This window comes from Ferrovibrio sp. (assembly GCF_964218355.1).
In the GTDB taxonomy this organism is placed as follows: Bacteria; Pseudomonadota; Alphaproteobacteria; order Ferrovibrionales; family Ferrovibrionaceae; genus Ferrovibrio.
Map to the genome: position 1 here is coordinate 1 of NZ_CAXPMC010000008.1, position 56,856 is coordinate 56,856.

Consider the following 56,856-nt stretch of genomic DNA (forward strand, 5'->3'; position numbering starts at 1 on the left):
GACAGGATCGCCATGTCGACGGCGGGGCCGACCGATCCTGTCGTCGAAAGTGGTGCGTAGACCGTCCAGCCGGTGCCCGCGCCCATGCCGGTGCCGCCCGAAACGAAGGTCGATCCGAGAAGCAGCAGGAAGGCCGGGACGAGCAGCCAGAAGCTGATATTGTTCATGCGCGGGAACGCCATGTCCGGCGCGCCGATCATGATCGGCACCATCCAGTTGGCAAAGCCGCCGATCAGCGCCGGCATAACCATGAAAAAGATCATGATCAGCGCATGTGCCGTGGTGAAGGCGTTGTACATGGACTTGCCGCCATCGAGCGCGGCGTCGCCCTCCAGGCCGTAGACCATGGAGGCCAGGCCGTGGAATATCTGGATGCCCGGCTCCTGCAACTCCATGCGCATGACGACGGAGAGCGCGCCACCGATGATGCCCGCCACGATCGCGAAGATCAGGTAGAGCGTGCCGATGTCCTTGTGGTTGGTCGAATAGACCCACCGGCGCCAGCCGGTCGGCAGGTGATGATCGTCGTGATGGTCGTGGGCCGCGTGGGCGTGAGCCTGGGACATGGCGCTCCCCTGTTCCTTAATCTGATGTGTTACTGGGCCGCGCGCGCGTCGGCGAGACGCGGCGAGGCGCCGTCGACGGCGGCGAATTTCTTCTTCGCATCCTCGACCCACTTGTCGAAGTCGGCCTGCGAGACGACCTTCACCTCGATCGGCATGTAGCCGTGGTAGGTGCCGCAGATTTCCGAGCACTGGCCGTAATAGGTGCCCTCGCGCTCGGCGCGGAACCAGGTCTCGTTCAGCCGGCCGGGCACGGCATCCTTCTTCACCGCGAAGGCCGGCATCGCCCAGGCATGGATGACATCGGCGGCCGTCACCAGCACACGGACATTCTTGTTCACCGGGACGACCACGGCATTGTCGGTCGCCAGCAGGCGCGGCTGGCCGGCCTTGAGGTCGGCTTCCTGCACGATGGTGGCATCGAAGGTGAAGTTGCCGTTATCGGGATATTCGTAGGTCCAGTACCACTGCTTGCCGATCGCCTTGATGGTCAGGTCGGCCTTTTCGGCCTTGTCGGCGAAATACAGCAGCTTGAAGGACGGCACAGCGATCACGATCAGGATCAGGATCGGCACCACCGTCCACACCACCTCGACGAGGGTGTTGTGCGAGGTCTTCGACGGGACCGGGTTGGCGGAGGCGCGGAAACGCACCATCACGTAGACCAGCAGCGCCAGCACGAACAGCGAGATCAGCGTGATGATCCAGAGCAGCAGGTTATGGAAATTGTGGACTTCGTCCGCCACCGGGCTGACCGAGGGCTGCAGTCCCAGATGCCATGGTGCCGGCTGGCCGGCCGGCTGGGCGAGGGCCGGAGCGGCCAGGATCAGAAGACCGGCAAAAGCCAGACCTGCCGCCATGCTGTGGGCGCCATGCGCGGCAGCCCGGAGCGCCGACCGGCCGGCGCCCGAAAACCAGTTCCACCCCATTGCTTTAAACCCTCTACTGATGATCCGGGACTGAGTCTCACTGTTTGAGCGCTGGAAGATACACCGAGGCATGCGGTCCGCACAGTCTGCCACCGTTCTGCGACGATTTGTCGCGATGCGCGGGAAAGCGCTGGGGATTGATCTTACTCATTGATTTGGCACGCCCTTGCGCCGGCGGCACGGCCCTCCTAATCTGCCGGTTCCAGGGGAATTGCGGATGCTCGATCCATTTCAGAGGAAACTGACCCAGGACGTCCTCGACTGGCTGGATCGTCCCGCCTTTACGGTTGAGTATTGCGACGACAATACCTACCGTTACGTGTTCTGCAACGCGGCCTATGCCGCCCTGACCGAACAGAGCCGGGACAACCTTTTCGGCCAGAGCTATGCACTCGGCTTCGCCCTCGGCGAGGCCGACAAGCTGCTCGGCCTGCTGGATACCGCCCGCACCGAGAATTCCCGCCAGGTCAGCAACACCCTGATCCGCTGGGCCAATGGCTGGCTCTGCCAGGGCCTGACCGTCGCCCCGCTGCGCGGCAGCGGCAGCGGCCCGGCCGGCTTCGTCGTGATCGCCGAGGCCAGCACCCCGGAACGGGTCCACCAGGTCGCCCTGCAGGTGGCGGAATACAAGCTGCGCGACTTCACGGAACTGGCCTCGGACTGGTTCTGGGAAACCGATTCCGAGCACCGCTTTTCCTGGATATCCGATACCTCGGCGCCCAATACCAGCGCGATGCGCGCCCGCTGCATCGGGCTGACCCGCTGGGATATCGCCATGCCGAGCGACAACGAGACGGACATCCTGTTCTGGCAGGAACACCGCCGCCAGCTCGACAACCACGAGCCGTTCCGCGGCTTCCGCTACTGCTCGCTGGTCAACGGCGAGGAGATGTGGCTGGAGATCAACGGCAAGCCGGTCTTCGATTCCGAATCCCGCTTCATGGGCTATCGCGGCTCCGGGCGCGACATCACCGAGCAGTACCGCCAGCAGCGGCGCATCGAGGCCGCGCTGCGCCAGGCCGAGGAGGCGAGCCGGGCCAAGAGCCAGTTCCTCGCCAACATGAGCCACGAGCTGCGCACGCCGCTGAATGCCATCATCGGCTTCTCGGAAATCATCCGCGACCAGATGTTCGGCCCGGTCGGCGTGCCGCGCTATGTCGACTATGCCCGCGACATCAACGCGTCGGGCACGCATCTGCTGGCGCTGATCGGCGACATCCTCGACATGTCCCGCATCGAGGCGGGCTATTATGCGCTCGACGAGAAGGCCATCGACCTGTCGGCCATCATCAACTCCGCCCTGACCATGGTCCGCCCCCAGGCCGAACGGGCCGGGGTTCAGCTGCGCAACCTGTCGCCGGACACCCTGCCCCGCCTGCGCGCCGACGAGCGCGTGGTCAAGCAGGTGCTGATCAACCTGCTGGGCAATGCGGTAAAGTTCACCCCGAATGGTGGTGCGATCGACGTGATTTTCCAGCAGATGCTGGATGGCAGCCCGGCCCTGACCGTGATCGACACAGGCATCGGCATCCAGCCGGACCGGCTGGAACATATCTTCGAGCCATTCCAGCTCGCCAAGGCCGAAGTGGCCCGCCAGCATGGCGGTACCGGCCTTGGCCTGTCGATCAGCAAGCGGCTGATGGAGCTGCATGGGGGGTCGCTCACCCTCAGCAGCACGGTGGGCAGCGGCACCCAGGCGCAGATCACCTTCCCGCACTGGCGCCTGCTGGCCGATACCGAGGAAGACTGGACCCCCCCGCCGCCGGCCGAACCGCCGCCGCCGCAGAAGCAGCCCACCCTGCCGGCCACGCCGGTGCTGTCCAGCCGCAACGGCGAGCAGACCGGCTCTGCCGCCGAGGCCCTGCGCGGACTGATCGACACCATGGGCGAAGGCGTCATCGCCATCAATGCCGAGGGCATCATCAACAGCGTCAGCCCGGCCTGCGCCGCCATCTTCGGCTACGGCGCCGCCGAGCTGATCGGGCAGAATATCAAGATCCTGATGCCGGAACCGTTCCGCTCCGGCCATGACAGCTATATCCGCAATTACATCGGCACCCGGCGCGCGAAAATCCTCGGCCTCGGCCGCGACACGCTCGGCCGCAAGAAAAACGGCGAGATATTCCCCATTCACATCAGCGTCGGGGAATTCGGCAGCGGCGCCGAAACAGGCTTCACCGCCATCATCCGCGATATTTCGGACCGCCGCGATGTCGAGCTGCGCGCCGAATTCGCCAGCCGCAACGATCCCCTGACCGGCATCCTCAACCGGTCGAGCTTCATTGCCGAGACCGAGCGCATGCTGGGTGCCCAGCATCGCCTGGATGGTGGCCTGTGGGTCCTGTTCAATCTCGACATGGATGCCTTCCGCGACATCAACGAGGGTTTCGGCTACCATATCGGCGACACCATCCTGCGCGCCGTGGCGGCCCGCCTGGCGGAAATCCTGCCACGCGAAGCCCTGGTCGGACGCATCGCCGCCGACCAGTTCTCGGCGCTGGCCGCCGTCAACGACCTCAACAATGCCCTGAATCTGGCGCAGACCCTGCATGCGCACCTGACCCGCCCGATCACCACCGACGGCCGCGTCATCCCGCTGAAGGTCAGCATGGGCGCCGCCATCATCGACGATCCCGGCGAGAAGATCAGCGATGCGCTGGCCAAGGCCGAGCTGGCGATGAAGCTGGTGCATGGTGCCGGCGGCGATTCCACGCGCTTCTACAGCCCGGAAATGACCCGTGCGGCGGAACGCCGCCTGCGGCTGACCATGAATCTCGATGCCGCCATCGAGAACGGGGAATTCCATCTGGTCTATCAGCCGGTGGTCGAAACCGCGACCGGGGCGATCTGCGCCATGGAAGCGCTGCTGCGCTGGCGCCACCCGGAACTCGGCGCCATCTCGCCGGCCGAATTCATCCCGATCGCCGAGGAAACCGGCACCATCATCGCCATCACCCGCTGGGTCTTCGCCCAGGTGGCGGACCAGCTGCGGACCTGGCGCCGGGAAGGCGTCGAGCCGCGCCGGGTCTTCGTCAACGTTTCCGGCCAGCAGTTCATCCGCGACGACCTGCCGGGCTATTTCCGCACCATGGCGGAAACCGAGGCCGACCTGATCCATTTCATCGGTATCGAGATCACCGAGCAGGCCGCCATCCAGAACATGGAAGCCACGGTGCAGGCGATCCGGGACCTTGCGGAGATCGGCGTCGACGCCGCGCTGGACGATTTCGGCACCGGCTATTCCTCGCTCAGCTACATCCAGCGGCTGCCGATCCGCAAGATCAAGCTGGACCGGGCCTTCATTGCCGACCTGCCCGGCAACGAGCGCGATATCGCCCTGGTCCGCGCCATGGTCGGTATGGCCAAGGGTCTCGACCTGCCGGTGGTCGCCGAGGGCGTCGAAACCACGGCGCAGCGGGATTTCCTGCGCGGGGTGGGCTGCAGCGAACTGCAGGGCTACCTGATCAGCAAGCCGATCCCGCCGGACGAGATGGCCGAGATGCTGCGCCAGAGCGAGCGCCGCCGCCGCTGAACCACCGGCTGCACAGACATGGGAATAATATCTGTTTTCTTCTTCGGAATGTTCCTATAATATTCTCGCTGTCGCCGCATGGCATCCCGCCATCCGGCCGGACAAAAAAAGCGCCGACGAAGGACGGTCAGGTCAGAATGCATCCTGTAATTCCAGAGGGTTATGGCGGAAGCGCGCCGTTTGGCCAGGCGGAAACCAGGCCCACCCTGGCGCCGCTTGGCGCCCGCCGGGATGCAATTGGCATGGAATCGGCGCGAATTGGCATTCCATTGGCGCGAATTGGCCGGAATGGGCTGCAATTGGCTTGCAACAGATGGCCATGGCGGCGGTGGCGAGAGCGTCCGGGCGGCGGCAATCCGCAGGCCGGACGCCACCGGTACGGACATGCCGCAGGATGTTGCCGTGCCGGTGCTGTATTTTCCGGGCCGGCAGCGCCATATACCCTGACCAGACCGTATATCTTGACCATAACGGCGCCCGTCCGGCTGCCGCGGAACCGCGGCGGCAGCGTCGAAGCCCGGATGCGTCGAAGCCAGATGAGGATGCGATGACCAGTGTTTCCGCCGCGCAGGATCTGTTTTTCGTCCGGGCCGGCCTCGACCGGGCCCGGCTCGACCGGCTGGTCGGCGATGCCCTGCACGGGGCCGACGACGGCGAACTGTTCCTCGAATACAGCCAGTCGGAAAGCTTTGCCTTCGACGACGGCCGGCTGAAATCCGCCAGCTTCGATACCAGCCAGGGCTTCGGGCTGCGCGCGGTCTCGGGCGAGCAGACCGGCTACGCCCATGCCTCCGACCTCAGCGAAGACGCAATCCGCCGCGCCGCCACCACGGTCCGGGCGGTCCGCGCCGGCCATGGCGGCAGCATGAGCGCAGCGCCCGCGCCGACCAACCGGCATCTCTACGGCGACGACAATCCGCTGAACGAGATTCCCTTCGAGCAGAAGGTCAGCCTGCTGCAGCAGATCGACGCCTATGCCCGGGCGAAGGACAGCCGGGTGCGCCAGGTTTCGGCCTCGCTGGCCGGCTCGTGGCAGGCGGTGACCATCCTGCGGGCCGACGGCACGCTGGTGGAGGATATCCGTCCGCTGGTGCGCCTCAATGTCTCGGTGGTGGCCGCCCAGGGCGACCGCATGGAAAGCGGTAACCGCGGCGCCGGCGGCCGGGTCGGCTATGCCCGCTTCTTCGACCCCGCCCACTGGCAGGCCGAGGTCGACGACGCCCTGCGGCAGGCGCTGGTGAATCTCGAATCCGTGCCGGCGCCGGCCGGCGAGATGCCGGTCGTGCTGGGGCCCGGCTGGCCGGGCATCCTGCTGCACGAGGCGATCGGCCATGGCCTGGAAGGCGATTTCAACCGCAAGAAAACCTCGGTCTTCTCGGGCCTGCTGGGCCAGCAGGTGGCCGCGCCCGGCGTCACCATCGTCGACGACGGCACCATCGACAGCCGCCGGGGATCGCTGACCGTGGATGACGAAGGCACGCCCACCGAGCGCACGGTGCTGATCGAGGACGGCATCCTGAAAGGCTTCATGCAGGACCGCATGAATGCCCGCCTGATGGGGATGCAGCCGACCGGCAACGGCCGTCGCGAATCCTTCGCGCATAACCCGATGCCGCGCATGACCAACACCTACATGCTGGCCGGCAACCGCGATCCGGGCGAAATCCTCGCCGGTGTGAAGAAAGGCATCTATGCCGTCAATTTCGGCGGCGGCCAGGTCGACATCACCTCGGGCAAGTTCGTGTTCTCCTGCACCGAGGCCTATATGGTCGAAAACGGCAGGATCGGCGCGCCGATCAAGGGGGCCACCCTGATCGGCGCCGGCGCCGAGGTGCTGAAACGGGTGGGCGCGGTCGGCAACGACCTGCAGCTCGATACCGGCATCGGCACCTGCGGCAAGTCGGGCCAGGGCGTGCCGGTCGGCGTCGGCCAGCCGACCCTGCTGATCGACGGATTGACAGTGGGCGGCACCGCCAAAGCGGCTTAAGATACAGTCACAGCGACGACGAGGAGGGCCCCATGGCCGTCACCGCCAACAAGATTGCCAAGCACGACCCGGTTACCAAGCACGATCCGGTCTGGTCGGCGATCCGCGAGGAGGCCGTCAGGGTCGCCGCGGATGAGCCGCTGCTCGGCAGCCTCGCCCATTCGGCCATCCTGCACCATGAACGGCTGGAGGATGCGCTCAGCTACATCCTGGCGCAGAAGCTGGGCAACGATGCCCTGCCGGCGCTCGGCCTGCGCGAGGTGATGGAAGAAGCCTTCGACGCCGATCCGGATATCGGCAACGCGGTCCGCGCCGACCTGGTGGCGGTGAACGAGCGCGACCCTGCCTGCCGGGGCTTCCTCAAGCCGCTGCTGTTCTTCAAGGGCTTCCAGTCGATCCAGTCCCATCGCGTCGCCCACTGGCTGTGGCAGCAGCAGCGCGAAACCATGGCCTTCCTGCTGCAGAGCCGCACATCGGAGATCTTCGGTGTCGATATCCATCCGGCCACCCGCTTCGGCCGCGGCATCATGATCGACCACGGCACCGGCGTGGTGATCGGCGAGACCGCCGTGATCGAGGACAATGTCTCGCTGCTGCAGAATGTCACGCTGGGCGGCACCGGCAAGGAGACCGGCGACCGGCATCCGAAGATTCGCCGCGGCGTGCTGATCGGCGCCGGCGCCAACATCCTCGGCAATATCGAGATCGGCGAAGGCGCCAAGATCGGCGCCGGCAGCGTGGTGCTGATCCCCGTGCCGCCGCATTGCACCGCCGCCGGCGTGCCGGCCAAGCTGCTGGGCGATTGCGGCTGCGAACAGCCGGCGCGCGAGATGGATCATGCGCTGCCCGATACGGCGGATGACGCGCAGGACTGACGCGCTCTTCCTTGCCGGCCTGCTCCTCGCTGCGGGACCCGCGGCGGCGCAGTCGCTGTCGGGGGCGCGGGAATGGCTGCCGCCCGGCAGCCTGTCGCTGGATGCCCTCAGCCTGCGCCCGCGCGAACAGCAGTCAGGCGGCGACCGCCACAGCTTCTATGCCGAATACGGGCGGCTGGCCTTCCGCTCGCCGCTGGTGCTGGGCGGCACCGCCCGCAAGGCCGGCCTGTCCTGCCAGGCCTGCCATGCCAACGGTTTCGCGACCGTCGACTTCTTCATTCCCGGCCTGTCCGATGCCCATGGCCGCATCGATGTCAGCCATGCCTTCTGGAATGCCCGCGCGGACGACCATCGCGACAATCCGCTCGAAATCCCGAGCCTGCGCGGGGTGAAGGACCGGGACCGGCTCGGCCATGACCGCCGCATGGCGTCGCTGCGGGAATTCACCCGGCGGGTGATCGTCACCGAATTCGCCGGCGCCGAGCCGGAGCCGCTGCTGCTGGATGCGCTGGTGGCCTACCAGGAGACCCTTGGCCCGGCCGATGCCGTCGACACGCCGGTCACGCTGGCCGGCGACCTGGCTGATATCCTGCGCCATCTGGAAACGCTCGCCCTGCCGCTGGCGGAAGAGGAAGCCGCCCTCGCCGAGCAGGTCGCCACCATGCTCCGCAGCCAGCTCGGCTTCATTCACGAGCGGCTTCAGGGCGAGGCCCTCGCACCGGCGCGTGGCATCGTCGAGGCTTGGTCGCGGCACCTCGGGGATATTGCCCGCCTGGCCGCGGAGGGCGACTGGCCGCAGGCCCGCACCGCGCTGGCCGCCCTGAAACAGGAGGTGGCCGGCCCGCCGCCGGCCCTGGCCGGGGCCGGCCCGGCCTCGCTGTACAATCCCGTCCGCCTGAAGGCCTGGCTGGCCGGCGCTCAGTAGGCCAGTTCGGTAAAGGCCGGATCGACCGACCGGTTCCAGTGACCGTGATACAGCTTCAGCAGGGCCTCGGCCGGGGTCTCGCCAGTCTCGGCGATGCGCACCAGCGGCTCGAGGAAATGCGTTTCGTCCTCGCCCGCCGGCGACAGGCGGTGGCGCGCCGCCAGCCCCGCCTGCGCGATCTTCAGCATCTCGGTCGCATAATGCCGCAGCGGCCGTCCGCGCAGGGGCGTGTGCAGACCGTATTTCGGCACATCGTTGCGCAGCATCATCCGTTCTTCCGCCGTCCAGTCGCCGCACAGATCCCAGGCCGCCTGCAGCGCCGCCTTGTCATACAGCAGGCCCACCCACAGCGCCGGCAGGGCGCAGAGCCGCGACCATGGCCCGCCATCGGCGCCACGCATCTCCAGGTAACGCTTCAGCCGCACCTCGGGGAACAAGGTGGTGATGTGGTCGGCCCAGTCGCGCAGGGTCGGCGCCGCACCGGGCAGGGCCGGCAGGCGGCCGGCCATGAAGTCGCGGAAGCTCTGGCCCGAGGCATCGATATACTTGCCGTCTCGGTAGACGAAATACATCGGCACATCGAGGGCATGGTCGACATAGCGCTCGAAGCCCATGCCATCCTCGAACACGAAACCCAGCATGCCGGTGCGGTCGGGGTCGGTATCCGTCCAGATATGGCTGCGGTAGCTGAGGAAACCGTTCGGCCGGCCTTCGGTGAAGGGGGAACTGGCGAACAGAGCCGTGGCCAGCGGCTGCAGCGCCAGCCCGACCCGGAATTTCATCACCATGTCGGCTTCATCGGCGAAATCGAGATTCACCTGCACGGTGCTGGTGCGGAACATCATGTCGAGGCCGAGATTGCCCTTCTTGGGCATGTAGGCGCTCATGATCCCGTAGCGGCCCTTGGGCATCACCGGGGTATCGGCGCGGGTCCATTTCGGCTGGAACCCCATCCCCATCATGGCGACGCCGATCTCGCCGCCGATCTCGCGCACCTGCTTCAGATGCGTATTCACCTCGATGCAGGTCTGGTGGATCGTCTCCAGCGGGGCGCCCGACAGCTCGAACTGCCCGCCGGGTTCCAGCGTGATCGACTGGTTGTCCTGGGTCAGGGCGATGACGTTGTTGCCCTCCGAGACCGGCGACCAGCCGAAACGCTGCAGCTCGATCAGCAGCCGCTTGATGCCGGCCTCGCCGTCATAGGGCAGCGGGCGGAAATCCGTCGTGCTGTAGGCAAACTTCTCGTGCTCGGTCCCGATCCGCCATTCGGATTCCGGCTTGCCGCCCTGGGCCAGATACTCGACGAGCTGCGCCTTGGACGTGATCGGCGTCTCTGGCGCCTGGGCGGGTCCGGACATGGTGACCTCGAATGATTATCGTTATCGGTGCTGGGTAGCGGGCGACTGCCGCAAGGCAGTGCCCGGCATATGGGGCAGGGCGTTCCCGTTGTCCAGTATCCCGGTACCGCAGACCGATGACAACGCCATGAATGCCTATTTCTGCCGCACGGCCTGCAGAATCGCGAGCGCAGCCAGGGCTGCCGTTTCGGCCCGCAGGATGGCCGGGCCGAGACTGACCGGCACCGCCTGCGGCAGCCGGCCGATCTGCTCCATTTCCTCCGGCGCAAACCCGCCTTCGGGTCCGGTCAGGATCGCCACCGGCGCCGTGTCTGCCACCTGCCCGGCCGCCACCAGCAGCGCGGGCGCGGCTTCGCGCTCGCGGCAGAAGAACAGCTGTCGCTCCGGCGGCCACTCCGCCAGAAGTTTCTCCAGAGAAACGGCCGGAGCGATCTCCGGCAGGTCGAGCCGCTCGCATTGCTCGGCCGCCTCGCGGGCATGGGCGGCGAGCCGGTCCGTATTCACCCTGCCGACCTGGGTGCGCCGGGTGATGACAGGGACAAGCCTGCCTGCCCCCAGTTCCGTTGCCTTCTCCACGATCAACTCGATCCGGCCCTGCCGGATCGGCGCGAAGCACAGCCAGATATCCGCCGCCGGCCGGAACGGCCGCAGCTGCGCCTCGACCCGCAGGCTGCAGGTCTTCTTGTCGACCCGATCGATCCGGGCGCGATACTCGCCGTCGCGGCCGTTGAACAGCGCCACGGCCTCTCCGGGGCCCAGCCGCAGCACATGGCGCAGGTAATGCACCTGGTCGGCCGGCAGCAGCACGGCCTGGTCCGGCGCCAGATCGGCAGTCACATGAAGGCGGGCTTTGACAGGAGCGGTCATCGGCCTTGTCGGCTGCGGAGAGAGGGACTACACGAGCGTTATGGCAAAGCCCGACCCCGAAGTCACCCCGCCCGGCCATGAACCGGGACCGGCCCCGGCCGATGCCCTGCCGGACCACTGGGTCGCCCGCTGGCTGCCGCCCGCCTGGCAGCCCTATGCACGGCTGTCGCGGCTGGACCGGCCGATCGGCACCTGGCTGCTGCTGCTGCCGGGCTGGTGGGCCATCGCGCTGACGCGACCACCCGGCACACCGCTGGATTACTGGCTGATCCTGCTGTTCGGCATCGGTGCCGTGGTGATGCGGGGCGCCGGCTGCACCTTCAACGACATCGCCGACCGCGATTTCGACGGCCGGGTAGCCCGCACGAGGCTGCGGCCGATTCCGGCCGGCCAGGTCACCCTGCGGCAGGCCTGGATCTGGCTGGCCGCACAATGCCTGGTGGGTTTCGTCATCCTGATCCAGATGAACGGGCTCGCCATCCTGCTGGGCGTCGCCTCGCTGGGCCTGGTGGCGATCTATCCCTTCATGAAGCGGATCACCTGGTGGCCGCAGTTCTTTCTCGGCCTCGCCTTCAACTGGGGCGCGGTGCTGGGCTATGCGGCGGTGGCTGGCCGGCTCGACTGGACCACGCTGGCGCTGTATGCCGCCGGCATTGCCTGGACGCTGGGCTACGACACCATCTATGCCCTGCAGGACAAGGAGGATGATGCCCTGATCGGGGTGAAATCCACCGCCCGCCTGTTCGGCGACCGCGCCCGGCTGTGGATCGCCGGCTTTTTCGATCTCACCCTGGCCGGGCTGGCCCTGGTCGGCTGGCTGGCCGGGCTCGGCTGGCCCTTCTGGATCGGCCTGATCGGCGCCGGCCTGCACATGGCCTGGCAGGTCATCACGTTAAAGCCCGATGACAGCAGCGACTGCCTCGCCAAGTTCCGCGCCAACCGCGATACCGGACTGATCATTTTCGCGGCATTCCTGCTCGGCTGATCGGGCTTGGCGTGCACGATGCGGACGCGTATGGTCCGCCCATGAGCAAGCCCCGAATCACCCCGCAGGATTTCGCGAAACTCTATCGCGGCTACGACGCCAATCTCGCCAAGGTCGATTGTGGCCGCAAATGCGCGCCGCTGAATAACGGCCAGCCGGTCTGCTGCACCACCGACAACGCCATCCCGGTGGTCGAGCGGGCGGAATTCGAGCTGCTGCAGAGCCGCACCGACCTGTGGTTCCGCTACAAGCCAAATGACGCGGCCGCACGCAAGATCGTCAAGGACCTGCCGCGCTCGTCCTGCGCCGTCGAATGCAAGGGCGCCGCCTTCTGCGAGCGCGACAACCGGACCATCGCCTGCCGCTCCTTCCCGTTCTATCCGTATATCACCCGCGACGGCGATTTCGTCGGCCTGACCTATTACTGGGTGTTCGAGGACCGCTGCTGGATCATCTCCAACATGCAGGTGGTCGAACGCAGCTTCGTCGACCAGATGATCGCCACCTTCGAACGCATCTTCAAGCTGGACGAGAACGAGTTCGAGACGATGAAGGACCATTCCGCCAGCATGCGGCGGGTCTTCTCGCGCCAGAACAAGTTCATTCCGGTGATCGGCCGCGATGGCGGCTATTTCAAGGTGATGCCGCATTCGGATGGCAGCCTGAAACCCTGCGATCCCGACAGTTTCCGCAGGTTCGGCCCCTACAGGTCGGAAGCCGCCTATATCCGCGCGGTGAAGGAAGCCGGCGGAACACTGCCGCCGGCACCGAAAAAGGGCTACCTGGCGCCCTGAGCCGCGGCCGGGCGGCGGCCCTGCCCGTCTGCCGGATCGGAATACAGGAACGTGCCCAGCAGGATCCAGCGCCGCGCCGTCCCCTCATGGTCGGGCCGCGCCCGCAGCGGCGTGGTGTAATGCCACAGCGGCAGCCGGTAGGCGGTGACCATGCCGCTTTTCGCCACATCGGTCATTTCGGTCAGGTGCCCGGCTTTCGCATAGACCAGATACTGGTCGCGCAGGCCCGGCCCGGCGCAGCTGACATGCATGTCGAAATAGCCGCGCACCGCCTCCGGCTCTTCCGGGTGATGGTCGGTATGGGGCCCCGCATAATCGCCGGCTCCGTAGGCCAGTGCCTGCAGGCCATATTTGCGCTTCAGCCTGGCGCCGGCCAGTGCCGCAGCGAAGGCGCGGTAGCTGTCGGAGCGCAGCATGGCAATCAGGCCGGCCTCGGTGGCCGCGCGGAATCCTGCCGAGCGCGGATTGTCGAGATGGGCCGTCCATTGCCGCATCGTCTTGGGCAGGCGCTCGGCATAGTTCCGCGTCTCTTCCCAGATCGTCTCCGGCGGGATCGGCTGCACCATCGGCCGCAGATGCGGCAGCAGCAGGCGGTCGAGCAGCCCCGCCGCCGCAGTCGCCTGCCGTGCATCGACCAGACCACCGAGGGCCAGGAACCGGCAGCGCGGATCGGCCAGCGCCCCCGCCGCCGGGTGGCGGCCAGCCAGCAGGGCTGCGCCCCGGCGCGTGAGAAGATCGGCAAATTCGGCAGGAAAATGGCGCATGGCAACGGCTTACGCGGCGCCGGCAGGCCGGTCAAGCACTGGCCAGCGCCGCCCGCTGCGCCTAATCTCCGGCCCGCCATGACCGCCGCCACCCCGTCCCTGACCGACAGCCGGTCCCAGCAGGTCGCCCAGATCCTGCTGTTCGTCACCCCCGCCCTGTTCGCCACCAACATGCTGCTGGCCCGCTATACGGCGGATTTCATCCCGCCGGTGGCGCTGGCGGTGTGGCGCTGGCTCGGCGTCTTCGTCCTGCTGCTGCCCTTCTGCGCCGGCGAACTCTGGCGCCAGCGCCGCGCCATCGGCCACGACGGCCTGAAATTCCTCGTGCTGGGCGGCCTTGGCATGGGCATCTGCGGTGCCGTGGTCTATGCCGCCGGCAAGACCACCACGGCGACCAATATCGGCCTGATCTATGCCGTTTCTCCGGTCGTCATCATCCTGCTGTCGCGCGCGATGTTCGGCGAGCGCATGAGCGGCCGGCAGGCGCTGGGCACCGTGCTGGCGCTGGCCGGCATGCTGCTGATCGTCGCCAAGGGCCAGCCGTCCGCCCTGCTGGCCCTGCGGTTCGTGCCCGGCGACCTGATGATCCTCGGTGCCGCCTGCGCCTGGGCCCTGTATTCGGTGCTGCTGAAACGCTGGCCGAGCGGCCTTGGCATCAATGCCCGGCTCGCGGCCATCGCACTGGCCGGGGTGATCGTGCTGCTGCCCTTCCTGGCCTGGGAAGCCGCCATCGTGGGCACCGCGACGCCGGACGGCCGCACCCTGCTGATCATCGCCACCCTGATCCTGGTGCCCGGCATCGGCGCCTATGCTACCCACGGCTACATCACCCGGCATCTCGGCCCCTCGAAGGCCGGGCTTATCCTGTATCTCTCACCGGTCTACAATTCCCTGCTGGCCTGGCTGCTGCTGGGCGAACGGCTGGCCCTCTATCACTGGATCGGGGCTGCGCTGGTGCTGCCCGGTCTCTATATTGCGACCAGCCGGCCGAAAAGAGCCGCGGGAAAGGCCTGACATGCCCTATGCGTCGCTGCGTGAATTCGCAACCCAGCTGGAGCAGCGCGGGCGGCTGGTGCGCGTGAGCGAGCCGGTCTCGACCGTGCTGGAGATGACCGAGATCCAGACCCGCCTGCTGGCCGAGGGCGGGCCGGCGGTGCTGTTCGAGAATCCGGTGCTGGCCGATGGCCGGCGCAGCGAGATGCCGGTGCTGGTCAACCTGTTCGGCACCGTCGAACGGGTCGCCTGGGGCATGGACCGCGAGCCGGAAGCCTTGCGCGAGGTCGGCGAGACGCTGGCCTTCCTGCGCCAGCCGGAGCCGCCGGGCGGTTTCCGCGAGGCGCTGGGCATGCTGCCGCTGCTGAAGACCGTGATGGCGATGCAGCCAAAGACGGTCGGCGACGGCCCGGTGCATGAAGTGGTGCTGCAGGGCGACGACATCGACCTCGCCAGCCTGCCGGTGCAGACCTGCTGGCCCGGCGAGCCGGCGCCGCTGATCACCTGGCCGCTGGTGGTCACCCAGGGACCCTCGAAGACCGACCGCAGCGACCGTTTCAATCTCGGCATCTACCGCATGCAGGTGCTGAACAAAAACCAGACCCTGATGCGCTGGCTGAAGCATCGCGGCGGTGCGCAGCAGCACCAGCGCTGGATGCAGGCCGGCAGGCGCGAGCCGTTTCCCGCCGCGGTGGTGATCGGCGCCGATCCCGGCACCATCCTCGCCGCGGTGACACCGGTGCCCGACACTTTGTCGGAATACCAGTTCGCCGGCCTGCTGCGCGGCAGGAAGGTCGAACTCGTCGACTGCAGGACGGTGCCGCTGAAAGTGCCGGCCGAGGCCGAGATCGTCCTCGAAGGCCATGTGTCGCTCGACGATTACCGGCCGGAAGGCCCCTATGGCGACCATACCGGCTATTACAATTCGGTGGAGCCCTTCCCGGTCTTCACCGTCACCGCCATCACGCGGCGCAGGAAACCGATCTATCTGAGCACCTTCACCGGCCGCCCGCCGGACGAGCCCAGCGTGCTGGGCGAGGCGCTGAACGACGTGTTCGTGCCGCTGATCCGCCAGCAGTTCCCCGAGATCGTCGATTTCTGGCTGCCGCCCGAGGGCTGTTCCTACCGCGTCGCCGTGGTCAGCATGAAGAAGGCCTATGCCGGCCATGCCAAGCGCGTGATGATGGGGGTGTGGTCGTATCTGCGGCAGTTCATGTACACCAAATGGGTGATTGTCGTGGACGACGACATCGATGCACGGAACTGGAAGGACGTGATCTGGGCGATCTCGACCCGGATGGACCCGGCCCGCGACATCACCGTGATCGAGCATACGCCGATCGACTATCTGGATTTCGCCTCGCCGGAATCCGGGCTGGGCAGCAAGATCGGCCTCGATGCCACCAACAAGTGGCCGCCCGAGACCAGACGCGAATGGGGCGAGAAAATCCGCATGAGCGACGAGGTCGTGCGCACCGTGACCGAGAAATGGCCCCGGCTCGGCCTGCCCGGCTCGGGCCGGCCGATCTGGAAATGACGGATTAAGACCCTGTGCCGCAAGGATTTTGTGACCGCGGCTACGGAAACCCGCCAGCCTGTCCTCGCCCCCGCGCACCGGCTGGTCTATTTTGCGGTATCAGGCCGGTTCCTGTCCGGCGGGGATGGCAATGAATATCTGGCAGCTGTTGCACGATCAGATCTGCGGCGAGGGGCGCAAGAACGAACCCGATGCGGCCGACCAGCGCCTGATACAGGCCGTCCGGGAAGAAGAATATCAGGCCCTGCGGCTGTCCATCGGCCTGCGCACGCTTGTGCTGGGCGCCGTCGCGGTGATGCTGACCATCGAACTGCGCTGGCCGCTGGCCCTCAGCCTCTACGGCTATCTTGGCGCACTGGCCATGTCCGGGTGGATCCAGCTGTGGCTGCGGCGGCCGGAGCGCGAGCGGCCCTGGATGCACTGGGCCTTTCCGCTTGTCGACATGACTGTGCTGGTTGCGGCGGTCGTGCTGCCGAACCCGTTCGACCCCTATCCGCTGCCGCCGCCGATGCAGCTCGGCTTCGACACGATTTTGTATGTCGTGCTGTTCCTGGTCCTGTCCGGCCTCGGCCAGTCGGCCCGCACTGTCTTCTTCTCGACCATTGCCGCCATCATCGCCTGGACGTTCGGCACGCTGTTCATCCTGTGGCAACCCGGCGTCAGCCTCGGCCTCAGTTTCGACAACATCACCACCATGCCGGTCGACGAGCGCATCCGCTATATCCTCGATCCGTGGTCGGTGCGGCTGGGCGAATTCCTGCCGCGGCTGGTGCTGCTGGCCATGATCGGCCTGCTGCTGACGGTCAGCGTGATCCGCTCGCGCCATCTGGCGGCCCGCCAGGTCGAGGCTGAGCGGGCGCGCCGCAACCTGTCGCGGCATTTCTCTCCGCATATCGCCGAGCGGATCTCGCAGATGGACGATCCGGTCGGCCAGGTGAAGCATATCGAGGCCGTCGTCCTGTTCGCCGACCTGGTCGGCTTCACCCAGATATCGGATCGCCAGCAGCCGGCGGAAACCATCGCCATGCTGCGCCAGGTGCACCAGCGGCTGGCCCGTGCCGTCGCCGACAGCCGCGGCACGCTCGACAAGTATCTGGGCGATGGCATCATGGCTTCCTTCGGCACCCCGGATCCTGGCCCGCATGATGCATCGGCCGGCCTGCAGGCGGCCCGCACCATGCTGCGCGAGATGGACCTGCTGAATGCCGAGCGGCGGGAACGCGGCCAGCCGGACCTGCTGCTGGCGGTCGGCCTGCATTTCGGCCCGCTGACGCTCGGCAATATCGGCGACGAGAGCCGCATCGAATACGCCCTGATCGGCGAAACGGTCAATGTTGCCCATCGCCTCGAACAGATGACCCGCGAGCTGCAGGCCAGTCTCTGCGTCAGCCAGAGCTTCATCGACAAGCTTGCTGCCGAAACCCGTGGCGATACGGTGATCGTTCGCGATCTCGTGATGCTGCGGGCACAGGCGATCCGCGGATTGCGCGAACGGATGGCGGTCTGGGTGCTGCCGCGCGGCGCGGCACCCGACACTGCCGCCGACACTGCCGCAAGCGCATTGTCGCGGCCAACCATCCACTGAAGCGGCCCGCACCTGCCATGCCGCTGCTTCAGCCCCGGAAGCCCGCCGAACGCGATATCCTGCCCTGGTGGCACCCGCATCTGCTGCTGCGCATGGCGTGGAACCTGCTGTTCTCGGCCGGGCTGGGCGCGGCCATCGGGACCATGGCCGCAGAGCTGTCGGCGCAGGTCGCCGCCGGCACGCTCGGCCGCCTCGGGATCGGCAGCCGCGACTGGCAGGACTGGGCGGCTGTCCTGCAGCCGCTGGGCTGGGCGTTTGGTTGCCTTATCGCCTTTGTTTCCTATATGTCATACAGGATGGACGATAAAACCGACGCCTAACCCCGCCCTTTCCCCGAGCATCCGAACGCCCATGTCAGACCCCCGCCAGCGTGCCGCAGAGGCACAGACCCTGCTTGCCGATCTGATTGCCGCCGCCCGCAAGGCCGGCGCCGAGACCGCGGATGCGGTCTATCACGAATCACGCTCGCTGAGCGCCGGCGTGCGCCTCGGCCAGCCCGAGGACGTGGAAAGCTCGGAGAGCCGCGATCTCGGCCTGCGTGTGCTGGTCGGCAGGCGCCAGGCCTGCGTCTCGACCACCGATTTCAGCCCGGCCGCCCAGCGCGACCTGATCGACCGGGCCGTCAGCATGGCCCGCGCCGCGCCGGAAGATGCCTATTGCGGCCTGCCCGACCCGTCGCAGCTGGCGACGGCGCCGGTCGATCTCGATCTCTTCGACGGCGTCGAACTGGAAATGCCGCAGCTGCTGGAGCGCGCCCAGGCCGCCGAGGCGGCCGCACTGGAGGTTTCCGGCGTCACCAATTCCGAGGGCGGCTCGGCCGGCCGGGGTTTCGGCCTGTCCGTCTATGCCAATTCGCTGGGTTTCAGCGGCGCCGGCTGGAACGGCTCGCACAGCATTTCCGCCGCCGCCATCGCCGGCAGGGATACCGGCATGGAGCGGGACTGGGATTACGAGGCGAAGACCCATTTCGACGAACTGCCAGATCCGGCCAGCGTCGGCCGCAAGGCCGGCGAGCGGGCCGTGCGGCGCCTGAACCCGCGCAAGCTGGACAGCGCGGCCATGCCGATCGTTTACGATCCGCGGGTCGCGACCTCGCTGGTCGGCCATCTCGCTTCCGCCGTGAATGGCGCTGCCGTCGCCCGCGGCACCTCCTTCCTGAAGGACCGGCTGGGCCAGATGGTCTTCGCGCCCGGCATCCGCATCGTCGACGATCCGCTGCGGCGGCGCGGCTTCCGCTCGCGCTGGTTCGACATGGAAGGCGTCGCCCGCCAGACCCGCGCCCTTGTCGAGGATGGCCGGCTGACCACCTGGCTGCTCGACTGCGGCACCGCCCGCCAGCTCGGCATGGCCACCACCGGCCATGCCTCGCGCGGCATGTCCTCGCCGCCTTCGCCGGCACCGACCAACATCTACCTGGCTCCGGGCCGGCAGAGCCCGGCGGAGCTGATGGCCGATATCCGCGAGGGCCTGTATGTGACCGAGCTGATCGGCATGGGCGTGAACGGCGTCACCGGTGATTACAGCCGTGGCGCCGCCGGTTTCGTGATCCGCAACGGCGAACTCGCCGAGCCGGTTTCGGAAATCACCATCGCCGGCAACCTGAAAGAGATGTTTGCACATCTTGTGCCGGCCAATGATCTGGAATTCCGCTTCGGGACCGATGCCCCCACCCTGCGGGTGGATGGCATGACCGTCGCCGGCCGCTGACGGCTGCCATCGCCATGTCTGCCGCCCTGCGCGAAGACCATGCCCTGCTGACGGCTGCCGTGCGCGATGCCGGTGCTGTCGCCCTGCGGTTTTTCCAGGGCGGCGTGAAATCCTGGCACAAGCGGCCCAACGATCCGGTTTCCGAAGCCGATCTCGCCGTCGACAGGCTGCTGCATGACCGGCTGACCGCCGCCCGCCCCGATTACGACTGGCTCAGCGAGGAAAGCGGCCAGGACCTGCGCGGCGGCCGGCTGCGCTGGATCGTCGATCCCATCGACGGCACCCGTGCCTTCATCGACGGCAAGCCGGAATTCACCGTCTGTGTCGCCCTGATGCAGGAGAACCGGCCGGTCCTTGGCGCGATCTTCAACCCGGCCAGCGACGAATTCTTCGAGGCCATTGCCGGCGGCGGCACCCGCCTGAACGGCCGGCCGGTGCAGGCCTCTGGCCATGCCGACCTGAACGAAGCGCGCTTCCTGGCCAGCCGCCGCACCTTCGAGCGCCATGGCTGGCTGGCCCGCACCGCCAAGGCGGATTTCGCCTACCGGAATTCCATCGCCTATCGCATGGCGCTGGTCGCCATCGGAAAATTCGATGCCGCCATCAGCCTCAGCGAAAAGAGCGACTGGGATGTCGCGGCGGCCGACCTCGTGGTCACCGAGGCCGGCGGCCGGGTCGCCACGGCGGCCGGCAGGCCGCTTGCCTATGACGCTGCACAGCACCGGCATCCGTCGGTGATTGCCAGCGGCGCCTATATCTTCGACGATCTGGTCGGCCTGCTGCAGGACCGCTAGGCGGCGCGCACCCAGATCGCCGTATCGTGAAAGGCCGCGCCGCCATTGGGCCGGGCGGCATCGGCACCGGTCAGCGCATTGATGCCGATGCCTTCCTCGAAGGCGGCATGCGGCCAGATGCTCTCGACGATCACCACGCCGCGCTGCACGCCGTCGAACAGCTTCGCATGCAGCTTCACGGTGCCGCGGCCGTTGCCCAGCCGCACCGCATCGCCATCGGCAATCGACAGGCCGGCGGCGTCTTCCGGGTGGAGGAAGGCGGTCGGCCGGCCCTCGCGGCCCTGCGAGGTCGGCGTTTCGGTGAAACTGGTATTGAGGAAATTGCGGGCCGGCGCCGTGACCAGCCGGAACGGCAGGGTCGGGCTGGCCGCCTCGATGCTGGTCCAGTGATCGGGCAGGGCCGGCATGCCGGTCGCATCCGGACCCATGGCCGCCCAGTCCGGCGCGAGCCGGAATTTCCCGTCCGGCCAGCCGAAACCGTCGAGGAAATGGCTTTCCCGGAAACCCGGCTGGCAGTCATGCCAGCGCTGGCGCCGCAGGGTCTCGACATCCGGCCAGCCCGAAGCCTTCAACGTCGCCTCGACGATCTCCAGCGCGGTCATGCCAAAGCCGGGATGCTCGGCGCCCAGCCGCCGCGCCAGCCCGCTGATCACGGCATGGTTCTCGCGTGCCTCGCCCGGTGCCTCGACCAGCTTCGGCCCCAGCAGGATGCTCTGCTGTCCGCCGGCCTGGTAGATATCGTCATGTTCGGTGAACATGGTGGCCGGCAGCACGATATCGGCCATCTTCGCCGTGGCCGTCATGAACTGCTCATGCACGCAGACGAACAGGTCGTCGCGTTCGAAACCGCGCCGGACCAGATTGGAATCCGGCGCCACCTCGACCGGATTGGTGCTCTGCACCAGCAGGGCGGTGACCGGCGGACCATGCCGCAGTGCCTGCGGATCGCCGCAGAGTATCGGCCCGATCTGCGACTGGTCGAGCATGCGGATCTTCGGATCCATCACATCGAGACCGTCGATCAGGGTCTTGTCCCAGTGGAAGATCGCCCCGTTATTGTGGAAGGCGCCGGCGCCTTCCAGCTGCCAGGCGCCGGTGACGCAGGCAATGCTGGTGGCGGCATGCATGTTGACCGCGCCATTGCGGCTGCGGGAAAAACCGTAGCCGAGCCGCAGGTAATGGCGCTTGCGCTCGCCCAGAAGATGCGCGAAGGCGGTTATCTCGTCCGCCGCAAGGCCGGTGATCGCCGCTGCCCAGTCTGGCGTGCGGTCCTGCAGGTGGCGCTCCAGCTCGGTCGCGCCGCTGGTATACCGGTCCAGGTAGTCGCGATCGGCGAATCCGTCGCGGAACAGCACATGCATCACCGCACAGGCCAGGGCCCCGTCGGTGCCCGGCCGCAGCATCAGATGCATGTCGGCCTGTTCCGCCGTGGCATTGCGGTAGGGATCGATCACCACGATCTTCGCGCCGCGTTCCTTGCGGGCACGCACGGCGTGGGTCATCACGTTGACCTGGGTATGCACCGCGTTGGTACCCCAGATCACCACGCAGTCGCTCAGCGCCATTTCGCGCGGATCGGGCCCGCGCAGCGCCCCGGTGCCGGCTATATAGCCGGCGCGGGCCAGGGTGACGCAGATGGTGGAATGCTGCCCGGAATAGCGCAGGGCATGACGCAGCCGGTTGATGCCATCGCGCTGCACCAGTCCCATGGTGCCGGCATAGTAATAGGGCCAGACCGTTTCGCTGCCATGCCGGGCGGCGGCCGCCCGGAAGGCTTCCGCCGTGTGGTCCAGCGCCTCGTCCCACGAAATGCGGGTGAACTGGCCGGACCCTTTCGGCCCGGTACGCCGCAGCGGATACAGGAGCCGCTCGCTGTGGTGGGCCCGTTCGGCATAGCGGGCAACCTTGGCGCAGATCACCCCCGCCGTGTATTCATTGGCCGCCGCCCCGCGCACCCGGCCGATCCGGTCCGGACCCAGCAGCTCGATCTCCAGCGCGCAGGTCGACGGGCAGTCATGCGGGCAGGCGGAATAGCCGAAGGTCTTGCTGGTCAGCGGTGCGTTCATCGGGTGTGGATCGGGGCTGGGGCCGGCTGATGGTACGGCCCGTCCGGATCAGCCGGCGATGCCGCCAAAGCACAGGTACTTGATCTCGACGAAACTGTCGATGCCGTATTTCGAGCCCTCGCGCCCCATCCCCGATTCCTTGACGCCGCCGAACGGTGCTTCCGCCGTCGAGATCAGGCCCTCGTTGATTCCGACCATGCCGTATTGCAGGCGTTCCGCCACCCGCCAGACCCGGGCGATGTCGCGGCTGTAGAAATAGGCGGCCAGGCCATAGGGGGTGTCATTGGCCAGCCGCACCGCCTCGGCCTCGTCCCGGAAACGGTACAGCATGGCCACCGGACCGAAGATTTCCTCCTGCGAGGCAGCCATCGCCATGGTGGCATCGCCGATCACGCTGGGCTGGTAGAAAGTGCCGCCGAGCTCGTGCCGTGCACCGCCCAGCAGCACCTTCGCCCCCCTGGCCGTCGCGTCGCCAACCAGTCGCTCGACCTTTTCCAGCGCCTCCGGGTTGATCAGCGGACCCTGGCTGACGCCCTCGCCGAAGCCGGGCCCGGTTTTCAGTTTCCCGGTCGCCTCGACCAGCTTGGCGGCAAAGGCATCATAGACGCCGTCCTGCACGAAGAAGCGGTTGGTGCAGACGCAGGTCTGCCCGGTATTGCGGTATTTCGAGATCATCGCCCCGGCCACCGCCGCATCGATATCCGCGTCGTCGAACACGATGAACGGTGCATTGCCGCCCAGTTCGAGCGACAGCTTCTTCAGCGTGTCGGCACTCTGGCGCATCAGGATCTTGCCGACCTCGGTGGAGCCGGTGAAGGAAACCTTGCGGACGGCCGGATTGGTGGTCAGCTCGATGCCGACCTCGATACCCTGCGCGGCGGTCACCACGTTCAGGACGCCCTTCGGCATGCCGGCCTCTTCCGCCAACCGCGCCAGCGCCAGCGCGCAGAGCGGCGTATCCTCGGCCGGCTTGATCACCACCGGGCAGCCGGCGGCCAGCGCCGGCGCGCATTTGCGGGTGATCATGGCGATCGGGAAATTCCATGGGGTGATCGCCGCCACCACGCCGATCGGCTGCTTCAGCACCACGATGCGCTTGTCGGCGGCATGGCCGGGAATGACGTCGCCGTAGATGCGCTTGGCCTCCTCGGCGAACCATTCGACGAAACTGGCGCCATAGGCCACCTCGCCCTTCGCCTCGGCCAGCGGCTTGCCCTGCTCCAGCACCATCAGCGCGGCGAGGTCTTCCTGGTGCTGCATCATCAGGTCGAACCACCGGCGCAGGATCGCCGACCGCTGCTTGGCCGGCAGCGCGGCCCAGGCCGGCCAGGCCGCTTCCGCGGCGGCAATCGCCCGCTTTGTCTCCGCCCGGCCCATATCGGGCACCTCGGCCACCAGACTGCCATCCGCCGGATTGGTCACCGGAAAGCTTCTGCCGCTGCCGGCGCCTGTCCAGGCACCGTCGATGAACGCCTGGCGGCGCAGCAGGTCGGCATGCTTCAGATGGGTCATGTGTCTGTCCTCCTGCGGCAGAACCTAATGCCGAATGCCGCGCCGATCCACCCCCCGGCACCCGATCCCCGGGACCCTGTCACCGATCGGGGATGCCCTTCCGTGGCGGGATCACGGAAGGATGCGTCTAGCCGGCCAGCCGGCCGTCATGCAGCGCCTCGACATCGAAGGGGAAAACGATCCTGCGGTCCGGGGCAATCTGCCTCGGCGCGGCCTTGCCCTCATAATCCAGCCGGCTGAGCAGGTCGCGGATCAGGTTCAGCCGCGCCGTCTTCTTGTCATCGGCACGGACCACGACCCAGGGAGCCGCAACGCTGTTGCAACGCGACAGCATGGCATCCCTGGCCCGGCTGTAGGCCTTCCAGTGTTTCAGCGCCACCTTGTCGATCGGACTGACCTTCCACTGCTTCAGCGGATCGCGGGTCCGCGCGGCCAGCCGCTTTTCCTGCTCCCTGCGATGGATGTCGAGATAATACTTGACCAGTCGGATGCCGGATCGCACCAGAAGCTCTTCGAAGACCGGCACCGCACCCATGAAGGCCTCGTATTCGGCATCCGTGCAGAAGCCCATCACCCGCTCGACACCGGCCCGGTTGTACCAGCTGCGATTGAAGAGGACGAACTCGCCGGCCGCCGGCAGATGCGCGACATGCCGCTGGAAATACCACTGGGTCTGCTCGCGGTCGGACGGCTTTCCCAGCGCCACGACGCGGGTTTCGCGCGGGCTCATATGCTCGGTGATCCGCTTGATGGTGCCGTCCTTGCCGGCGCCGTCCCGTCCCTCGATGATCACCAGCATCTTCTCGCCGCTGGCAATCAGGTGCCGCTGCAGGCGGACCAACTGAATCTGCAGCTTGCGCAGATCGGCCTGGTAATCCCCGTTCTCCGGCTGCCTGCGCCCCATGATCAGCCTTCCGGCAGCGGGATGAACTCGGTTTCTCCCGGCACCGGACCGAAGCGGCCGCTCTTCCAGTCGTCCTTGGCCTGTTCGATGCGGTCCTTCGACGACGACACGAAGTTCCACCACAGATGCCGTTCACCATCGAGCGGTGCGCCGCCCAGCAGCATCACGCGGGCCCCGCCGGCTGTCGCGATCTTCGGGCGGCGGCCCGGCTTCAGGACCAGCATGGTTCCGGCCTCGTAAGCCGCACCATCAAGTTCGATGGCGCCGGTGGCGACATAGATGGCCCGCTCCTCATATTCATCCGGCATGGCAATCGTCGCCCCGGCTGTGGCCTCGACATCGAGATAGAACATCGGCGCGAATGTCTCGGCCGGCGATTCCGCCCCGAAGGCCTTGCCGGCGATCAGGCGCATGCGCAGGCCGGGTTTCTCTATTTCCGGCAGGCTGCGGCCGGGATGGTGCCGGAAACCGGGCTCGGCCTCTTCGCGGTCGCGTGGCAGCGCAAGCCAGGACTGGATGCCGTGCAGGGCGGTGCCTTCCGCCCGCAGGGCATCGCGGGTCCGTTCCGAATGCACGATCCCGCGTCCCGCCACCATCCAGTTGACGTCGCCCGGCCGGATCGGCTGCACCACGCCCAGACTGTCGCGGTGCATGATCTCGCCTTCAAACAGGTAGGTCACCGTGGCCAGGCCGATATGCGGATGCGGGCGGACATCCAGCCCCTGCCCCTTCTCGAACCGGACAGGGCCCATATGGTCGAAAAACACGAACGGCCCGACATGCCGGCGTTTCGCGAATGGCAGGATGCGCCGGACCATGAAGCCTTCGCCCAGATCCCGGGTCCGCGGCGCAATCACCAGGTCGACGGATTCAGGCGGCAGTGTTTCAGACATGGGGCACCTCCTCGCGGCAGCTTACCTGCCTTCGGCGCCGTGCCCAAGAGGTCTCAGCACCAGTTGCCGCCGGCAACCGCCGCTTCCAGCCGCGCGGCATGGGGGGCAAGGTCGATACCCTGTGCCGCCAGCCAGTTATCGTCGTAATAGGTGCCGGCATAGCGTTCGCCGCCATCGCACAGCAGGGTCACCACGCTGCCGCTCTCGCCGGCGGCCCGCATCTCGCACAGCAGCTGGATCGCACCGGCGAAATTGGTGCCCGTCGAACCGCCGACCCGTCGGCCCAGCAGCCGCGAGGCCAGCCGCATGGCAGCCAGCGATGCGGCGTCGGGAACGCGGATCATGCGATCCACCACATCGGGCTGGAAGGAAGCCTCGACCCGCGGCCGGCCGATGCCCTCGATCCGGGAGGGCTGCCGACAGACCAGGGACGCATCGCGGCTGTGCCAGAAATCGTAGAAGACCGAATTCTCGACATCGACCACGCAGAGCTCGGTGGGATAATCCCGGTAGCGCAGATAGCGGCCGATCGTTGCCGAGGTGCCACCGGTGCCGGCTCCGACCACGATCCAGCGCGGCTGCGCATGTTCTTCCAGCCGCATCTGGCCGAGGATCGATTCGGCGATGTTGTTGTTGCCGCGCCAGTCGGTGGCGCGCTCGGAATAGGTGAACTGGTCCATGTAATGGCCGCCGCAGCCACGGGCCAGCTGTTCGGCCTCGGCATAGACATGGGCGGGAGAGTCCACCAGATGGCAGCGGCCGCCATAGAAGGCGATCTGCGCGATCTTCTCCGGCGAAGTCGCCCGCGGCATCACGGCCACGAAGGGCAGGCCCAGCAGCCGGGCGAAATAGGCTTCCGAGACCGCCGTCGACCCGGAAGATGCCTCGACGATGGTGGTCTGCGGACCGATCCAGCCGTTGCTCAGTCCGTACAGGAACAGCGAGCGGGCCAGCCGGTGCTTCAGGCTGCCGGTCGGATGACTGGATTCATCCTTGAAATAGAGCGCCATGCCGGGAAAGGCCGGCAATTCGAGGCGGAACAGATGGGTATCGGCGGAGCGGTTGAAATCCGCCTCGATACGGCGCAGCGCGTCGCTGACCCAGGCACGGGACATGATCGGACATCCAGCAGGGAACCTTCCCGACAGGGATAGCCGGACCGGCGCCCGGCGCCAAGGGGCGGGCGGCCCATCCGTGTCCGCTCAGCTCCCGAACAGTGCCGGCAGCCAGAGCGACAGGCCCGGCACATAGGTCACCAGCATCAGGCAGATGAAGAGGGCCCCGTAGAAGGGCAGCACGCTCTTCATGGCCTCCTCGATACTGATGCGGCCGATGGCGCAGCCGACGAACAGGACCGAACCGACCGGCGGCGTCAGCAGGCCGAGGCCCAGATTGACCATCATCATCATGCCGAAATGCACGGGGTCCATGCCCAGTGCCTTGACCACCGGCAGGAAAATCGGCGTGCAGATCAGGATCAGCGGCGCCATGTCCATGATCGTGCCCAGCAGCAGCAGCAGGATATTGATCAGCAGGAAGACCGCCCAGGGCTGGCTCGCCAGTCCGCCGAGCAGGTCGATCGCCATCTGCGGCACCTGATGCAGCGCCATCAGCCAGCCCACCGAATTGCCGGTGCCGATCACCAGCATCACCATCGCCGTGGTGCGAACCGCATTCATGGTGGCCCGCCGCAACCCCGCCCAGGTGAGGCTGCGGTAGACCACGCCGGTGACAAACAGGGCATAGAGAGCGCCGACCGCTGCCGATTCGGTCACCGTGAACACGCCGAACCGCACGCCGACCAGAATGATGACGGCAAGGCCGAGGCCGGGGATCGCGCCGAGGAAAGCGATGCCGACGGCGAGCCAGCCCGGAAATACCTCGCGCGGATAGTTCCGGCGCACCGCGACGATGCCGGCAACCACCATCAGCACCAGGGCCATCAGCAGGCCGGGCAGGATGCCCGCCGTGAACAGTGCGATCACCGATATGCTGCCGCCCGCGGCCAGCGAATAGATGATCATGTTATGGCTGGGCGGGATCATGATGCCGATCAGGGCGGCACTGGTCGTCACGTTCACCGCGTAATGAGTATCGTAACCGCGCCTGGCCATGCTCGGGATCAGCACCGACCCCAGCGCGGAGGCATCGGCCACCGCTGAACCGGATATGCCGCCGAACAGGGTGGATGACAGGATATTGACCTGCGCCAAGCCGCCGCGGAAGCGTCCGACCAGCGTCATGGCGAAATTGATCAGCCGTTCGGCGATGCCGCCATAGAGCATCAGTTCGCCGGCATAGATGAAGAACGGGATCGCCAGCAGGGAATAGATATTCATGCCCGAGGCGACGCGCTGGAACACCACCTCGGCCGGCAGGCCATCCCAGACAATGGTGGCGAATGCGGCAATACCCATGGAAAAGGCCACCGGCACGCCAAGGGCCAGCATGACCAGCATGGTTCCGAACAGCAGCAGCATCGACATCAGGCGGTGGTATCCCTGTAAGCGTCCTTGTCGATGGCGACACCGAAATGCATCGCCAGCAGACGCTCGACGACGAACAGGATGATCGCCGCTCCGGACAATGGCAGCGCGAAATAGAACAGACCTTCGGAAATATCGACGGTGGGCATGACATGTTCGGCCGTGGCCGCAACCAGCCGACCGCCATACCAGACCATGCCAAGGGCGAATCCGCCGACCGCAAGCAGGCTGAAGACCTCGGCGAAGACCCGCCCCCGGGGCGGCAGCAGTTCCAGCACCACCAGCATGCCCATATGGAATCCCTCGCGCACGCCCACCGCTGCCCCGAGCAGGCAGAGATACAGCATGAAGACCAGCGAGAGGGGCTCGGCCGCAATCGGCGTCTGATTCAGGGCATAACGGCCCCAGACCTGCCAGCCGACGGTCAACGTCATCACCAGCAGCAAAAGCGCGCTGACACCCAGCAGCATGTTGCCGATCCGTCGGCAGAGGCGTGAATAGGCTGGAAACATGGAACCGGTCACCGGGAAAGGGCTCGGCGGCCGGCGCACAGGCACCGGCCGCCATCGCAATCAGGCGTCAGGGGCATCCTGGATGCGCTTGACCAGTGCTTTCATCTTGTCGCTGGTCACGAAGCGGTCATAGACCGGCTTCATCGCATCCTGGAACGGCTTCTTGTCGACCTTCTCGACAATCTGGCAGCCGGCCGCCCGGACCACCTCTTCCGACTTCTTCTCGCGTTCGTCCCACAGCCGGCGCATCAGGGCCACGGAATCGCGGGCCGAGGCCCTGACGATCTCCTTGTCCTTGGCGTCAAGCTTGCTCCAGGCGATCTTCGACATCACCAGCACTTCCGGCGACAGCGAATGCTGGTCGAGCGAATAATGCTTGGCGACCTCGAAATGCCGCGAGGATTCATAGGACGGCCAGTTGTTCTCGGCACCATCGATCACACCGGTCTTGAGTGCCGTATAGACTTCGCCATACGGCATCGGCGTGGCGTTGGCACCGAGGGCCTGCACCAGGGCAACGAAGATGTCCGACGGGATGACGCGGATCTTCATGCCCTTCATGTCGGCCGGCGACAGGATCGGCCGTTCGCGGTTGTAGAAACTGCGGGCACCGCTGTCGTAGAAGCAGAGTCCGATAAAGCCATGCGGCTCGAAAGCGGCGAGAATCTCGTCGCCGATCTTGCCATCCATGGTACTGCGCATGTGCTGGGTGGAGCGGAACACGAACGGCAGCGACGGCACCGCCGATTCCGGCACGATGCCGTTGAACGGCGCCATGTTGATCCGGTTGAACTGCAGGGCGCCGATCTTGGTCTGCTCGATGGTGTCCTTCTCGTCGCCAAGCTGGCGGGAGTGGAAAACCTGCAGGGAAAGGCGGCCGCCCGACCGCTCCTTCATCAGCCGCCCCATCTCCTCGACGGCCTGCACGGTCGGATAGTCCGGCGGATGCACATCGGCGGAGCGGAAGCTCTGCGCCATCGCCGAGCGGCTGCTCAGCAGGGTCACGCCCATCGAACCGGCCACCAGACCGGCCCCGCTGAGGCGAAGCACCTCACGTCTGTTCATTCTGTTTCCTCCTGCCCGGCCGTCGCGCGGCCGGCATTTCCGTCCCTGTGGCTTCCGCAGGCTGCCGTTATGGCCAGGCTTGACCCCCGGAAGTATCCGGCCTATCATCATGTCATATGATAACCAGACATATGAGACCCTAATCTTGTCCGACCCGAATGACAAGCCCTTTTCGATGAGCCCCATCGCCGCCCGCAACCTGACGGCAGAACTGGTGGAGCGGCTGTCCGGGGAAATCCTCGCCGGCAAGCTGCCGCCCGGCTCGAAACTGCCCACCGAACAGGAAATGGTGGCCGCCACCGGCGTCAGCCGCACCGTGGTGCGCGAGGCGGTTGCCGCCCTGCGGGCCGAAGGCCTGGTGATTACCCGCCAGGGCGTGGGCGCGTTTGTCGCCGCCGATATCGACCGCCGCCCCTACCGGATCGACGAGGCAAGCCTCGATGTCGTGCAGGAGGTCATCAATGTGCTGGAGCTGCGGGCCGGGCTTGAAGCCGAGGCCGCCGCGCTGGCGGCCGAGCGCCGCAATCCGTCCCAGCTCGCTGCCATGCGCGCGGCACTCGACCGCATGGCGGCAGCCATCGAGGATGCCGAAGATGCCGTCGCACCGGATCTCGATTTCCACCGCACCGTCGCCGAAGCCACCGGCAACCCGCAATTCACCCACCTGTTCAGCTATCTCGGGTCGCTGCTGATCCCCCGTGCCCGCGTGCAGACCTTCCAGAGCGTCACCGACGACCGCAGCGCCTATCTGCGTCGCGTCAACCAGGAGCATGAGGATATCTATGCCGCGATCCAGCGGCAGGATGCCGCTGCGGCACGGGCGGCGATGCGGCTGCATCTGGGCAACAGCCGAGAACGACTGCGGCGGGCCATGGAAAGCGCCTCCCAACAAACATCTTCGCCGGGTAACGCGTAAACACCGAGGACAATATGGAACCGAATGCGCTCAAGGCCGCGATCTCCGCCGGCCTGCTGTCTTTTCCCGTCACCGATTTCGATGCCGGCGGCGCTTTCGAACCGAACGGCTACCGCCGCCGCCTGGAATGGCTGATGCCCTACGGCGCCAGCGCCCTGTTTGCCGCCGGCGGCACCGGGGAATTCTTCTCGCTGGCGCCGGACGAATATGCCGCCGTCATCCGCACCGCCGTCGAAACCTGCCGTGGCCGGGTGCCAATCATCGCCGGCACCGGCTACGGCACCCGGCAGGCCATCGCCTATGCCCGGGAAGCCGAACGGCTCGGCGCTGCCGGCCTGCTGATCATGCCGCATTATCTGGTCGAGGCCGATGCCGAGGGCATCAGCCGGCATATCGCCGCGATCTGCAAGTCGGTAAAAATCGGCGCCATCGTCTACAATCGCGGCGTCTGTCGGCTGGGCCCGGATGCCCTGGAAGAACTGGCCGCCGAATGCCCGAACCTGATCGGCTTCAAGGATGGCATCGGCGACCTTGAACTGATGGTGGCCATCCGTCGCCGCATGGGCGACCGCTTCGCCTATCTGGGCGGCCTGCCGACAGCGGAATTCTTCGCTGCGCCCTACAGGGCGATGGGGGTGCCGGTATATTCTTCCGCCGTCTTCAACTTCATTCCGAAGACCGCCATGGATTTCTACCGGGCCATCGCCGCCAATGACGAGGCGACTGCGACCCGCATCCTTGACGATTTCTTCATGCCCTACTCGAAAATCCGCAACCGCCGGCCCGGTTACGCCGTCAGCATCATCAAGGCCGGCACGCGGCTGGTCGGCCAGGATGCCGGCCCGGTACGCACGCCGCTGATGGATTGCAGCGACGAAGAGCATAGGATGCTGAAGGCACTGATCGATCGCATGGGTCCGCAATAGCCGGACGCGCCGCCGGGGGAGAGAAACATCATGAAAAGAGTTCTGCTGACCGGGGCCACGGGCGGTGTCGGCACGCGGCTGCGCAGTCTGCTCAAGCCGGTCTACCCCGACCTCGTGCTCAGCGACCTGAAGCCGCCGGCCGATCTGGCGCCGGGGGAGACCTTCATCGCCGCCGATCTCGCCGATGCCGATGCCATCGAAGCGGCCTGCGCCGGCGTCGAGGGCATCGTGCATCTGGGCGGCTTCTCGGTGGAAGGACCCTGGGAAACGATCCTCAGCGCGAACATCATCGGCTGCCACAACCTCTTCGAGGCCGCCCGCAAGCAGGGCGTGAAACGGATCGTCTTCGCCTCCTCGAACCACGTGATGGGCTTTTATCCCCGCAGCCACAAGATCGGTGTCGAGGCAATCCCCAGACCCGATACCCGCTATGGCCTCAGCAAGCTGTTCGGTGAAGGCCTCGGCGCCCTGTATGCCCACAAGCACGGCATCGGCACGCTGAGCATCCGCATCGGCAATTTCGGCGACCGGCCGATCGACGAACGCCGGCTGGCGATCTGGCTGCAGCCCGACGACCTGGTGCAGCTGATCCGCATCGGCCTGGAAAAGCCAGATCTGGTCTACGAGGTGGTCTACGGCATGTCGGACAACAAGCGGACCTGGTGGGACAATGCGGCCGCTCTGCGGCTGGGCTACCGGCCGCAGGGCCGTTCCGAGGACTTTGCGGCCGCGGCGCTGGAAGCCCAGAAATCGCTGCCTCCCGATCCGGTCGGCGACTTTTTCCAGGGCGGCAGCCCCTTCTGCAGCCAGGAATTCGACAATGACTTCGAGGTCCTGAAAAAACTGCTCTGACGATGCGCATCAAAACCATCGCGGCGATCCCGCTGCGCATCCCATTCGGCGACCGCTATGGCGGCCCCCGCGCCAAACGGCGCGGCTGGACCGAATTCGACAGCCTGCTGGTGCGGGTGGAGGCGGATGACGGCACCGTCGGTTGGGGTGAGGCCTTTGCCTATAGCTGCCTGTCGACGGTCCGCACCGCCATCGAGGAGATGGTCGCGCCGCTGGCAACCGGCCGCGAGGTCGGTGATATCGCCACCTTCAGCCGGATGCTGCAGAAGGAGCTGCATATCTGGGGCCGCTACGGCATCACCATCTTCGCCCTGTCCGGCCTCGACATTGCCCTGTGGGACATCGCGGCAAAGCAGGCCGGCAAAAGCCTTGCGGAATATCTGGGCGGCCGGCGGCGCCATGACCTGCCGGCCTATGCCAGCCTCGTGCGCTATGGCGGACCACAGCCGGTCGATGCCATGGTGCGGCAGACGGTCGCCGACGGCTATAACGACGTGAAGCTGCATGAAACCACGTATGAGACGATTGCCGCCGCCCGACTGGCCGCCGGCGCCGACATCCGGCTGACCGCCGACATCAATTGCGGCTGGAGTCTCGCCGAGGCCGAAGACATGCTGCCGAGAATGCGGGCGCTGGACCTGTACTGGGTCGAGGAACCGGTCTTCCCGCCGGAGGATTACGAGACATTGCAGGCGCTCGGCCGTTTTGGCGTGGCGCTGGCCGCCGGCGAGAATGCCTGCACGGCAATGGAATTCGCCCGCCTGGTCCCGGCACTGGCCTTTCCGCAGCCCAGCGTGATCAAGGTCGGTGGCATCAGTGAATTTCTCGCCGTGGCCGATCTGGCGCGCCGGGCCGGAAAACCGCTGATGCCGCACACGCCCTATTTCGGGCCGGGTTACTGGGCTACCCTGCAGCTGGCCGCGCATCTGCAGGAAATCGCCCTCTTCGAATTCCTCTACGTGCACCCGGAAGCCTTCTGCGGCCGCGACATCCCCCTGCCCGACCGGGGCCACATTGCCATTCCCGATGCACCAGGCATCGGCTTCACCCCGGACGACGATACCCTGCGGCGCTGCCGTGTCGCCTGACCCATGGAGATTGCAATGGATTACGTCCGCACGCTGACCGGACCGAAGCCGAAACTGCAGATGCCGGCCGATGCCTGCGACACCCATATCCACTTCTATGACAGCCGGTATGCGGCCGTGCCCGGTACGCCAACTCCGCCGGATGCCTCCGTGGCCGACTACCGGCAGGTGATGGACTGGCTGGACATCCGGCGTGCCGTCGTTGTCCAGCCCAATGCCTATGGCGACGACAACCGCCTGACCCTCGACGCGGTGGCGCAACTGGGAACCGATGCGCGGGCGGTCGTGGTCGTAAAGCCCGGCACCAGCGACGCCGAGCTTGAGCGGCTGACCAGGGCCGGCGCCCGTGGCCTGCGGGTGATGGCGCTGCTGGGCGGCACGCTCGGGCTCGACCTGCTGGAGGAAATGGCGGCCCGCGTGCATCCCTTCGGCTGGCATGTGCTGGTGCAGCTGGACGGTCGCGACCTGCCGCAGCACGAGGCCACCATCCGTCGCCTGCCCTGCAACGTCGTCATCGACCATATCGGCAAATTCCTGGAACCGGTGCCGGCCGACCACCCGTCCTTCCGCTGCCTGCTGCGGCTGGTGGAAACCGGCCGGGTCTGGGTCAAGCTGGCCGCCGCCTACGAAACCTCGAAAACCGGAGCGCCCGCCTATGCCGATGTGGGTGTACTGGCCCGCGCTCTGGTGAAGGCCGCGCCCGAACGCATGATCTGGGCCAGCAACTGGCCCCATGCCCAGGCCCACCGGTTCGGCTATCCGGACGATGCCGCCCTGCTCGACCTGCTGCTCGACTGGGCACCGGATGCAGCCGACCGCCGGAAAATCCTCGCCGACAATCCGGCGGAATTGTACGGGTTCGGCAGCTAACCGGTTATTTCCCTTGACGGCGGCCGGTCCAGGCCCCATATAGCGCCTGTCGTTTCGACGACCTCTTGCGTCGTGGCCGCGTGAGCGAAAAGCACAAACCGGCTTTTTCGTCCTGCCCGACGCCTCGAATTCCCATTCACGACCCAGGTCACGCGGGGACGTTTTTACCGGACCCGCGTCCGACCGTTGCGCTGCAGGCGTATCCGCCTGGCGCCGTCGTATGCCCCTATCCTGAGGATTCCGTTTTGACCAGTTTCAATGATCTCGGCCTGTGCCAGCCGCTTCTCAACGCGCTGACCGCCGGCAAGTATACCCAGCCCACCCCAATCCAGACCCAGGCCATTCCCCCGGTTCTCGCCGGCCGCGACCTGCTCGGCATCGCCCAGACCGGCACCGGCAAGACCGCGGCCTTCGCACTGCCGATCCTGCAGCGCCTGGCCGACACCCGCCACCGCCCGGCACCGAAGACCTGCCGCGCCCTGATCCTGAGCCCGACCCGCGAACTGGCGGCCCAGATCGCCGACAAATTCCGGGCCTATGGCCGCGAAATGGGCCTGTCCGTCGCCACCGTCTTCGGCGGCGTCGGCATGAACCCGCAGATCCAGACCCTTGGCCGCGGCGTCGACATCCTCGTCGCCACGCCGGGTCGACTGATCGACCATATGGACCGCCGCACCCTGAGCCTCGCCGCAGTCGAGACCGTGGTGCTGGACGAAGCCGACCAGATGCTGGATCTCGGCTTCGTGCATGCGATCCGCAAGATTTCCGCCGCGCTGCCGAAGCGCCGTCAGAGCCTGTTCTTCTCGGCCACCATGCCGCAGAGCATCGGCCAGCTGGCCGCCGGCTTCCTGCATGATCCGGTCAGGGTCGAGGTCACCCCGGCCGCCACCACGGTCGAGCGCATCGAGCAGTCGGTTATTTTCGTCGAGGCCGATCGCAAACGGGCCCTGCTGGCCGAGATCATGGCCGATCCGGCCATGGAGCGCACCCTGGTCTTCACCCGCACCAAGCATGGCGCCGACCGCGTCGCCCGCCATCTCGGCAACAGCAAGGTGCCGGCTGCCGCCATCCACGGCAACAAGTCGCAAAGCCAGCGCGAGCGCGCCCTCGCCGATTTCAAGGCCGGCCGCATCCGCGTGCTTGTCGCCACCGACATCGCCGCCCGCGGCATCGATGTGACCGGCGTCAGCCATGTGGTGAATTTCGAGCTGCCGAACGTGCCGGAAAGCTATGTCCACCGCATCGGCCGCACCGCGCGGGCCGGCCGCGACGGCAAGGCGATTTCCTTCTGTGCCCAGGATGAGCGCGGCCTGCTGCGCGACATCGAGCGCACCACCCGGCAGCGCATCGCTGCGACCGACCGCCGCAGCGATGCGGCACTGGCCGCGGCCAGTGCCGTTGCCAACCAGAACGACCGGCAGGAAAACCGCTCCTCCCACGACCAGCGCAGCGACGGTCCGCACCGCCAGGGCCAGCGTCCTGCCGGCAACCGCCATGGCGGCCACCGGACCGACGGGCAGCGCGCGGACGGGCACCGCTCTGACGGGCACCGGACTGAGGGACATCGGACCGAGGGTGCCCACAAGCCGGGCAATGGCGGCCGGCCGTTCCACAAGAAGAAGCCGCGCGGCCAGGGTGACAATCGTCCGGGCGGCAATCGCCAGGGCGGCCGCCCGCAGGGCCAGGCCCGCGCCGGCTGACCTGCCGGCAGCAGACCTCTCGGCAGCTGACCTGCCGGTATCCCGCATGAAAAACGGCGCCCTGTGCAACAGGGCGCCGTTTGCCTTTCTGGCCGGCCGCGCTCAGCCCTGTTTCGCAGCCTGCTCCATCTCGGCAAAGACCGTTTCCGCCATATGGACGGCGCTGTTCGCCGCCGGCACGCCGCAATAGATGGCCGCCTGCAGGATCACTTCCTTGATATCCTCGCGGGTCAGACCGTTATTGAAGGCCGCCCGCACATGCAGCTTGAACTCGTCGCCGCGGTTCAGAGCGATCATCATCGACAGGGTCATGCAGCTGCGCGTCTTGCGGTCGAGGCCCGGCCGGGTCCAGATCTCGCCCCAGGCATAGCGGGTGATGAGATTCTGGAATTCCTCGTTGAACGGATTGATCCTGGTCAGCGAGCGGTCGACATGGGCATCGCCCAGCACAGCCCGCCGGACGGTCATACCGGCATTGTAGCGATCCTTGTCATCCATTCCCGTTCTCCGGATTTCACGCCTTGAGGAAGCCGAGCAGCGCCAGGGTGAACGCCGTCTCGCATTCGATGTTGGACAGGTGCGCCGCAGGCAGCTCGACATAGCGGGCACCCGGAATGCTGTCCGCCGCCGCGCGGCCATCCGCCGCCGGGGTTGCCAGATCATGACTGCCGGCGATCACCAGAACCGGCAGCCGGATTCCGGCAATCGCTGCGCGCTGGTCCATGTCGCGCACGGCCGCACAGGCGGCGCAGTAGCCGGCCGGCGCCGTTGCCCGCAGCATCGCGGCAATGCGTTCGACCGCCTGCGGCTGCGCTGCCACGAATCCTTCGGTGAACCAGCGCTGGATCACGCCGGCCACGATGGCCTCCATGCCGCCCGCCTCGACCGTCGCGATGCGGCCGTTCCAGACATCCGGCGTGCCGATTTTGGCAGCGGTGTTGCAGAGCACCAGCCGGCTGAACCGCGCAGGCGCATGCACCCCCAGCCACATGCCGGTCATGCCTCCCATCGACAGGCCGCAGAAAGCCGCACGGGCAATGCCCAGACCGTCCATGAGGACCAGGACATCCCGCCCAAGCCGGTCGACCTGATAGGCGGCCGGCGACAGCCCTGACCCGCCATGGCCGCGGGTGTCGTAGCGCAGCACACGGTGGCCTGCCGCCATCAAAGCCGGCATCTGCGCATCCCACATCGCCAGGTCGGTGCCCAGCGAGTTCGACAGAACCAGGACTGGCGCGGCCTCGGGCCCGTCGAGGCGATAGTTCAGGCTGACGCCGTCGTCGGTGACAATGCTCGGCATGGATCCTCCGGAGATGAATCAGGTCCGGCGCGCGGCCAGCACACGGTCGACCAGGGTCGCGGCCACGCCGACATAGCCAAGCGGGTCGAACAGCCGTTCCAGATCGGCCGGCGACAGATGCGCCGTGACGGCCGGTTCGGCGGCAAGCAGCTCACGCAGATGCCGCTTTTCGGCAATGGCGCGATGCGACGCCGCCTCGATCAGGTCGTGGGCGGCAAGCCGGCCGATCTTCGCGCCCAGCGCCATCATCACGGCCTCGGCCATGATCAGGCCGTCGGTTTCGTCGAGATTGGCCCGCATCCGCGCGGCATCCACCTCGAGGCCGGCCATGGTATCCGCCATCTGGGCCGTCGCGCCGGCCGCCAGCCGCAGCAGCTCCGGCAGGGCCTGCCATTCGGCATGCCAGCCGCCCAGGCCGCGCTCATGCTCCTGCACCATGCCGGACAGGACCGTGCCGACCAGATGCGGCGCCCGGACAGCGGCAGCCAGCACGCTCGCTGCCGCGACCGGGTTGCGCTTGTGCGGCATGGTCGACGAACCGCCGCGGCCGGCGCCGGCCGGCTCGAAGGCCTCGCCCACATCGGTCTGCATCAGCAGCGACACATCGCGGGCAATCTTGCCGAGGCTGCCGACCAGCAGGCCAAGCATCGTCGCACATTCGCCGACGCGGTCGCGGGCCGCATGCCAGGGCATGTCGGGCAGGCCGAGCTTGAGATCCCCGGCCAGGGCCGCAGCAACATCCAGCCCGCGATCACCCAGCGCCGCCAGGGTGCCGGCGGCACCACCGAACTGCAGCACCAGCAACCGCGGCTTCAGTTCGTCCAGCCGCTGCCGGTGCCGTTCGACGGCATCCAGCCAGCCGGCCGCCTTGAGACCGAAAGTGACCGGCAGGGCATGCTGCAGCCAGGTGCGGCCGACCACCGGCGTATCGCGGTGGCGCGCGGCCAGTCCGGCCAGGGCCGCAGACAGCCGTCCGAGATCCGCCTCCAGCCCGCCGAGGGCACGGCGCAGCTGCAGGACCAGGCCGGTATCCATGGCATCCTGGCTGGTGGCGCCCCAGTGGACATACCGCGCGGCCTCGGCATCCGCCGCGGCAACCCGTGCGGTCAGCTGCTTGACCAGTGGAATGGCCGGGTTGCCGGCCCGGGCCGTCGCCGCCGCCAGGGCCGGCACCTCGTAGAAGGCGGCGTCGCATTCGGCCACGATCGCCGCGACGGCCGCGGGCGGGATCACGCCCGCTTTTGCCTCGGCACGGGCCAGGGCTGCCTCGAAATCCAGCATGCCCTGCAGCCTTGCGCCGTCCGACAGGGCGGCATCCGCCGCTGTCGTCGAGAAAAGCGGGTCGAACAGGCCGGTCGGGTTGCTTGTCATGGCGCCAGTCAGTCCAGTTACCAAGTCGGTCCAGTTACCAGTTTACCAGCGTCAGCAGGCCGTAGGTCAGCGGCGGGAACGCGACGAGAAAGCCGACGCGGACCACGTCCGAGATCAGGAACGGCACGACGCCCCGGAAAGTCTGCCGCATCGGCACGTCCCGCGCCAGCTTGTTGATGACAAAGACATTCATTCCGACCGGCGGGGTGATCAGGCCGACTTCGACCACGATCAGCACCAGAATGCCGAACCAGATTGCCGTCTGCTCGGCGGTCAGGCCAAAATCGAGGCTCATGACTGCCGGCAGGAAAATCGGCAGGGTGAGGATGATCATGCTGAGCGAATCCATCAGGCAGCCCAGCACCAGATAGACCAGCAGGATCAGGATCAGGATGACCATCGGCGACAGGCCGCTGCTGCCGATGGTGTCGGCCAGGACCTGCGGCACTCCGCTCAGCGCCATGAAGGAGTTGAAGGTCTCGGCACCGATCAGGATCATGAAGATCATGCCGGTGCTGACAGCCGTGTCGCGCAGGCAGTCCAGCAGGGCGCGCAGGCGCATGCCGTTCAGCCCCATCGCGATCAGCAGGCTGCCCAGCGTGCCGAAGGCCGCGGCCTCGGTCGGCGTGAAGATGCCGGTATAGATTCCGCCCAGCACCAGGACGAACAGCAGTAGGATCGGCACCATGTTGCGGATCGCGGCAGCCCGTTCGGACCAGCTCGACCGCGCGCCGGCCGGAGCCGCGGATGGGTTGATCCGGGCATAGACGGCGATGGCAATCATGTAGCCGATGGTGGCGAGGATGCCGGGCAGGAAGGCGGCGAAAAACAGCTTGGCGATATTCTGCTCGGCCAGGATGCAGTAGACGATCAGCGGAATCGACGGCGGGATCAGGATGCCGAGCGTGCCGCCGGCCGCCAGCGCCGCCGTGGCATGGCCGCCGGCATAGCCGTACCGCTTCATTTCCGGCAGCGCCACCTGCCCCATGGTGGCCGCCGTCGCCAGCGACGAGCCGCAGATCGCGCCGAACATGGCACAGGCACCGATCGCGGCCATCGACAGGCCGCCGCGCACATGGCCCAGGAATGCATTGGCGCCGGCGAACAGCGACCGGCTGATTCCGGATCGCGAGGCGATATAGCCCATCAGCAGGAAGAGCGGGATGACCGAGAAGCTCTCCGACGACAGCAGGTAGAACGGGCCGGTCTTCAGCTGGCTCAGCAGCGGCAGCCAGCCGGCCAGAACGATATAGCCGGCCGCGCCGGACAGCAGCATGGCGATGGCGATCGGAACCCGGATCACCATCATCACGATCATGACAAGGATAAAGAGGATACCGATGGAGAAACCGCTCACGATGCGTCTCCCTGCGACGTGACGGGATTTCGGAAATCGCGCCAGGCGGCAATCAGGCTGGCCAGCGTCAGCAGGGCGAAGGACGGCACCACGGCTATGAAGCCGATCCAGGTCGGCAGGCGCAGCACCATGGTTTCGTCTCCGGCCTGCCGCAGGTCGATGCCGCCCAGCGCCAGCCGCCAGGTCAGGACACCAGCCACCAGCGCGACCAGCAGACCGGCAACGATGTCAAGCCAGCGGCGCATTGCCGCCGGGGCATTCTCGGTGAAGACATCGACGATCACGTTGCCCTTGTTGAGCTGGCAATAGGGGAAGAACAGGGCGATGGCGGCCGCCATCAGCAGGCCGACCAGCTCGATATCGCCGGGTACCGGCAGGTTGAAGAAATAGCGCCCCAGCACGCTGACCACCGTAACGATCGCCGCGATCAGCAGAATGACGCCGCCGGCAACCGCCAGCAGCCCGCAGAAGCGGTCGAAAAGCGATGGCGGCCGGGTTCCGGCCGCCATCTCCACGCCGCTCGTATCGAACAGCTTATTTGCCATACTTGTCGATCAGCGCCTGCGCTGCCGCCAGCAGCTTGGCACCGTCCTTGCCCTGCTTGTTCATTTCCTCGACCCAGGCCTGGGTGACCGGCTCGGCCAGCTTGCGCATCTTGGCCACTTCCGCCTCCGGCATGGTCAGCATCTTGTTGCCGCGCTTGGTGGCCGCATCGAGGCCGGGCTTCTCGACATCTTCCCAGGCTGCGCCGATCTTGCCGGTCAGCGCCGCGCCGGAATTGGCATCGACCACCTTCTTCTGATCGGCCGACAGGCCGTCATAGGTCTTCTTGTTCATGCCAAGCAGGAACACCGAGGTATACAGGCCGCGCGCACCCGGAATCTGGGTATGATGGTCGGTCAGTTCGTAGAGGCGCAGGGAGACAGTGACCTCCCACGGCACCACGGCGCCGTCGATCACGCTTTTCGACAATGCCTCCGGGGTCTGCGGAACCGGCATGAAGACCGGCACGGCACCGTATTTGGCCAGCGCATCGCCGACCGGCCGCGACGGCGCCCGCAGACGCAGACCGGACAGGTCCTCCACCTTCTGCACCGCCTTGCCCTTGGTGTGGATCAGGCCGCGGGCATGCACATGGAACAGGATCGGATGGATGTCGGCGAATTCCTCCTTGGCATAGGCCTGATAGAAATCCCAGGCCGCCTTGGTGGTCGCTTCGGCGTTGTTGATCATGAAGGGCAGCTCGAACACCGACATGATCGGAAACCGCCCCGGCGTATAGCTCGGCAGGGTCCACACGACATCGGCAACACCATCACGCACCTGGTCGATCAGCTGCGGCGGCTTGCCGCCCAGCTGCATGGACGGAAAGATGCGCGACTTGATCTGTCCCTTGGACTGCTCCTCGAGCGCCTTGGCCCAGGGTTCGATCAGCACCTTCTGGGCCGGCGCCACGGCCGGCAGGAAATGCTGGATCTTCAGTTCCACGTCCTGTGCCTGCAGCGGCAGGGCAAGGCCTGCGATGCCGGCCGCCGCAAAGGCTGCGAGATACAGATTACGAATGGTCATTTTTGTTCCTCCCGTTGAACGGATATTGCCCCATACTCTTCACTTAACAATCAAAAAACACGGTCTCCTCCGCACCCTGCATGACCAGGTTCCAGCGGTAGCGATTGCTGCCCGGTTCGCGCTGCGCGATCAGGGTCGGCCGGCGGCTCTCATCCCCGATCAGGCCAAGAACCGGATCGGCGGCATTGCCGGCCTCGTCCGAGAAATAAATCCGCGTGTAGAGATGCCGCAGCATGCCGCGCATGAACACGCAGACCACGATATGCGGCGCCTGCAGGCTGTTGCCGGGCCCCGGAACGCTGCCGGGCTTGACCGTGGTGAAGCTGAACTGTCCGTCCCGGTCGGTCGGCACCCGGCCGAAGCCGAGAAACCCGCCATCCAGCGGCTTGTCCTGGGTATCCTCCGGATGGGCGTATCTGCCGGCTGCATTGGCCTGCCAGAATTCCAGCAGGGCATCCGGGATCGGCTGGCCTTCGCCGTCCAGCACCCGGCCAGCAATGACGATCGTCTCGCCCTGCGTGGCATCGGCTGCGATATCGGGAAAGGTCATTCGGGTCAGCCCGAGATGCAGATACGGGCCGACGGTCTGCGATGCGGTGGGGGTCCGGGTCATTCGCAGCCTCTCAATGCCGGTCGAGCGGTGTGGCGTTGCGGCCGCGCAGCACGATGTCCCAGCGATAGCCGAGGGCGAATTCCGGTACCGTGGTCTCCAGGTCGAAGGCGGCGATCATGCTGTCGCGGGCCCGCTGGTCGGTGACGCAGTTGAAAATCGGATCCAGCGGCAGCAGCGGATCACCGGGGAAGTACATCTGCGTCACCAGCCGGGTCATGAAGCTCGGCCCGAACAGCGACAGGTGGATATGCTGCGGGCGCCAGGCGTTGTGGTGGTTGCGCCACGGATAGGCCCCCGGCTTGATGGTCACGAAACGGTAGCGACCCTCGTCATCGGTGACGGTGCGGCCATAGCCGGTGAAATTCGGATCCAGTGGCGCATCATGCTGGTCGATGGGGTGGCGGTAGCGGCCGGTCGAATTGGCCTGCCACAGTTCGATCAGGGTGTTGCGCACCGGCCGGCCATCCTCGTCGACGACCCGGCCGCTGAGGATGATCCGCTCGCCGATCGGCTCGCCGGCATGCTGCTTGGTCAGGTCGTGATCCACGGGGCCCACCCGGTCGTGACCGAACAGCGGCCCCGTCACCTCCGACAGCGTGTGCGGCAGCAGCACCAGCGGCTTGCCCGGCGCCCGCCTGATCGATGACTGGTAGGGCGGATGCAGATAGTTCGGCTGCGTCCCCGCCGCCGGCCGCTTGTATCCGGCAACCTCGGTCATTGCTGTTTCCTCCCGTGACGCAGCGGCAGGTTCCGAATCCGCACTGCCTTTGCGCCTCCCACTTGACTGTTTTGTGCGTAAATCGCACAATAATATGAATAGCGCACATTACAGGGTGGAAACTTTCCAATGTCAACGCATGAACCTGCGTGATTTTTCAACTTCCCTCGCCCGCGGCCTGCGGGTCATCACGGCCTTCGACCGCGACAATGACGAGATGACGCTGAGCGAGGTGGCCCGCCGCTCCGACATGACACGGGCGGCCGCGCGCCGGTATCTGCTGACGCTCTGCGAACTCGGCTACGTGGCGGGAGACGGCAAATACTTCCGGCTGACCCCGCGGGTGCTCGACCTCGGTTTCGCCTTCCTGACATCGATGCATATCTGGGACCGCGCCCAGCCTTTCATGGAGCGCCTGACCGAGCAGGTAAACGAATCCTGCTCGATCTCGGTGCTGGATGGCAGCGATATCGTCTATGTCGCACGTGTGCCGACCAAACGGATCATGTCGGTGGCGCTGGGCATCGGCAGCCGCCTGCCCGCCTACTGCACCTCAATGGGCCGGGTGCTGCTGGCTTCATTGCGGCCGGCGGAGCTGGATGCCTATTTCGAACAGGCAGATTTCGCCGCCCTGACACCCCATACCGAAACCGATCCCGCCGCCCTGCGTGCCATCATCGCCGCCGTGCAGCGCGACGGTTACGCCCTGGTCGACCAGGAACTGGAAATCGGCCTGCGCTCGCTGGCGGTGCCGATCCGCAACAATTCGGGCCGCGTTCTGGCCGCCATGAATATAAGCGGCCATGCCTCGCGGACGACCGCCGACGACCTGCGCCAGCGCGTGCTGTCGCCGCTGCTCTATGCCGCGGAGGGCATTCGCTCGGCCCTGCCGTGACCGGCCGCCGGCAGTTCAGCCCAGCTTGCTGCGAACCTCTTCCGGCACCGGCAGCGCGCGCAGCCGCCCGGGCTTGTCCGGATGGGGCGCGGCCCAGACCCGGCGTTCGTAGCCGTCCACACTGAGCACCCCGGCATTGTAGATCTTGTGGCTGACGACAAAAAAGCGGTCGCTCCACTCGCTGACACCGCTATGGACTTCCAGCACGTCGCCGAATTTCGACGGTGCCAGGAATTTGGCATTGGCCTCGGCTATCGGCGTGCCGACCACGCCATGCGCATCGTAGATGTCCGGGATGGCGAGGCCGGCGCTGACGAAGAGATGCCGTGTCGCCGCATCGAACCATTCGAAATATCTCGGATAGAAGACGATCCGCGCCGGATCGGCATCGCCCCATTCGACAGAAACCTTATAGATGTTTGTTTTCATATCAGTTTGCCTTCAAACTATTCCTGCAGTTTTACTGGACGCCGCCGAAGACCGTCAAGCTGACCGCGTCACGCCGGCCGTTTGATTTACAGATACAACCATTTGCTTCCACGATTTTCTGAGATTCCCCAGATTGATTGCGAAGCCCTTGGTTTTCCACTACATGTCAAAGCCTGTGATTGTCCACAGCCTGCCCGATTCCCGGCTGCAGGCAACCAGGAACGACAGCCGGCATGGCCCGACAGAGCGTAAAAGCGAAACAGGCGGCAGCCGCCGCCGACAGCCCGGAAGCCGGGACCGATCCCGGCACCGTGCAGCTGGGCTATCTGGACGGCCTGCTCGGCTACCGGCTGCGGCGCGCACAGCTTGCCGTCTTCCAGGACTTCATCCAGGCGATGCGGGATTATGACCTGCGTCCGGCACAATTCTCGGTGCTGGCCATCATCAAGGCCAATCCGGGCCTGAAACAGTCGCGGGTCAGCGAGGCCCTGGGCATCAACCGGGCCAATTTCGTCGCGCTGCTGGACGAGCTGGAATCCCGCAAGCTGGCCCGCCGCGCCCCGGCGCCCGGCGACCGGCGCTCCAACGCCCTGTTCCTGACCGCGAAAGGCGAGACCTTTCTCGACGATGCCTTCCGCCATCTGCAGGCCCGGCACGAACGCCGTCTGGATGAAGCCCTGGGCAGCAGCGAGAAACAGCACCTGCTGGCCCTGCTCGGCCGCCTTGCCGACCTGACCTGACCCGGCAGCCTGCCCCGCCTTCAGGGGATCACTCCGCGCGGGCCGCCGGATTCTCGACCAGCAGGGCGATGCCCTGGCCACCGCCGATGCAGGCCGAGGCAACACCGTAGCGCAGGCCGGATTTCTGCAGCTCGCGCGCCACCGTCACCGCCAGCCGAATCCCGGTGGCACCCAGCGGATGGCCGATGGCAATGGCACCGCCGTTGACATTCAGCTTCTCGCGCGGGATCGACAGCGCCCGCATGCAGGCCATCACCTGGGCACCGAAGGCCTCGTTGATCTCGAACCGGTCGACATCCTCGATCCGGATGCCCGCCCTGGCACAGACCGACTGGATCGCCGGCACCGGACCGATGCCCATCACCTCGGGGCGCACACCAACACTGGCACCGGCCACGATCCGGGCCAGCGGCGTCTTGCCCCTGGCACGCACGTAGTCGCCGCCCGCAACAATGGCTGCCGCTGCCCCGTCGACCACACCGGAGGAATTGCCGCCGGTCTGCACGCCGCCGAAGGCCGGCCGGATCTTGGCCAGGACCTCCACCGGCGACGGGCGCACATGGGTATCCTCGGTCACTTCCGGCGTCTTGCGGCTCAGCCTGATGCCGCGGGTGTTGTAGCCGGCAAACTCGAAGCTCTCGCTGGCAACCGGCGTGATCTCGCCCTTGAAATATCCCGCCTCGCGGGCCTTCACGGCGCGGTCGAAGCTTTCCGCCGCATAGGCATCCACTTCCTCGCGGCTGATCTGGTATTCGCGGGCCAGGTTTTCGGCGGTATCACCCATCATGATGCCGGGCGCGGTATCGATCAGCGCCTCCCAGAGGAAGTCCTTGAACTCCACCTGGCCCATGCGGAAGCCGTTGCGATGGGTATAGGCCGCCACCGGATTGCGGCTCATCGATTCAGCGCCGACCACCAGGCCGACATCGGTCTGCCCCAGCCTGACCGCCGAGGCTGCCTGGATGATCGCCTCGATGCCGGTGCCGCAGACGCGCTGCACCAGATGCGCCGGCACCTCGATGGGGATGCCCGCATATAGGCCGACATGGCGCGGCAGCATATAGGCATCATAGGAAGCCTGCGCCATGTTGCCGGCGACCACGGTTCCGACATCCTCGGCCGGCGTGCCGCTTTTCTTCAGCACTTCACGGGCGACCTTGATGCCGAGATCGATCGGCGAAACTTCGGCAAACGCTCCCATGTAATCGGCAAAAGGCGTGCGGACGCCGTCGACGAGCCAGATATCGTCGAAATCGACACTGAGGCCGGCAGGTTTACGCGACATGGACAATCCTCGTGTTGGCGGAAAGGACGCGGCCGGATGGCCGCGCTGCATAAAGATCCTCGACCATGGCCTTGCGGTGGCCGAGCACGGCACGCTGGTTGATCGAACCCTTGTCGGTCACCTCGCCGACATCCAGCGAAGGCAGTTCGTCGACCAGGATCAGCCGTCCGATCCGGTTGGCACTGCCGGTGGCCTGGCGGGCGAAGTCCGCCAGCATGACCTCGAACTGCGCCCGCACCCGCGGGTCGCCGACAATGGCGGCAACATGGCTGCCGGGCGGCAGGTCCGGGCAGAGTCCGCGACAATTCTCGACATCGATGAAAACCAGCGCGCCCAGCTCGTCGCGATCATGCCCGGCAATCACCACATCGCGCACATAGGGGGCGAAATGGGCAATGAAGCGGCCGCGCAGCGGGCCGACGCTGACCCAGGTGCCGCTGGTCAGCTTGAAGTCCTCGGAAATGCGGCCATCGAACAGCAACCCGCGCCCCGGCTGTGCCGGATCGATGAAGGCTGCCGCATCGCCCATCATGTAATAGCCTTCGTCGTCGAAGGCTCCGGCGCTGACCTCCGGCATCCGCCAGTAACCCGGCGTGACGTTGGGACCGCGCACGCGCACTTCCAGCTTTTCGCCGTTGGGCACCAGTTTCAGTTCCTGGCCCGGCACCGGCAGGCCGATCACGCCCGAGCGGTCGACCGGCCAGTTGGCGCAGAGTGCGAAGGGCGCCGTCTCGGTGGCGCCGAGGCCGCTGATGATCGGAATCCGCTCGCCGATCGTATCGACCGCGATTTCCTCCAGGGCCGACCAGACATGCTGCGGCAGGGCGGCACCGGCATAGAAGATCATCTTCAGGCGGCTGAAAAAGGTTTCCCGCAGGGCCCGCTCTGCCCGCAGATAGGGCAGCAGCATCTCGAAGCCTTTGGGCACGTTGAAATATACCGTCGGCGCGACCTCCCGCAGATTCCGTACAGTCCGCTCGATCAGGGCCGGCACCGGCTTGCCGTCGTCGATATAGAGCGAGCCGCCATTGTAGAGCGTGATGCCGACATTGTGGTTGCCGCCAAAGGTGTGATTCCATGGCAGCCAGTCGATGAAGACCGGCGGTTCCTCGCCGAAAACCGGCAGCGACTGCAGGATCATCTGCTGGTTGCTGCACAGCATGCGCTGGGTGTTGATCACGCCTTTCGGCATGCCGGTCGAACCCGAGGTGAACAGGAATTTGGCGATGCTGTCCGGCCCGACCCGGCCATGGGCGGCCTCGACCGCAGCCGTCGGCATGGTGGCGCGCAGATCGCCGAACAGGGTGGCCGGCCGGTCTGCCGGCGGATTGGCGCCGACGACCAGTTCGGCATCCGCCGGCATGGCCGCGGCCAGCGCCCGGGCGAATTTCGCACCATCCGCTGCGAAGACCAGCCCCGGCCGCAGCATGTCGAGTACATGCCGCAGCTTGCCGAAATCGCTGGATACCAGGGCGTAAGCCGGCGAAATCGCCGCCGACGGCACACCGACATGCTGGGCCGCCAGGGCCAGCAGCGCGTGATCGGCATCGTTGTCGGACAGGATGGCCACCGGCCGGTCCACGGAAAGCCGCCGGTCGAGCAGCGCCTGGCCGACAGCCCGCACGCCATGCAGGGCGTCGCGGTAGGAAACCTTCTGCCAGCCGCCTGCGGCATCGCGCTGGGCGATGAAGGTGCGGTCCGGCGCCGCCGACGCCCAGTGCACCAGCCGCTCCGTCAGGCGGTCAGGATAGGACCCGAGCGGTTCCGGCGACCGCATCAGGATGCTGCCATCGGCGCGGCGCGTCAGTTCGGTATCGGCGCGGCCGAAACGGACCTGACGGAATGGGTGGGTCATGCGTCTTCCTCCCGTATGTCCCGCGCCGGTAACGGGCTGCCGGCTTCCGGACGGCAGCCCCGCGGGATGGCTCCGCCGCCCTTGCGGTCGGAGCCGGCAATCCTGGTGCCGGCTATTTGCCGACCTTGGCGGCACGCTTTTCGAGAAAATCGCGGATGCGGGTTTTCGCCTCGATATCCGCCTGGGCGATGGAGGAGATCATCGCCTCCATCATGTAGCCGGATTCGGGGCTGGTTTCCGCAATGCGCGGCAGCGCGTGCATCACCGCGAAATTGGTCATCGGGGCATTGCCGGCAATCTTCGCGGCCAGTTCCATGGCCTTCGTCATGCCCTCGCCGGCACCGACCAGATACTGCGACAGGCCGATGGCATGGCCCTCGGCGGCATCATAGACCCGGCCGGTCAGCATCATGTCCATCATGCGTGCCACGCCGATCAGGCGCGGAATCCGCACCGAGCCCCCGCCACCGACGAAAATGCCGCGCTGCCCCTCGGGCAGGGCATAGAAGCTGGAGGGTTCGGCAATGCGGATATGGGTGGCCGCGGCCAGTTCGAGGCCGCCGCCGATCACCGCGCCATGCAGCACCGAGATGACGGGAACGCGGCCGAACTGGATATGCCGGAAAGCCTCATGCCACATCATGGAATGACCGACGCCCTCGGTGGCCGACTGTTCCTGCAGCGAGGAAAGGTCAAGGCCGGCGGAAAAATGCTCGCCCTGACCATCGATCACCACCACCTTCACCCCCGCCGGCGGCGCGGCAAAGAACCGGTGCAGGCCCATCACGGTTGCATTGTCGAGGGCATTGCGTTTCTCCGCCCGCATCAGGCGCAGCACCGCGATTTCGCCCTGCAGTTCGACCCCCAGGCTGGCTGGCAGGTCGAATGCGGGCGCGTCGTTTCGGTCGATCGGATTCAGCTGCATCTTGGTTTTGCTTCCGGTGATAATTGTTATGGAATATAACATTCATGCCGCTCTTGGCAAGCGCCAAAAGGCGAGCCGCCAGGCGGCGGGCGGACTCCTGGAATAAGCTGGTTTTCCGGTCTTTTCAGGCTGTTCGCCAATCCCCGGCAATCGCGATCTGCATGCTGCCGATCCCATCGATCCAGGCCTCCATGCGGTCGCCGGGATTGACCTGCGACACCCCTTCCGGCGTGCCGGTCATGATCACATCGCCAGGCTGCAGGGTGTAGAAGCGCGACGCATATTCGATCAGCCTCTGCACATCGAAAATCAGGTAGCTGGTATTCGACTTCTGGCGGGTCTCGCCATTGACCGCGATGCTGAGGTCCAGCCGGTTCGGATCGGCAATCTCGTCGCGGGTGACGATCCACGGCCCCAGCACGGCGAATGTGTCCACGGATTTGCGGAAACCGGGGAATTCCGGCCCCCGGATCGTCATGTCCAGGCCGATGCTGTAGCCCAGAACGTGATCCAGCGCCTGTTCGCGCGGGATGAACCGGCCCTCCCTGCCGATGATCACCGCCAGTTCGACCTCATGGTCGTTGCGGCGGTCGGGAAAGCTGAGCTGCACCTCCTGTGCCGGCCCGATCAGGGCGGAATTCGCCTTGATGAACAGGCCGTACTGGTCGAGCGACGTGAAGGTCTTGCCGTGGTTGATCGCCGTATCGGCATTGGCCTCGTCGATATGGGCGCGGTAGTTGATCGGCGCCCCGATGATCTTGCCCGGATTGGCCACCGGGCTGTCCAGCCGCACCGCGGCCAGCGGCAGTGTGCTGCCGCCGGCTTTCGCCTGCGCCGCGATCTGCGGCAGCAGGGCCGGAATCTGCCGCACGATCCAGTCGCCGGGTGGCAGCGGCCAGGCCGGCTTCAGGTCGAACAGGGCGGTGACATCGTGGACCACATCGCCCGCGACGACACCGATACGGTTGCTGTTGAAGCGGCAGATACGCATGACGGTTTCCATCCCGGCGCCGGATGCCGGGTCGGCATCGGTCATATCGTTTGTTTATATAACAATCGCCGGATAGTACAAGCCGCCGCCCGCGACACGTCAATCCTCTCCGGCCGGGATCAGATCGCTGTGCGACGGCGGCAGGTCGCCCAGCGGCCCCATCGCCGCCCGGTCGCGGGCGAATAACGGCTTGGACTGGACATACAGCGCCAGCAGCCGGGCCAGCGCCACCAGCGAATCCGCATGGCTGCGCTCGTAACCATGGGAGGCATCCAGCGCGAAGCAAACCAGCGCCGTGCGGATGTCGTTGCCGGCCTCGAGTGCCGAAGCCGCATCGCTGCGGTAATAGCGGAAAACGTCGCGGCTGTGCTCGATGCCGTGCTTGCCGCAGATCTCCAGCAGCCGCCGGGTCAGGTGGCGGTCGAACGGGCCGCTGGAATCCTGCATGGCAATGGTCACGCCGAATTCGCTGGTATACTGCCCGGGTGCGATGGTGCCGTTGTCGATGGAAACCAGCTCGGCCACATCGCCGTGCAGTACGGTCGAGGCGCCAACCCCGACCTCTTCGGCGATGGTGAAGATCAGGTGGCAATCCATCGGCAGCCGCGCATCGGATTTGCAGATTGCCCGCGCGGCCGCCAGCATCGCCGCCACGCCGGCCTTGTCGTCGAGATGACGTGCCACCAGGAAGCCGTTGTCGAGGAATTCCGGCATCGGATCGATCGAGATCGTATCGCCGACATGGATGCCCAGCGCACGGATATCGGCCTCGCTGTCCACCTTCTCATCCAGGCGCAGCTCCAGATTATGCCAGCCGATCGGCTGGGTATCGATCTCCTCGTTGAAGGTATGGCCCGAGGCCTTGCGCGGCAGGATGCTGCCGCGATAGTGCGTGCCGTCATCGGTGTGCACCAGGCAGCGGGCACCCTCGGCAAAGCGCGCCGACCAGGTGCCGATCGGCACCACCTGCGGCCGGCCATTCTCCCAGAATCCCTTCACCATGGCGCCGAGCGTATCGAGATGGCCGACAATGGCGCGGTCCGGCGAGGATCGCGATCCCTTGAAATCGGCACGGATCGCACCGCGCCGGGTCAGCTCGTACGGGACCCCCATATCGTCCAGTTCGCCGCAGACGAAAGCCACCACCGCATCGGTCATGCCGCTGGGGCTGGGAATCGCCAGCAGGGTACGCAGGGTCTGCAGCAGGTAGTCGCGGTCGATCGTCAGGTCTTTCATGGTCTCAGCGCCCTCCGCGCGCCGGGCGCTTTGTCGCCCTGGTTTCCGGGAACAGGAAGTCGATGAATTTTTCGGCCGTCGGCTGCGGTTCGTGATTGGCCAGCCCCGGCCGCTCGTTCGCCTCGATGATGCGGTAATGCGGCTGGTCCGGCGACCGGACGATGAAATCGAAACCGACCAGAGGCATGTGCAGGACCTCTGCAGCCCGCACCGCCGCCGCGGCCAGCTCCGGATGCAGCACGGGCGTAACGTCGTGGATCGTGCCGCCGGTATGCAGGTTGGCGGTCTTGCGCACGGCGAGAGCTTCGCCCTGGGGCAGGATGTCGGTGAAGCCGAAGCCGGCCGCCCGCACGCAGCGCTCGGTTTCCTCGTCCAGCGGAATCCGGCTTTCGCCGCCGGTGGCCGCCGCCCGGCGGCGGCTCTGTTTCTCGATCAGTTCGATCACCGTATGCACGCCATCGCCGACAATCGTCGCCGGCCGCCGGATGGCTGCGGCGACAACCTCGCCATCGATGACGATGATGCGCAGATCCTCGCCGGAAACGAATTCCTCGGCGATCACCTGATCGGCGATCCGGCGGGCTGCCTCGTAGGCGACCAGCACCTCGCTGCGGCGACGCAGGTCGACGAAGACACCGCGCCCCTGTTCTCCGCGCGCCGGCTTGACCACGACGCGCCGGTGCTTTTCCAGGAATGTCACCGCATCTTCCGGTGCCGCCAGCGTTGTCTGGTCCGGCACGGAAAGACCGGCACGGTCCAGCAGCCGGCGGGTCAGCGCCTTGTCGTCGCAGCGGCTCATGGCGACAGCGGTGGTGAGGTCGCTGAGGCTTTCCCGGCAATGCACGCTGCGTGCGCCATGGGTCAGGGTGAAAATGCCGGCAGCGGCATCCTCGACCTCGACCGCGATGCCGCGCCGCCGCGCCTCATCGACGATGATGCGGGCGTAGACATTCAGACCGCCATCGGGCGATGGCCCGATATAGAGCTTCTGGTTGATCGAATTGCGCGTCTTGATGCAGTAGACCGGAATCTGCACGAAACCCAGCTGCCGGTAGAGGGCGATGGCCTGCTCGTTGTCATGCATCACCGAGAGATCCATGAAGCTGCGCCCGGCTGCCTGCATATGGCGGGCCAGACCCAGGGTCAGCGCGCGCCCGATGCCGGGCTGCGCCGCCTGCGGGTCGACAGAAAGCGCCCACAGGCTGCTGCCATTGTCGGGGTCGCGGAAGGCGGTGACATGGTCCACCCCCATCACGACGCCGACCAGCTGCTGCGGCTCGCCGCCGGTTTCCGCCACCAGGATGTCCACCGCCGGATGCCGGTCCGCACAATACCCGTCGCGCAGCGGCACCATGCCACGGGATACATACAGCCGGTTGATCTCGCTTTCATCGGCCGGTGTCGCCGGCCGCACGGTCACGGCTGCATCGCCCTCGTCCGGCAGGGCCGCACTGAGGTCAAGCCTGAAGGCATGGGAAGGATCGAGGAACAGGGCCTGCGGCGCAATCGACAGGACCACATGCGGCTCGCGCACATAGAAAGCGATATCCCGCTCGCCGATGGTTTCCTCGACCAGACGGTCGGCCACCTGTTCCGGGCCGTCGCAGGTCTGGCCGAACAGCAGCCGGCCCCAGCCGCAATCCACTGTGGCGGCGCGGCGGCGCACGGCCCGGGGCGGGGCACCCCATTGCTGCAGTGACAGGCCTCCGGCCTCCGCGGCGGGCAGGCTGGCTTCCGGCGGGCTGCGGCCATAATCGGCAGCGATAGCAGTCATGGCGTTACTCCCGGTGCGTTATATGTTGTGGTTCTGCAGCCACATTTCGAGCAGGGCGACCTGCCACAGCTTGGAACCGCGCAGTGGCGTGATATGCGTCTTCGGGTCCTGCAGCAGCATGTCGACATAATCGCGCCGGAACAGACCGCGCTCGCGCGCCGCCCTGCCGTTCAGCGTATCGCGCACCATGTCGAGATACGGACCTTCCAGATATTTCAGGGCCGGCACCGGGAAATACCCCTTCGGCCGGTCGATCACGGCATTGGGCAGAACCTCGCGTGCCACGGCTTTCAGCACGCCCTTGCCGCCATCCGACAGCTTGTGCTCCGGCGGAATGCGCGCCGCAAGTTCAACCAGCTCATGGTCGAGGAACGGCACCCGGGCCTCGAGGCCCCAGGCCATGGTCATGTTGTCGACGCGCTTGACCGGATCGTCGGCCAGCATCACCTGGGTATCGAGGCGGAGCGCCTTGTCGACGGCCCGGTCGGCACCCGGCAGGCCGAAATGGCCGGCCACGAAAGCGGTGCTGAAATCCTCGGTGAGATAATCGCCGCCGATGGCCTCGGCATATTCCGCATGGCGGCGGTCGAAAAAGACCTGCGCGTAATCGGCAACCGGATCATTCGAATCCAGCAGCGGCGGATACCAGTGATAGCCGCCGAAGATCTCGTCGGCCCCCTGCCCGCTCTGCACCACCTTCACATGCTCGGATACTTCCTGGGACAGCAGGTAGAAGCCGACATTGTCATACGACACCATCGGCTCGGACATGGCATCGATCACCTTGGGCATGGCATCCAGCAGACGCCGCGACTTGACGAAGATCTTGTAATGCTCGGTGCCGAAATGCTTGGCGACCAGGTCGGAATAGACGAATTCGTCGCCCTTCTCGCCATTCGCCTCCTCGAAGCCGATCGAGAAGGTCTTCAGCCCCTTCTGGCCGGCTTCGGCCAGAAGGGCGACGATCAGGCTGGAATCGACGCCTCCCGAAAGCAGGACGCCCACCGGCACATCCGCCACCATCCGGCGCTCGACCGCGGTATCCAACGCGGCGCGCACCTGTGCCTGCCACTGGCTGGCCGGCATCTCGATATCGGCGGCACTGCGCTCGAAGCTGAGCGTCCAGTAGACGTGGTCGGTGCGCCGGCCATCCGGACCGAAGACGGCGATCGATGCCGGCTGCAGCTTCTTCACGCCATTGACCATGGTAAAGGGTGCCGGCACGACGGCGTGAAAGCTCATGTAATGGTGAATGGCGACAGGATCGAGCGAAGTGTCGAGATCGCCGCCGGCCAGCAATGCCGGCAGGGACGAGGCGAACCGCAGGCGGCCGGCCTGTTCGGCAAGATAGAGCGGCTTGATGCCGAGCCGGTCGCGGCACAGGGCCAGCCGGCCGCTTTCCCGCTCATAAACGGCGAAGGCGAACATGCCGTGGAATTTCTTCGGCGCATCCAGGCCCCAGGCATGCCAGGCCTTCAGCACGACTTCGGTGTCGCCGTCGGAAAAGAAGCGATAACCCTTGCCCTGCAGTTCCTGCCGCAATTCGCGGTAATTGTAGATGCAGCCGTTGAAGGCCAGCGTCAGCCCCAGTTCCGCATCCACCATCGGCTGCTGGGCACGCTCGGTCAGGTCGATGATCTTGAGCCGGCGATGGCCGAAGGCCATGCGGCTCTGCGCCTGGATGCCGGCTGCATCGGGGCCGCGCGGGGCCATGCGCTCGGTCATCCGCGCCACCGCCGCGACATCGGCCAGACCGTTGTCGAAGCGGACCTCTCCGCTGAAGCCGCACATCGTGAAATCCTCCGTGTTTGTTGCACTGCCGGCCACCGCCCGATGGCAGCGCCGATGCGCACGGAAACGAAAGGGGTCGCGGGATGCCTGCAGGCCGCAGCCTGACGGGATCCGGTATGGCCCGTTTCGTTTCCGTGCCCCATAATAATTACACATCTTATATTTAGATGTCAAATGATTTGACCTGTAATATTAACGCGGCTAGACTGTGACAAAGCCCTCGGACATGGTTCTCCCGCCGATGCGGGGGTATCCGGTCGATTCGGACAGAGAAATGAACAGCCAAGATGACAAACTCCTCGGCTCACTCCGGCGGATTATCCGGGCGGTCGATCTGCACTCGAAGCGCCTGGAGCGCGAAACCGGCCTGACCACACCGCAGGTGCTGGTGCTGATGGCCATCCGCGAGCTGGGCGAGGTCACCACGGCGCGGATCGCCGCCCGGGTCAGCCTCAGCCAGGCCACGGTCACGACCATTGTGGACCGGCTGGTGGCCCGTGGCCTGATCGAGCGCTACCGCAACACCACCGACCGCCGCATCGTGCATTCACGACTGACCGCGACCGGCGAAGCCGCGCTGGCCAAGGCGCCGCCGTTGCTGGACACGATTTTCGTGACCGCCTTCCGCAGCCTGCCGGCCAGCGAGCGGGACGGCCTCGTGGCCGCACTGGAGCGCGTTGCCATGCTGATGGGGCCGGCGGCCAGTGCCGAGCCCGCACCGCTGATCGACCTCGGCGAGATCGCGCCGGCCCTGCCGGCGCAGCAGGACGTCGCCTAGAGCGGCGCCTTCAGGGCGGCAGCCGCGGCCTGCTCGACCATTCCGCGCAGCCAGATATGGGCCGGATCCTGCTGCATCCGGCGGTGCCAGGCCATGTACATCGGCAGGGTTGCGAAATCGCGGTCCGCCGCCGCCAGTGGCAGGGGCGCTGCAGCAAAGCCCCGCATCAGCTGGCCCTGCAGCAGGCTGGGCAGGCAGGCCAGCATGCGGCTGCCGCGCAGGAAGGCCGGCACGCCGGCAAAGCTGGGCACCGAGACCGCCACCTGGCGGTCGTAACCCGCGGCACCGAGCTGCTTGTCGAACTGCAGCCGCTCGTTGTCGCTGTAGACCACCGTGACATGCCGGGCAGCCAGGAATTCTGCGGCATCGGCCGGCGCCCCGCGCTCGGCCGCGTCGTAATAACAGACATAGCGGTCGACCAGCAGGCGCTTCTGCAGCACGTCCGTGCCGGCCGGCGGCAGCGGCGAGATCAGCAGGTCGCAATGACTGTCGCGTAGCAGATCGGCGGTCGGCACCTGGGACGGGATCGCGCGCAGGCTGATGCTGCGGGTCCGCGCCTCCAGCAGACGGAACAGGGTCGGCAACAGCAGGTCGCGCTGGAAATCATTGGCCGCGATGGTCAGCGCCAGGTCGGCCTGCGACGGATCGAAATCGGCGCCGCTGGCAAAGGCCTGCATGCCATCCAGCAGCAGCCGCGCCTGTTCCGCCAGCGCCCGGGCATGGGCGGTGGCGATGATGCCGCGGCCGGACTTGACGAAAAGCGGATCGCGCAGGATGCGCCGCAGCTTCTGCAGGCTGTGGCTGACCGCCGACTGGGTCTGGCCGAGCCGGGCGGCCGCGGCAGTCACCGACCCCTCCTCCAGCACCGCCAGAAACAGCCGCAGGGCATGGCCGTCGAGTTCCAAATGATCGATATTACTCATAGGTTGTATGATAACTGATCCATTTACTTATTGAATGGAAAAGCCGACCCTCCGCCGACGGCACCGCCCGGATACGGGCCCACCCCTGCCGCAATTCAGGAGGAAACCATGGATATCAAAGGGGAATTCTTCCAGCGGGATCGCAGCCTGCATCCGCCCGCCCATACCCCGACCTACAAGACCAGCGTCGCCCGCTCGCCGCGCCTGCCCCTGCTGTCCCTGCAGAATTCCCTGTCCGAGGTGACCGGCCCGGTCTTCGGCCATAACGAGATCGGCCTGCTGGATAACGACCTGATCCGCAACTACGCCAAGGATGGCGAT

Annotated in this window: 52 protein-coding genes (1 of these 52 only partly in view); 22 read left to right on the forward strand and 30 right to left on the reverse strand. The window is 66.4% G+C overall.

Translation table 11 applies throughout. From position 1 onward, the window contains the following. A partial coding sequence (locus ACEQZY_RS03345; RefSeq protein ID WP_370152259.1) for a cbb3-type cytochrome c oxidase subunit I occupies nt 1–566 on the reverse strand: 566 nt, incomplete at its 3' end. Nucleotides 567–595: 29 nt separating this feature from the next. Beyond that, entirely contained in the window at nt 596–1,423 is an 828-nt protein-coding gene (gene coxB / locus ACEQZY_RS03350) for a cytochrome c oxidase subunit II (RefSeq protein ID WP_370152262.1), read from the reverse strand. A gap of 286 nt (nt 1,424–1,709) precedes the next feature. Here coxB and ACEQZY_RS03355 point away from each other — a divergent pair, with 286 nt between their 5' ends. The 4 genes from ACEQZY_RS03355 to ACEQZY_RS03370 all read left to right on the forward strand — a co-directional run bounded on the left by ACEQZY_RS03355 (nt 1,710) and on the right by ACEQZY_RS03370 (nt 8,811). Then, nucleotides 1,710–5,024, forward strand: coding sequence for an EAL domain-containing protein (locus tag ACEQZY_RS03355; protein WP_370152265.1), 3,315 nt, complete (start codon nt 1,710–1,712; stop codon nt 5,022–5,024). Between the two features lie 547 nt (nt 5,025–5,571). Beyond that, on the forward strand, nt 5,572–7,011 hold the full coding sequence (gene tldD / locus ACEQZY_RS03360; RefSeq protein WP_370152268.1) for a metalloprotease TldD: 1,440 nt from the start codon (nt 5,572–5,574) through the stop codon (nt 7,009–7,011). A 32-nt stretch (nt 7,012–7,043) separates the two neighbouring features. Beyond that, on the forward strand, nt 7,044–7,886 hold the full coding sequence (cysE, locus tag ACEQZY_RS03365; protein WP_341702197.1) for a serine O-acetyltransferase: 843 nt from the start codon (nt 7,044–7,046) through the stop codon (nt 7,884–7,886). Next, entirely contained in the window at nt 7,870–8,811 is a 942-nt protein-coding gene (locus tag ACEQZY_RS03370) for a hypothetical protein (RefSeq protein ID WP_370152272.1), read from the forward strand. The genes cysE and ACEQZY_RS03370 overlap by 17 nt, the downstream gene beginning before the upstream one ends. On the opposite strand, the gene ACEQZY_RS03375 is transcribed toward ACEQZY_RS03370, so the two are convergent. Further along, nucleotides 8,805–10,169, reverse strand: a complete 1,365-nt coding sequence (locus tag ACEQZY_RS03375) for a glutamate--cysteine ligase (protein WP_370152275.1) — start codon at nt 10,167–10,169, stop codon at nt 8,805–8,807. The genes ACEQZY_RS03370 and ACEQZY_RS03375 overlap by 7 nt on opposite strands. Before the next feature lie 135 nt (nt 10,170–10,304). Beyond that, on the reverse strand, nt 10,305–11,036 hold the full coding sequence (locus tag ACEQZY_RS03380) for a 16S rRNA (uracil(1498)-N(3))-methyltransferase (RefSeq protein WP_341702194.1): 732 nt from the start codon (nt 11,034–11,036) through the stop codon (nt 10,305–10,307). A gap of 40 nt (nt 11,037–11,076) precedes the next feature. Between ACEQZY_RS03380 and ubiA the strand changes: the two genes are divergently transcribed. Together ubiA and ACEQZY_RS03390 are read left to right on the forward strand one after the other, a co-directional pair. Further along, a complete protein-coding gene (gene ubiA, locus ACEQZY_RS03385; protein WP_370152278.1) occupies nt 11,077–12,021 on the forward strand; it encodes a 4-hydroxybenzoate octaprenyltransferase in 945 nt (314 codons plus the stop codon). Between the two features lie 41 nt (nt 12,022–12,062). Beyond that, nucleotides 12,063–12,815 (forward strand): hypothetical protein, encoded by a 753-nt coding sequence (locus ACEQZY_RS03390; RefSeq protein ID WP_370152281.1) that lies wholly within the window; start codon nt 12,063–12,065, stop codon nt 12,813–12,815. Here the strand turns inward: ACEQZY_RS03390 and ACEQZY_RS03395 are convergent. Further along, nucleotides 12,800–13,579: a hypothetical protein gene (locus ACEQZY_RS03395; protein WP_370152284.1), complete on the reverse strand. Its 780-nt coding sequence runs from the start codon at nt 13,577–13,579 to the stop codon at nt 12,800–12,802. The two genes, ACEQZY_RS03390 and ACEQZY_RS03395, sit on opposite strands and share 16 nt — an antisense overlap. A gap of 78 nt (nt 13,580–13,657) precedes the next feature. Between ACEQZY_RS03395 and ACEQZY_RS03400 the strand changes: the two genes are divergently transcribed. The 6 genes from ACEQZY_RS03400 (at nt 13,658) to ACEQZY_RS03425 (ending at nt 20,195) form a co-directional block, all read left to right on the forward strand. Continuing rightward, entirely contained in the window at nt 13,658–14,593 is a 936-nt protein-coding gene (locus tag ACEQZY_RS03400) for a DMT family transporter (RefSeq protein ID WP_370152287.1), read from the forward strand. Between the two features lies 1 nt (nt 14,594). Next, nucleotides 14,595–16,109 carry a UbiD family decarboxylase gene (locus tag ACEQZY_RS03405; protein WP_370152290.1) on the forward strand — a complete coding sequence of 505 codons (1,515 nt, stop codon included), beginning with the start codon at nt 14,595–14,597 and terminating at the stop codon, nt 16,107–16,109. Between the two features lie 130 nt (nt 16,110–16,239). Continuing rightward, a complete protein-coding gene (locus ACEQZY_RS03410; protein WP_370152293.1) occupies nt 16,240–17,694 on the forward strand; it encodes an adenylate/guanylate cyclase domain-containing protein in 1,455 nt (484 codons plus the stop codon). A 17-nt stretch (nt 17,695–17,711) separates the two neighbouring features. Next, nucleotides 17,712–18,014: a hypothetical protein gene (locus tag ACEQZY_RS03415; protein ID WP_370152296.1), complete on the forward strand. Its 303-nt coding sequence runs from the start codon at nt 17,712–17,714 to the stop codon at nt 18,012–18,014. Nucleotides 18,015–18,045: 31 nt separating this feature from the next. Beyond that, nucleotides 18,046–19,401: a TldD/PmbA family protein gene (locus ACEQZY_RS03420; protein ID WP_370152299.1), complete on the forward strand. Its 1,356-nt coding sequence runs from the start codon at nt 18,046–18,048 to the stop codon at nt 19,399–19,401. A gap of 14 nt (nt 19,402–19,415) precedes the next feature. Then, on the forward strand, nt 19,416–20,195 hold the full coding sequence (locus ACEQZY_RS03425; RefSeq protein ID WP_370152301.1) for a 3'(2'),5'-bisphosphate nucleotidase CysQ: 780 nt from the start codon (nt 19,416–19,418) through the stop codon (nt 20,193–20,195). Here ACEQZY_RS03425 and ACEQZY_RS03430 read toward each other — a convergent pair. The 8 genes from ACEQZY_RS03430 to ACEQZY_RS03465 all read right to left on the reverse strand — a co-directional run bounded on the left by ACEQZY_RS03430 (nt 20,192) and on the right by ACEQZY_RS03465 (nt 29,633). Next, nucleotides 20,192–22,261, reverse strand: a complete 2,070-nt coding sequence (locus tag ACEQZY_RS03430) for a molybdopterin-dependent oxidoreductase (RefSeq protein ID WP_370152304.1) — start codon at nt 22,259–22,261, stop codon at nt 20,192–20,194. The two genes, ACEQZY_RS03425 and ACEQZY_RS03430, sit on opposite strands and share 4 nt — an antisense overlap. A 48-nt stretch (nt 22,262–22,309) precedes the next feature. Then, on the reverse strand, nt 22,310–23,773 hold the full coding sequence (locus ACEQZY_RS03435) for an NAD-dependent succinate-semialdehyde dehydrogenase (protein ID WP_370152306.1): 1,464 nt from the start codon (nt 23,771–23,773) through the stop codon (nt 22,310–22,312). Between the two features lie 127 nt (nt 23,774–23,900). Continuing rightward, nucleotides 23,901–24,677, reverse strand: coding sequence for a polyphosphate kinase 2 (ppk2, locus tag ACEQZY_RS03440; protein WP_370152309.1), 777 nt, complete (start codon nt 24,675–24,677; stop codon nt 23,901–23,903). 2 nt (nt 24,678–24,679) lie between these two features. After that, on the reverse strand, nt 24,680–25,570 hold the full coding sequence (locus tag ACEQZY_RS03445) for a pirin family protein (RefSeq protein ID WP_341702181.1): 891 nt from the start codon (nt 25,568–25,570) through the stop codon (nt 24,680–24,682). A 53-nt stretch (nt 25,571–25,623) separates the two neighbouring features. Next, nucleotides 25,624–26,685, reverse strand: a complete 1,062-nt coding sequence (locus tag ACEQZY_RS03450) for a PLP-dependent cysteine synthase family protein (RefSeq protein ID WP_341702180.1) — start codon at nt 26,683–26,685, stop codon at nt 25,624–25,626. A gap of 87 nt (nt 26,686–26,772) precedes the next feature. Next, entirely contained in the window at nt 26,773–28,056 is a 1,284-nt protein-coding gene (locus ACEQZY_RS03455; RefSeq protein WP_341702179.1) for a TRAP transporter large permease, read from the reverse strand. Next, nucleotides 28,056–28,526 carry a TRAP transporter small permease gene (locus ACEQZY_RS03460; protein ID WP_341702178.1) on the reverse strand — a complete coding sequence of 157 codons (471 nt, stop codon included), beginning with the start codon at nt 28,524–28,526 and terminating at the stop codon, nt 28,056–28,058. The genes ACEQZY_RS03455 and ACEQZY_RS03460 overlap by 1 nt, the downstream gene beginning before the upstream one ends. A 102-nt stretch (nt 28,527–28,628) precedes the next feature. Continuing rightward, a complete protein-coding gene (locus ACEQZY_RS03465; protein ID WP_341702177.1) occupies nt 28,629–29,633 on the reverse strand; it encodes a TRAP transporter substrate-binding protein in 1,005 nt (334 codons plus the stop codon). Between the two features lie 145 nt (nt 29,634–29,778). Between ACEQZY_RS03465 and ACEQZY_RS03470 the strand changes: the two genes are divergently transcribed. The 6 genes from ACEQZY_RS03470 to ACEQZY_RS03495 all read left to right on the forward strand — a co-directional run bounded on the left by ACEQZY_RS03470 (nt 29,779) and on the right by ACEQZY_RS03495 (nt 35,985). After that, nucleotides 29,779–30,549 carry a FadR/GntR family transcriptional regulator gene (locus ACEQZY_RS03470; protein ID WP_341702176.1) on the forward strand — a complete coding sequence of 257 codons (771 nt, stop codon included), beginning with the start codon at nt 29,779–29,781 and terminating at the stop codon, nt 30,547–30,549. A gap of 14 nt (nt 30,550–30,563) precedes the next feature. Continuing rightward, nucleotides 30,564–31,475, forward strand: a complete 912-nt coding sequence (gene kdgD / locus ACEQZY_RS03475; protein WP_370152316.1) for a 5-dehydro-4-deoxyglucarate dehydratase — start codon at nt 30,564–30,566, stop codon at nt 31,473–31,475. Between the two features lie 30 nt (nt 31,476–31,505). Then, complete coding sequence (locus ACEQZY_RS03480; protein ID WP_370152319.1) at nt 31,506–32,327, forward strand: NAD-dependent epimerase/dehydratase family protein; 822 nt, start codon at nt 31,506–31,508, stop codon at nt 32,325–32,327. Nucleotides 32,328–32,329: 2 nt separating this feature from the next. Continuing rightward, complete coding sequence (locus tag ACEQZY_RS03485) at nt 32,330–33,415, forward strand: mandelate racemase/muconate lactonizing enzyme family protein (protein WP_370152322.1); 1,086 nt, start codon at nt 32,330–32,332, stop codon at nt 33,413–33,415. 15 nt (nt 33,416–33,430) lie between these two features. After that, entirely contained in the window at nt 33,431–34,285 is an 855-nt protein-coding gene (locus ACEQZY_RS03490) for an amidohydrolase family protein (protein WP_341702172.1), read from the forward strand. Between the two features lie 245 nt (nt 34,286–34,530). Beyond that, complete coding sequence (locus tag ACEQZY_RS03495) at nt 34,531–35,985, forward strand: DEAD/DEAH box helicase (protein WP_341702171.1); 1,455 nt, start codon at nt 34,531–34,533, stop codon at nt 35,983–35,985. Between the two features lie 102 nt (nt 35,986–36,087). On the opposite strand, the gene pcaC is transcribed toward ACEQZY_RS03495, so the two are convergent. The 8 genes from pcaC to pcaH (ACEQZY_RS03535) are packed head-to-tail and all read right to left on the reverse strand — an operon-like array spanning nt 36,088 to nt 42,913. Continuing rightward, on the reverse strand, nt 36,088–36,483 hold the full coding sequence (pcaC, locus tag ACEQZY_RS03500) for a 4-carboxymuconolactone decarboxylase (protein WP_341702170.1): 396 nt from the start codon (nt 36,481–36,483) through the stop codon (nt 36,088–36,090). A gap of 16 nt (nt 36,484–36,499) precedes the next feature. Beyond that, nucleotides 36,500–37,285 (reverse strand): 3-oxoadipate enol-lactonase, encoded by a 786-nt coding sequence (pcaD, locus tag ACEQZY_RS03505; RefSeq protein WP_341702169.1) that lies wholly within the window; start codon nt 37,283–37,285, stop codon nt 36,500–36,502. An 18-nt stretch (nt 37,286–37,303) separates the two neighbouring features. Beyond that, nucleotides 37,304–38,656: a 3-carboxy-cis,cis-muconate cycloisomerase gene (locus ACEQZY_RS03510; RefSeq protein WP_341702168.1), complete on the reverse strand. Its 1,353-nt coding sequence runs from the start codon at nt 38,654–38,656 to the stop codon at nt 37,304–37,306. A gap of 34 nt (nt 38,657–38,690) precedes the next feature. Beyond that, on the reverse strand, nt 38,691–40,013 hold the full coding sequence (locus tag ACEQZY_RS03515) for a TRAP transporter large permease (protein ID WP_370152329.1): 1,323 nt from the start codon (nt 40,011–40,013) through the stop codon (nt 38,691–38,693). Further along, nucleotides 40,010–40,558: a TRAP transporter small permease gene (locus ACEQZY_RS03520; protein WP_341702166.1), complete on the reverse strand. Its 549-nt coding sequence runs from the start codon at nt 40,556–40,558 to the stop codon at nt 40,010–40,012. The genes ACEQZY_RS03515 and ACEQZY_RS03520 overlap by 4 nt, the downstream gene beginning before the upstream one ends. Beyond that, nucleotides 40,548–41,582: a TRAP transporter substrate-binding protein gene (locus ACEQZY_RS03525; protein WP_341702165.1), complete on the reverse strand. Its 1,035-nt coding sequence runs from the start codon at nt 41,580–41,582 to the stop codon at nt 40,548–40,550. Before ACEQZY_RS03525 ends, ACEQZY_RS03520 begins: the two co-directional genes overlap by 11 nt. Before the next feature lie 43 nt (nt 41,583–41,625). After that, on the reverse strand, nt 41,626–42,195 hold the full coding sequence (gene pcaG, locus ACEQZY_RS03530) for a protocatechuate 3,4-dioxygenase subunit alpha (protein ID WP_341702164.1): 570 nt from the start codon (nt 42,193–42,195) through the stop codon (nt 41,626–41,628). A gap of 10 nt (nt 42,196–42,205) precedes the next feature. Beyond that, nucleotides 42,206–42,913, reverse strand: coding sequence for a protocatechuate 3,4-dioxygenase subunit beta (pcaH, locus tag ACEQZY_RS03535; protein WP_341702163.1), 708 nt, complete (start codon nt 42,911–42,913; stop codon nt 42,206–42,208). A gap of 139 nt (nt 42,914–43,052) precedes the next feature. On the opposite strand from pcaH (ACEQZY_RS03535), the gene ACEQZY_RS03540 reads away from it, so the two are divergent. Continuing rightward, entirely contained in the window at nt 43,053–43,808 is a 756-nt protein-coding gene (locus tag ACEQZY_RS03540; protein ID WP_341702162.1) for an IclR family transcriptional regulator, read from the forward strand. A 15-nt stretch (nt 43,809–43,823) separates the two neighbouring features. Here ACEQZY_RS03540 and ACEQZY_RS03545 read toward each other — a convergent pair whose 3' ends face one another. After that, entirely contained in the window at nt 43,824–44,237 is a 414-nt protein-coding gene (locus ACEQZY_RS03545; protein WP_341702161.1) for an acyl-CoA thioesterase, read from the reverse strand. A 233-nt stretch (nt 44,238–44,470) separates the two neighbouring features. On the opposite strand from ACEQZY_RS03545, the gene ACEQZY_RS03550 reads away from it, so the two are divergent. Beyond that, nucleotides 44,471–44,977: a MarR family transcriptional regulator gene (locus ACEQZY_RS03550; RefSeq protein WP_341702160.1), complete on the forward strand. Its 507-nt coding sequence runs from the start codon at nt 44,471–44,473 to the stop codon at nt 44,975–44,977. A gap of 28 nt (nt 44,978–45,005) precedes the next feature. Here the strand turns inward: ACEQZY_RS03550 and ACEQZY_RS03555 are convergent, their stop codons facing one another. The 7 genes from ACEQZY_RS03555 to ACEQZY_RS03585 form a co-directional block, all read right to left on the reverse strand. Continuing rightward, entirely contained in the window at nt 45,006–46,262 is a 1,257-nt protein-coding gene (locus tag ACEQZY_RS03555) for an acetyl-CoA C-acyltransferase (protein ID WP_370152337.1), read from the reverse strand. Then, nucleotides 46,252–48,117: a feruloyl-CoA synthase gene (locus ACEQZY_RS03560; protein WP_370152340.1), complete on the reverse strand. Its 1,866-nt coding sequence runs from the start codon at nt 48,115–48,117 to the stop codon at nt 46,252–46,254. Before ACEQZY_RS03560 ends, ACEQZY_RS03555 begins: the two co-directional genes overlap by 11 nt. A 112-nt stretch (nt 48,118–48,229) precedes the next feature. Further along, nucleotides 48,230–49,042, reverse strand: coding sequence for a crotonase/enoyl-CoA hydratase family protein (locus ACEQZY_RS03565; protein ID WP_341702157.1), 813 nt, complete (start codon nt 49,040–49,042; stop codon nt 48,230–48,232). 124 nt (nt 49,043–49,166) lie between these two features. Then, entirely contained in the window at nt 49,167–50,078 is a 912-nt protein-coding gene (locus ACEQZY_RS03570) for a fumarylacetoacetate hydrolase family protein (protein ID WP_370152343.1), read from the reverse strand. A 54-nt stretch (nt 50,079–50,132) separates the two neighbouring features. After that, complete coding sequence (locus ACEQZY_RS03575; protein WP_341702155.1) at nt 50,133–51,269, reverse strand: osmoprotectant NAGGN system M42 family peptidase; 1,137 nt, start codon at nt 51,267–51,269, stop codon at nt 50,133–50,135. Nucleotides 51,270–51,273: 4 nt separating this feature from the next. Beyond that, the gene (gene ngg, locus ACEQZY_RS03580; RefSeq protein WP_370152347.1) at nt 51,274–53,043 is read right to left on the reverse strand and encodes an N-acetylglutaminylglutamine synthetase; all 1,770 of its coding nucleotides are present in this window, start codon (nt 53,041–53,043) and stop codon (nt 51,274–51,276) included. Nucleotides 53,044–53,061: 18 nt separating this feature from the next. After that, nucleotides 53,062–54,834 (reverse strand): N-acetylglutaminylglutamine amidotransferase, encoded by a 1,773-nt coding sequence (locus ACEQZY_RS03585; RefSeq protein ID WP_341702153.1) that lies wholly within the window; start codon nt 54,832–54,834, stop codon nt 53,062–53,064. Between the two features lie 274 nt (nt 54,835–55,108). On the opposite strand from ACEQZY_RS03585, the gene ACEQZY_RS03590 reads away from it, so the two are divergent. Then, complete coding sequence (locus ACEQZY_RS03590) at nt 55,109–55,612, forward strand: MarR family transcriptional regulator (protein ID WP_341702152.1); 504 nt, start codon at nt 55,109–55,111, stop codon at nt 55,610–55,612. Here ACEQZY_RS03590 and ACEQZY_RS03595 read toward each other — a convergent pair. Beyond that, the gene (locus ACEQZY_RS03595) at nt 55,609–56,535 is read right to left on the reverse strand and encodes a LysR family transcriptional regulator (protein WP_341702151.1); all 927 of its coding nucleotides are present in this window, start codon (nt 56,533–56,535) and stop codon (nt 55,609–55,611) included. The two genes, ACEQZY_RS03590 and ACEQZY_RS03595, sit on opposite strands and share 4 nt — an antisense overlap. Nucleotides 56,536–56,643: 108 nt before the next feature. On the opposite strand from ACEQZY_RS03595, the gene pcaH (ACEQZY_RS03600) reads away from it, so the two are divergent. Continuing rightward, nucleotides 56,644–56,856 carry the 5' end (the start) of a protocatechuate 3,4-dioxygenase subunit beta gene (pcaH, locus tag ACEQZY_RS03600; RefSeq protein ID WP_341702150.1) on the forward strand. 513 nt of this gene lie beyond the right edge of the window, so only the first 213 of its 726 coding nucleotides appear in the window; it begins with the start codon at nt 56,644–56,646; the stop codon falls past the right edge of the window.

Coding starts and splice junctions, on each gene's coding strand:
- ACEQZY_RS03550 (WP_341702160.1), top strand. CDS start 44,471: ATGGCCCGACAGAGCGTAAAAGCGAAACAGGCGGCAGCCGCCGCCGAC.
- ACEQZY_RS03490 (WP_341702172.1), top strand. CDS start 33,431: ATGGATTACGTCCGCACGCTGACCGGACCGAAGCCGAAACTGCAGATG.
- pcaH (WP_341702163.1), bottom strand. CDS start 42,913: ATGACCGAGGTTGCCGGATACAAGCGGCCGGCGGCGGGGACGCAGCCG.
- ACEQZY_RS03435 (WP_370152306.1), bottom strand. CDS start 23,773: ATGACCCATCTGAAGCATGCCGACCTGCTGCGCCGCCAGGCGTTCATC.
- ACEQZY_RS03370 (WP_370152272.1), top strand. CDS start 7,870: ATGACGCGCAGGACTGACGCGCTCTTCCTTGCCGGCCTGCTCCTCGCT.
- cysE (WP_341702197.1), top strand. CDS start 7,044: ATGGCCGTCACCGCCAACAAGATTGCCAAGCACGACCCGGTTACCAAG.
- ACEQZY_RS03555 (WP_370152337.1), bottom strand. CDS start 46,262: ATGTCGCGTAAACCTGCCGGCCTCAGTGTCGATTTCGACGATATCTGG.
- ACEQZY_RS03420 (WP_370152299.1), top strand. CDS start 18,046: ATGTCAGACCCCCGCCAGCGTGCCGCAGAGGCACAGACCCTGCTTGCC.
- ACEQZY_RS03390 (WP_370152281.1), top strand. CDS start 12,063: ATGAGCAAGCCCCGAATCACCCCGCAGGATTTCGCGAAACTCTATCGC.
- ACEQZY_RS03415 (WP_370152296.1), top strand. CDS start 17,712: ATGCCGCTGCTTCAGCCCCGGAAGCCCGCCGAACGCGATATCCTGCCC.
- ACEQZY_RS03450 (WP_341702180.1), bottom strand. CDS start 26,685: ATGTCCCGTGCCTGGGTCAGCGACGCGCTGCGCCGTATCGAGGCGGAT.
- ACEQZY_RS03540 (WP_341702162.1), top strand. CDS start 43,053: ATGAACCTGCGTGATTTTTCAACTTCCCTCGCCCGCGGCCTGCGGGTC.
- ACEQZY_RS03480 (WP_370152319.1), top strand. CDS start 31,506: ATGAAAAGAGTTCTGCTGACCGGGGCCACGGGCGGTGTCGGCACGCGG.
- ACEQZY_RS03525 (WP_341702165.1), bottom strand. CDS start 41,582: ATGACCATTCGTAATCTGTATCTCGCAGCCTTTGCGGCGGCCGGCATC.
- ACEQZY_RS03430 (WP_370152304.1), bottom strand. CDS start 22,261: ATGAACGCACCGCTGACCAGCAAGACCTTCGGCTATTCCGCCTGCCCG.
- ACEQZY_RS03575 (WP_341702155.1), bottom strand. CDS start 51,269: ATGAAAGACCTGACGATCGACCGCGACTACCTGCTGCAGACCCTGCGT.
- ACEQZY_RS03380 (WP_341702194.1), bottom strand. CDS start 11,036: ATGACCGCTCCTGTCAAAGCCCGCCTTCATGTGACTGCCGATCTGGCG.
- ACEQZY_RS03425 (WP_370152301.1), top strand. CDS start 19,416: ATGTCTGCCGCCCTGCGCGAAGACCATGCCCTGCTGACGGCTGCCGTG.
- ACEQZY_RS03585 (WP_341702153.1), bottom strand. CDS start 54,834: ATGTGCGGCTTCAGCGGAGAGGTCCGCTTCGACAACGGTCTGGCCGAT.
- ACEQZY_RS03410 (WP_370152293.1), top strand. CDS start 16,240: ATGAATATCTGGCAGCTGTTGCACGATCAGATCTGCGGCGAGGGGCGC.
- ppk2 (WP_370152309.1), bottom strand. CDS start 24,677: ATGGGGCGCAGGCAGCCGGAGAACGGGGATTACCAGGCCGATCTGCGC.
- ACEQZY_RS03395 (WP_370152284.1), bottom strand. CDS start 13,579: ATGCGCCATTTTCCTGCCGAATTTGCCGATCTTCTCACGCGCCGGGGC.
- ACEQZY_RS03455 (WP_341702179.1), bottom strand. CDS start 28,056: ATGTCGATGCTGCTGCTGTTCGGAACCATGCTGGTCATGCTGGCCCTT.
- ACEQZY_RS03570 (WP_370152343.1), bottom strand. CDS start 50,078: ATGACCGATGCCGACCCGGCATCCGGCGCCGGGATGGAAACCGTCATG.
- pcaD (WP_341702169.1), bottom strand. CDS start 37,285: ATGCCGAGCATTGTCACCGACGACGGCGTCAGCCTGAACTATCGCCTC.
- pcaG (WP_341702164.1), bottom strand. CDS start 42,195: ATGACCCGGACCCCCACCGCATCGCAGACCGTCGGCCCGTATCTGCAT.
- coxB (WP_370152262.1), bottom strand. CDS start 1,423: ATGGCGGCAGGTCTGGCTTTTGCCGGTCTTCTGATCCTGGCCGCTCCG.
- ubiA (WP_370152278.1), top strand. CDS start 11,077: ATGGCAAAGCCCGACCCCGAAGTCACCCCGCCCGGCCATGAACCGGGA.
- ACEQZY_RS03355 (WP_370152265.1), top strand. CDS start 1,710: ATGCTCGATCCATTTCAGAGGAAACTGACCCAGGACGTCCTCGACTGG.
- ngg (WP_370152347.1), bottom strand. CDS start 53,043: ATGACTGCTATCGCTGCCGATTATGGCCGCAGCCCGCCGGAAGCCAGC.
- ACEQZY_RS03465 (WP_341702177.1), bottom strand. CDS start 29,633: ATGAACAGACGTGAGGTGCTTCGCCTCAGCGGGGCCGGTCTGGTGGCC.
- kdgD (WP_370152316.1), top strand. CDS start 30,564: ATGGAACCGAATGCGCTCAAGGCCGCGATCTCCGCCGGCCTGCTGTCT.
- ACEQZY_RS03595 (WP_341702151.1), bottom strand. CDS start 56,535: ATGAGTAATATCGATCATTTGGAACTCGACGGCCATGCCCTGCGGCTG.
- ACEQZY_RS03375 (WP_370152275.1), bottom strand. CDS start 10,169: ATGTCCGGACCCGCCCAGGCGCCAGAGACGCCGATCACGTCCAAGGCG.
- ACEQZY_RS03545 (WP_341702161.1), bottom strand. CDS start 44,237: ATGAAAACAAACATCTATAAGGTTTCTGTCGAATGGGGCGATGCCGAT.
- ACEQZY_RS03485 (WP_370152322.1), top strand. CDS start 32,330: ATGCGCATCAAAACCATCGCGGCGATCCCGCTGCGCATCCCATTCGGC.
- ACEQZY_RS03405 (WP_370152290.1), top strand. CDS start 14,595: ATGCCCTATGCGTCGCTGCGTGAATTCGCAACCCAGCTGGAGCAGCGC.
- ACEQZY_RS03445 (WP_341702181.1), bottom strand. CDS start 25,570: ATGTCTGAAACACTGCCGCCTGAATCCGTCGACCTGGTGATTGCGCCG.
- ACEQZY_RS03460 (WP_341702178.1), bottom strand. CDS start 28,526: ATGCTGCTGGGTGTCAGCGCGCTTTTGCTGCTGGTGATGACGTTGACC.
- ACEQZY_RS03400 (WP_370152287.1), top strand. CDS start 13,658: ATGACCGCCGCCACCCCGTCCCTGACCGACAGCCGGTCCCAGCAGGTC.
- ACEQZY_RS03520 (WP_341702166.1), bottom strand. CDS start 40,558: ATGGCAAATAAGCTGTTCGATACGAGCGGCGTGGAGATGGCGGCCGGA.
- pcaC (WP_341702170.1), bottom strand. CDS start 36,483: ATGGATGACAAGGATCGCTACAATGCCGGTATGACCGTCCGGCGGGCT.
- ACEQZY_RS03590 (WP_341702152.1), top strand. CDS start 55,109: ATGAACAGCCAAGATGACAAACTCCTCGGCTCACTCCGGCGGATTATC.
- tldD (WP_370152268.1), top strand. CDS start 5,572: ATGACCAGTGTTTCCGCCGCGCAGGATCTGTTTTTCGTCCGGGCCGGC.
- ACEQZY_RS03565 (WP_341702157.1), bottom strand. CDS start 49,042: ATGCAGCTGAATCCGATCGACCGAAACGACGCGCCCGCATTCGACCTG.
- ACEQZY_RS03560 (WP_370152340.1), bottom strand. CDS start 48,117: ATGACCCACCCATTCCGTCAGGTCCGTTTCGGCCGCGCCGATACCGAA.
- ACEQZY_RS03510 (WP_341702168.1), bottom strand. CDS start 38,656: ATGACAAGCAACCCGACCGGCCTGTTCGACCCGCTTTTCTCGACGACA.